Genomic DNA, 57671 nt, shown 5'->3' on the forward strand with positions numbered 1-57671 from the left:
GCGGAGCGGATCGGTCCGGTGCTGGCGCCGAAGGTGGACGCGGCCTGGCATCTGCACGAGCTGACCCGGGACCTGGACCTGTCGCTGTTCGCGGTCTTCTCCTCCATGTCCGGCCTCATCGGCAGCCCCGGCCAGGGCAACTACGCCGCCGCCAACGTCTTCCTCGACGCGCTCGCCGCCCGGCGCCGGCACGAGGGGCTGCCCGCCGTGTCGATGGCGTGGGGCCCCTGGACCCCCGAAGTCGGCCTGACCGGGGCGCTGTCGGACGCCGACATGCGCCGCCTGGAGCGCTCCGGCATGCCGCCGCTGTCCGTGGCCCAGGGCATGCGGCTGTTCGACTGCGCGGTCGCCGCCGGTCCCCCGCTGGTGGGCCTCGGCCGGGTCGACGCCGCCGTCCTGCGCGGCCGCTCCGACCTCCCCGTCATGCTGCGCGCGCTGGTCGGCGGGCGGGCACCGCGCGCCGCGGCCGGCCGGACGCCGCAGACCGAGGGCCTGGCACGCCAGTTGGCCGGGATGACCGCGCAGCAGCGCGACCAGCACCTGCTGGCGCTGGTCCGCGACCATGTCGCGGTCGTCCTCGGCCACGGCGGCGGCCAGGACGTCGATCCGGGCCAGGCCTTCCGCGAGGCGGGCTTCGACTCGCTGACCGCGGTCGAACTGCGCAACCGGCTCCAGAGCGCGACCGGCCTCACCCTGCCGGCGACCCTCGTCTTCGACTACCCCACCGCGCACCGCCTCGCCACGCACCTGGCCGAGCAGTTCGGCGACGCGGACTCCGCCTCGGCCGCGCGGCCCGGGCAGCCCGGTCCGGGGACGGTGACCGACGACCCGATCGCGGTCGTCGGCATGGCCTGCCGCTACCCCGGCGGCGTCACCGGCCCCGACGACCTGTGGCGCCTGGTCACCGCGGGCGGCGACGCCATGACCCCCTTCCCGCGGGACCGCGGCTGGGACGTCGACGGCCTCTACGACCCGACCGGCACCCGCCCGAACACCTCCGTCGCGGGCGAAGGCGGATTCCTCGCCTCCGCCGCCGAGTTCGACGCCGGCTTCTTCGGGATCTCCCCGCGCGAGGCGCTGGCGATGGACCCGCAGCAGCGCCTCCTGCTGGAGGTCGTCTGGGAGGCCCTGGAACGCGCCGGGATCGACCCGGCCGCTCTCGCCGGCACCCCCGCGGGCGTCTTCGTCGGCAGCTACCACTCCAGCTACGGCGACCTCGTCGTCCAAGCCGGCGACGCCCAGGCCCAGATGATGACGGGCGGCGCACAGAGCGTGCTGTCCGGCCGCGTCTCCTACGTCCTCGGGCTGGAGGGCCCCGCGGTCACCGTGGACACCGCCTGCTCCTCGTCGCTGGTCGCGATGCACCTGGCGAGCCAGTCGCTGCGCTCGGGCGAGAGCACGCTCGCGCTGGCCGGGGGCGTCACCGTCCTGGCCACGCCCGGCACGTTCGTGGAGTTCAGCCGGCAGGGCGGCCTCGCCGCCGACGGGCGCTGCAAGGCGTTCGCCGAGTCCGCGGACGGCACCGGGTTCGGCGAGGGCGTCGGCATCATGGTGCTGGAACGCCTCTCCGACGCCCGCCGCAACGGCCACCCGGTGCTCGCCGTCCTGCGCTCCAGCGCCGTCAACCAGGACGGCGCGTCCAACGGCCTGACCGCGCCCAACGGCCCCTCCCAGCAGCGCGTCATCCGCCAGGCGCTGGCCGCCGCCTCCCTGTCCCCGGCCGACGTGGACGCCGTCGAGGCGCACGGCACCGGCACCACCCTCGGCGACCCCATCGAGGCACAGGCCCTGCTGGCCACCTACGGGCAGGACCGCCCCGAGGACCAGCCGCTGTGGCTGGGCACGGTGAAGTCCAACATCGGCCACACCCAGGCCGCCGCCGGTGTCGCCGGGGCGATCAAGATGGTGCAGGCCCTCCGGCACGGCGTGCTGCCGCGCAGCCGCTACGCCGACGAGCCCACCTCGCACGTCGACTGGACCTCCGGCCGGGTGCGGCTGCTGGCGGAGGAGCGGCCCTGGCCGCAGACCGGGCACCCGCGGCGGGCGGGCGTGTCCTCGTTCGGCATCTCCGGGACGAACGCGCACGTGATTTTGGAGGCCGCGCCGGAGCCCGAACCGACCGCCGTGCCCGAGAACGTGCCCGAGGCCGCGCCCGTGCCCGAGCCCGAGGCCGCGCCCGCCGCCGCGGAGAACGCCGCCGAGACGGTGTGGGTGGTGTCGGGCCGCACCGAGCCGGCCCTGCGCGCCCAGGCCGCCCGGCTGCTGTCCGCCGTGGAGGAGGCCGACACCGACGAGTCGGCGGCCCCGTACGACCCCGCTGACGTCGGCGCGGCACTGCTGCGCACCCGCTCGCTGTTCGAGCACCGCGCGGTCGTCGTCGGCGCGGACCGCGGCGAACTGACCGCGGGACTGCGGGCGTTGGCCACCGGTGAACCGGCCGCCCAGGTGGTGGACGGGGTGGCCCGCACCCGCCGCGGACTCGCGGTGCTCTTCACCGGGCAGGGCGCCCAGCGGCTCGGCATGGGACGCCGGCTGCACGCGCAGTCGCCGGTCTTCGCCGCCGCCTTCGACGAGGTCGCCGACGAACTGGACCAGCACCTGGAGCGCCCGCTGCGCGACGTGCTGTGGGGCACGGACCGCGAGCTGCTGGACCGCACCGGGTGGACGCAGCCCGCGCTGTTCGCGGTGGAGGTCGCGCTGTACCGGGTGCTCACCTCGTGGGGGGTGCGGCCGGACTACCTGCTCGGCCACTCCATCGGCGAGGTGGCCGCCGCCCATGTGGCCGGGGTGTTCTCGCTGCCGGACGCCTGCCGGCTGGTCGCCGCGCGGGCCCGCCTGATGGACGCGCTGCCCGCCGGCGGCGCGATGGCGGCCCTTGCCGCGACCGAGCAGGAGGTGCGCGAGCAGCTCACCGGCGGCGTCTGCGTCGCCGCGGTCAACGCCGCCGAGTCGGTCGTCGTCGCCGGCCCCGAGGCGGACGTGAGCGCGGTACGCGAGCACTTCGCCGCCCTGGGCCGCAGGACCCGGCGGCTGCGGGTCTCGCACGCCTTTCACTCCGCCCTCATGGAGCCGATGCTCGACGCCTTCGCCGCCGAACTGGCCCAGCTGTCCTACGCCGAGCCCGCGGTGCCGGTCGTCTCCAACCTCACGGGCGCGCCCGCGGACCTCGCGAACCCGGCGTACTGGGTGGAGCAGGTCCGCGGCACCGTCCGGTTCGCCGACGGGCTGGCGTGGCTGGCCGAGCGCGGCGTGGACACCTTCGTGGAGGCCGGCCCCGACGCGGTGCTGTCCGGGCTGGTGGCCGCGAACGGCCTGACCGGGGCCGCCGCGGTGGCCCTCCAGCGCGGCGAGCGCACCGGCCGCGCGGTGCTGCTCCAGGCCCTCGCGCGGCTGTACGTCCAGGGCGCGGCCGTCGACTGGTCGCCGCTGTTCGCCGGCCGCGCCACCCGCCGGGTGGACCTGCCGACGTACGCCTTCCAGCGCCGCCGCTACTGGCCGCGGACCGTGCCGGAGCAGGCGGCGGGGCGCGACCCGGTGGACGCGGAGTTCTGGGCGTCCGTGGCGAGCGGCCCGGACGGGCTGGCCCGCTCCCTCGGCGTCGCGGACGACACGCTGTCCGACGTCGTCCCGGCCCTGCTGCGCTGGCGTGAGCGGCGGCTGCGGGACGCGGCGGCCGACGGCTGGTGCTACCGCCAGTCCTGGGTGCCGGTCGACGTGGACGGCACCGCGCCGGCCGCGCCGCCGCGCTGGCTGGCGGTCGTCCCCGAGGGCGACGACCCCTGGGCCGCCGCCGCGGTCGCGGCCCTCGGCCCGGACACCGTGGTCCTCACCGCCGGCGAGGCCGACGCGGAGCACCTGGCGCGCGTCGGCGCCGACCGTACCGGCGTGGTGGCCCTGGCCGGCGCCGGACGCGACGGGCTGACCGCGACGCTGCGCCTGGTGCAGGAGCTGCGGCGTTCGCAGGTGGCCGTCCCGCTGTGGGTGGTCACCCGGGCGGCCGTCGCGGCCGGTCCCGGCGACGTGGTCAAGGAGATGTGGCAGGGCGGCATCTGGGGTCTGGGCCGGGTCGCGGCCCTCGAACTGCCGCAGGTGTGGGGCGGGTTGGTCGACCTGCCGGACGACGCCGACCCCGCGGCCCTCGGCCGGCTGCCCGGTGTGCTGTCCGGTGGCCACGGCGAGGACCAACTCGCCCTGCGCGCCTCGGGAGTGTTCGCCCGCCGTCTGGTGCGCGCGCCGGGCCGCGGCTCGGTCGAGCCGTGGACGACCAGCGGTACGGCCCTCGTCACCGGTGGTACCGGCGGGCTGGGCGGTCATGTGGCGCGGTGGCTGGTCGAACGCGGTGCGCAGCATGTCGTGTTGGTGTCGCGGCGGGGTCCGCAGGCGCCTGGTGCGGGGGAGTTGCGGGCGGAGTTGGAGGCCGCGGGTGCGCGGGTGAGCGTGGTCGCGGGTGATGTCGCCGACCGCGCGACCATGGCCGGGGTGTTCGCCGCGGTCCCGGCGGACCTGCCGCTGCGGTCGGTGTTCCACACCGCCGGTGTGCTGCACGAACCGACGCCCGTCGAGGCGATGCCGGTGGGGACCCTGCACGACAGCCTCGGCGCGAAGGCCGAAGGGGCGCTGCTGCTGGACGAGTTGACCACCGGCATGGAGCTGGACGCGTTCGTGCTGTTCTCGTCCGGTGCCGCCTCGTGGGGCGGCGCGGGGCAGGGCGGTTACGCGGCGGGCAACGCCTGCCTGGACAGCCTCGCCGAGTACCGGCGCGCCCAGGGGCGGACCGCCACGTCGATCGCCTGGGGCACCTGGGCCGAGGCGGGCATGGCCGCGGCCAACACCGAGGAGCACGACTACCTGGTGCGGCTCGGTGTGCTGCCGATGCGGCCGGACCCGGCCATCGCCGCCATGCAGCGCGTCCTGGAGGACGACGCGACGACCGTGACCGTCTCCGACATGGACTGGTCGCGGTTCGCGCCCGCCTTCTCGCTGGCCCGGCCGAGCCGGCTGCTGGCCCTGCTCCAGGACCAGGCGGGCCCGGAGGCGGCCGAACCCGAGGCCGACGCCGCCGCGTTCACCGGCCGGCTGGCGGCGGTGCCCGCGGAGGAGCGCCGGGAGTTCCTCGTCACCCTCGTCCGCGACCACGCCGCCGCCGTGCTGGGCCACGGCAGCGGCGACGAACTCGACCCCGAAACCGCCTTCCGCGACGCCGGGTTCGACTCGCTCACCGCCGTCGAGCTACGCGACCGGCTCCAGGCGATGACCGGGCTGAGCCTGCCCGCCACGCTCGTCTTCGACTACCCCAACCCGTTCAAACTCGCCCTGCTGCTCGATGAGTTGACCGGCGGCGGCGCCGGGGGCGACGGCGACGAGGAGGAGCTGCGGCGCAAGGTGGCCGCGGTGCCGCTGGCCCGGCTGCGGGCCGCCGGACTGCTCGACGCCGTACTGGCCCTGGCCGAGCAAGCGGACCCGGACAGCCCGGACGGCCAGGACGGCCGGGGCGCCGGGGACGAAGAGCCCGACGGGCCCGACCTGTTGACCGCCGACGCCGACGACCTCGTCCGCATCGCGCTCGGAACCGCGTGAAGGAGCTGTAGGACAGACATGGACATCACCGCAGCAGTGCTCGACGAGGCCGGTGGCCCGTTCGTCCTCAAGCAGGTCGAACTGGCCGCGCCCGGCCCGGACGAGGTGCTGGTCGAGCTGCACGCCACCGGCCTGTGCCACACCGACGTGGCCGTCCAGCACGGCTTCACCCCCTTCCCGCTGCCGGGCGTGCTGGGCCACGAGGGCAGCGGTGTCGTGGCCGCCGTCGGGCCGGGCGTCGCCGGGCTGGCCGAGGGCGACCACGTGGCGCTGTCGTTCAGCAGCTGCGGCGCCTGCGACAACTGCCGCTCGGGCGTGCCCTCGTACTGCGACACGTTCGTGGCCCGCAACCTGCTGGGCGCCCGCGCCGACGGCAGCCGGCCGCTCACCCTCGACGGCAAGGGGCTCGGCTCGAACTTCTTCGGCCAGTCGAGCTTCGCCTCGCACACCGTGGCGCACGCCCGGTCGGTGGTGAAGATCCCCGAGCAGGTGCCGCTGGCGCTGGCCGCGCCGCTGGGCTGCGGTGTGCAGACCGGCGCCGGGGCGGTGCTGAAGTCGCTGCGGGCCCAGGCGGGCAGCTCGGTGCTGGTGCTCGGCGGCGGCTCGGTCGGGCTGAGCGCCGTGATGGGCGCGGTGCTCGCCGGGGCGGAGACGATCGTCGTGGTGGAGCCGGTGGAGTCGCGGCGGCTGGTCGCCAAGGACCTCGGCGCGACGCACGTGCTGGACCCGGCCGACGGGAAGCTCGCCGAGCAGATCCGCGGTGTCGTGCCGCAGGGCGTGCGGCACGCGGTGGACACCACCGCCAAGGCGGCGGTGCTCACCGAGGTGGTGCAGGCCATGGCGAAGCGGGGCAGCATCGCGCTGCTCGGCATCCCGTCCGAGCCGGCCGCGGTGTTCCCGCTGAGCCTGGGGCTGAGCCAGATCCTGGGGCTGAGCGTCGTCGGGGTCGTGGAGGGCGACAGCGACCCGCAGACGTTCGTGCCCTGGCTGCTCCAGCAGTACCTCCAGGGCCGGTTCCCGATCGACCGGCTGGTCAGCACGATGCCGTTCGCCGACATCAACGAGGCCGTCGCGGCGCAGGTGCGCGGGGACGTGATCAAGGCGGTGCTCACGCACCGGTGACCGGTCCGGCGCCCGCGCGGCGCCGCCCCGGGTACGCCCGCCGGCGCCTTCGCGACGGCGACTCCCCACGAGCACAGGCAAGGACAGGCGAGGCCGTATGCCCATCGACCACGACGACTTCTACATCGGCGGCGCCCGGGTCGCGCCCGCCACCGCGCACCGCATCGAGGTGCGGGCCGCGGGCACCGGGGAGGTGGCCGGCAGCGTGCCGGCCGCGCACCCGGCCGACGTGGACGCGGCCGTCGCCGCGGCCCGCGCCGCCTTCGACGACCCTTCCGGCTGGCGGACGTGGAGCGCGCAGGACCGCGCGCAGACGCTGGACCGCTTCGCCGCGGCCCTCACCGAGCGCGGGCCGCAGACCGCGCGCCTGGTGAGCCTCCAGAACGGCATGCCGATCAGCCTGGCGGGCGTGCTGGAGGGCGTCGGCCCGGCCGCGCTGCTGCGCTACTACGCCGCCCTGGTCGCCGCGAAGACCGCCGACGACCGCCGCCCGGGCCTGTTCGGCGGGCACGCGGTGGTGGTGCCCGAGCCGGTGGGCGTGGTCGCCGCGATCGTGCCGTGGAACGTGCCGCAGGGCATCACCTTCATGAAGGTCGCCCCGGCGCTGGCCGCCGGCTGCGCCGTGGTGCTCAAGCCCTCCCCCGAGACGGTCCTGGACACCTACCAGGTCGCCGAGGCCGCCGAGGCGGCCGGGCTGCCCGCCGGGCTGCTGAACATCGTGCCCGGCGGCGCGGACACCGGCCGCCACCTGGTCGGCCACCCCGGCGTGGACAAGGTGTCCTTCACCGGCTCCACCGCCGTCGGCCGGGGCATCGCGGAGACCTGCGGGCGGCTGCTGCGGCCGGTGTCGCTGGAGCTGGGCGGCAAGTCCGCGGCGGTCGTCCTTGACGACGCCGACCTCGGCGCGGTGATGGACCGTTTCTTCCGGGCCACGCTGCTCAACAACGGGCAGGTGTGCTGGCTGGGCACCAGGGTGCTCGCGCCCCGCTCCCGCTACGACGAGATCGTGGACGCCGTCACCGCCATGGCGCGCTCGCTGAAGGTCGGCGACCCGCTCGACCCGGCGACCCAGCTGGGCCCGCTGGTCTCCGCACGGCAGCGGGACCGGGTGGAGTCCTACATCGCCAAGGGCGTCAGCGACGGCGCCCGGCTGACCGCCGGCGGCGGCCGCCCGGCCGGCGCCGACCGCGGCTGGTACGTGGAGGCCACGGTCTTCGCCGACGTCGACAACCGGTCCGCGATCGCGCAGGAGGAGATCTTCGGGCCGGTGCTGTCGGTCATCCCCTACGCGGACGAGGAACAGGCCCTGGCGATCGCCAACGACAGCGACTACGGCCTGGGCGGCTCGGTGTGGACCACCGACCCCGACCGCGGCCTGGCCTTCGCCCGCCGGGTGCAGGCCGGCTCCGTCGGCGTCAACGGCTACGCCAACGACCCGGTCGCGCCCTTCGGCGGCCGCAAGGCCAGCGGGCTCGGCTACGAGCTGGGCCCCGAGGGACTCGCCCAGTACCAGGCCCTGAAGTCGATCTACGTCGACCAGCAGGTCTGACCGGGGCGGCGCCCGGTGCCCCCCGCCCGGCGGCGCCGGGCCGCCCCGCGCAGTGACGCACACCCAGGAAGTGACACGCAGTGAGAAACGGAGTGGACCCCACATGAGCGGACGACTCGACGGCAAGGTCGCCATGATCACCGGTGCGGCGCGCGGCCAGGGCCGCGGCCACGCCCTGCGGCTCGCCGAGGAGGGCGCCGACCTGATCCTGGTGGACATCTGCCAGAACATCGACACCCTCGCCTACGCGCTGGGCACCGAGGACGAACTCGCCGAGACCGCCGCCGAGGTGGAGAAGCTGGGCCGCCGCGTGGTGACGGCGCAGGCCGACACGCGCGACGCGCCCGCGCTGCGCGAGGCCGTCGAGCGCGGCGCCGCGCAACTGGGCCGCCTCGACATCCTCGTCGCCAACGCCGGGGTGGGCATGGCGCACCCCTCGACCAGCCAGGAGCAGGCGTTCCGCGACCAGTTGGAGATCAACACCATCGGCGCGTGGAACACCGTGCACGCCGCGGCGCCGAAGATCATCGAGGGCGGCCGGGGCGGCGCCGTCGTCGTGGTCAGCTCGGTGATGGGCCTGAGCGGCAAGATCGGCAGCCCGACCGGCGGCGCGGAGGGCTACGTCGCCGCCAAGCACGCCCTGCTGGGCCTGTCGCGGGCGTGGACGCGGTGGCTGGGCCCGCACGACATCCGGGTCAACTCCATCCACACCACCGGCGTGCGCACCCCGCTGCTCGTCAACGACGCGGTGAAGAAGGTGCACACCAAGCCCCCCACGTCCGGCGCGGAGGTGGGCCACATCCTCGACGTCACCATGCTGGACGTCAGCGACGTCACCGGCGCCGTGGCCTGGCTGGTCTCCGACGAGGCCCGGTACGTCACCGGTGTCGCGCTGCCGATCGACGCGGGCTTCACCACCCCGTAGGAACCACCCCGTAGGAACCACCCCGTAGGACCACCCGCCCCGCACGGCGGACCGCCCCCGAGCCCGGCAACAGGCTCAGGGGCGGTCCGCTTGCGGGGGACGCGCCGGAAAGGCGGGTCAGGAAGGTCGGCTCAGGAGGGCGCCGGGGCGAACTCCACCCCGTCGTCCAGCGGACCGCGCCGCAGCAGCTTCACGTCCTTGCGGTAGTCCTGCTCCACCGTCCACGGCGCGCGCGTGCCGCGCTTGGGCATGCTGTCCGCGCCGCGCCGCACATAGCCCGAGCTGAGGTCCAGGATCGGCAGCACCGGGTCCTCGGGCGGCGGCGCGAGCGGCCGGACCACCGCGTGCCCGTGCTCGGCCATGTGCGCCAGCAGCCGGGACACGTACCGCGCCACCAGGTCGGCCTTGAGCGTCCAGGAGCTGTTGGTGTAGCCCAGCGTCCAGGCGAAGTTCGGCACCCCGGCGAGCATCAGGCCCTTGTACGCGACCGTCGCGCCGGGGTCGACGGCGGTGCCGGCCACGCTCATCCGGATACCGCCCAGCGGTAGCAGGTTCAGCCCGGTCGCGGTGACCACCATGTCCGCGGCCACCTCCTCGCCGCTCTCCAGCCGCAGCCCGTCCGGCGTGAAGGACTCCACGGCGCCGGTGACCACGGACGCCTGCCCGGAGCTGATCGCCGCGAACAGGTCCCCGTCGGGCACGTAGCACACCCGCTGGTCCCACGGCTGGTAGCGGGGGGTGAAGTGCGGGTCGAGGGAGTAGCCGTCCGGGAGGTGCTTGGCGGCGCCCTTGCGGAGCATCGCCTTGACCCGCTCCGGCCTCCTGCGGCTGAGCCGGTAGAAGGCCATCGCGAGCGTCGCGTTCTTCCAGCGGATCGCGCCGAGCGCCGCCTTCTCCGGCAGCACCCGGCGCAGCAGGTCCGCCAGGCCGTCGCGGGACGGCAGCGACATGACGTACGCGGGGGAGCGCTGCACCATCGTCACGTGCGCGGCCCGCTCGGCCAGCGCGGGCACCAGGGTGACCGCGGTGGCGCCGCTGCCGATGACGGCCACCCGCTTGCCGGCCCAGTCCAGGCCGGCCGGCCAGTGCTGCGGGTGCACCACGGTGCCCGTGAAGCGGTCGGTGTCCTTGAACTGCGGCCGGTAGCCCTCGTCGTAGCGGTAGTAGCCCGTGCACAGGTACAGGAACGAGCAGGTCAGCGTGGCCGTTTCGGGGTTCTCGGGCGCCCCGCGGGACACGGTGACCCTCCAGCGGGCCGCCGCCTCGTCCCAGTCGGCGGCGGTCACGCGGTGCCGGAACCGGATCGCGTCCAGCAGGCCGTACTCCCGGGCGGAGTCCTGGATGTAGGACAGGATGCTCGCGCCGTCGGCGATGGCCTTGGGGTCCTTCCAGGGCCGCTCCCGGTAGCCGAGGGTGTGCATGTCCGAGTCGGACCGCACCCCCGGGTAGCGGAAGAGGTCCCAGGTGCCGCCGACGGCCTCCCGTGCCTCCAGGATCGCCAGGGTGCGGCCGGGGACGGCGCGGCGCAGGTGGCCGGCCGCGCCGATGCCGGCCAGCCCGGCGCCGACGACCAGGACGTCGACGTGCTCAGCCATGGCGGCGCCCCTTCCCGCGGGCGGGAGCGGCGGCCGCGGTCGTACTCGCCCGCGCCGCCGTCACGGGCGTCACCACGCGACCGGCATGGAGCGCGGACCGCGGACCATCATCTCGCTCTTCCACGCGATGTCGCCGGCCACCCGCAGGGTCGGCAGCCGCTGGAGCAGCACCCGCAGCGCCTCCTGCAACTCCAGCCGGGCCAGCGGCGCGCCCAGGCAGTGGTGGATGCCGTGGCCGAACCCGATGTGGTGGTTGGCCGGCCGGTCGAGCCTGATCTCCTCGGGGTCCTCGAAGCGCAGGCCGTCGCGGTTGGCGGCGCCCAGGGCGACCAGGACCGGTTCGCCGGCGCGCACCAGGGTGCCGCCGACCTCGATGTCCTCCCGGGCGTAGCGCGGGGCGGCCGAGCCGCTGCCCAGCGGCACGAAGCGGAACAGCTCCTCGACCGCCGAGGGGATCAGCTCCTCGTCGTGCAGCAGCCGCTGCCAGTGCTGCGGCTGGTCCAGCAGGGCGTAGACGAAGCTGGGGATCTGCGAGGCGGTGGTCTCGTGCCCGGCGATGAGCAGGCCGACGCAGTGGTCGAGCAACTCCTGCTCGGTCAGCCGGTCCTGCACGTCGCGGGCCTCGATCATGCCCGAGATGAGGTCGTCGGCCGGTTCGGCGCGGCGCGCCTCGATGATGCCGCGGATGTACTCCACCAGCTCGATCCGCTTGGCGCGGCCCTCCTCGGCGTTCAGGGAGCTGGTGGACAGGATCGCGTCGGTCCAGTTGCCGAACCGGTCCCGGTCCTCGAAGGGCACCCCGAGCAGTTCGCAGATGACGGTCGTCGGGATCGGCAGCGCGTAGTCCGCGACGAGGTCGGCGGGCGCGCCCTTGGCCTCCATCGTGTCGATCAGCCGGTGCGCCAGGTCGTGGACCTTCGGCCGCAGCTCCTCCACCCGGCGGATGGTGAATGCCTTGCTGATCAGGCGGCGCAGCCGGGTGTGGTCGGGCGCGTCCATGTTGAACATGGACTTCGGCTGGGCGTTGAACTTCCGTGCCCGCGGCGGGTCGTGCTCCTCGGCCATCGCGCGGCTGAAGCGCCCGTCGCCCAGCACCAGCCGGGCGTCGGCGTAGCGGGTGGCCAGCCAGGCCGGCTCGCCGTAGGGGAGGTTGACGCGGATCAGGCCCTCGGTGTCCCGCGCCTTGCGGTAGGCCTCGCTGAGCGCGAGGCCCTCGTCGGGGCCGAAGGGGTAGGACAGCGGCTCCGGATAGGTGGTGTTCACTGCGTGCTCCTCAGCGGGGGATGCGGGGTCACAGCCGTGCGAGGTCGACGACGGACACGAGGTTCGCGCCGTAGTTCGCCAGGTAGGCGCGGCGGCCGTCGGCGGAGACGGCGATGCCGGCGGGGGTGCGTTCGACGGGGACGGTGCGCACGACGGTCTGCGTGGCGGTGTCGATCACGGACATGGTCCGGCCGGGCGCCTTGCTGCCGCCCATGTTGACGACGTAGGCGCGCGCGCCGTCCGGGGAGAGCGCCACCCCGCCGGGCCCGTCGCCGACGGTGACGGTGGCGGCCACGGTGTGGGTGGCGGTGTCGATCACCGACACGGTGTTGCCGGGGTCGCCGAACGGGCCGTGGTCGGCGACGTAGACACGCGTGCCGTCCGGGCTGATGGCGACGGCGCCGGGGGAGCGGCCCACGGTGACGGTGGTGGCCACGGTGTTCGTGGTGAGGTCGATCACCGACACGGTGCCCTCGGTATCGGTGGGCCGGCCGTAGTTGACGACGTAGGCGTGCACGCCGTTGTCGTGGATGGCCACCGCGCCGGGTGCGGCGCCGACGTCCACGGAGCCGACGACCTGGAGGGTGGCGGTGTCGATGACCGACATGGTGCTGCCCGGGTCGGTCTCGATGCCCAGTTCGGAGATGTAGACGTACCGCCCGTCGGGGGTGGCCGCGACGCCGTCGGGGGAGTTGCCGACGCCGATCGTGGCGACCACCTCGTGGGTGGCGGTGTCGATGACGGACACGGTGCGGCCGGGCTCCTTGCCGGAGCCGTAGTTGACGACGTAGACGCGGGAGCCGTCGGGGACGACCTCCAGCGCGGTCGGGCCCACCCCGACCTTCACGGTCGCGACGACCTCGTGGGTGGCGGTGTCGATGACCGACACCGTGTCACCGGGGGAGTGGGTCGCCCACCGGCCGTAGTTCGTCACGTACGCCCGGCTGCCGTCCGGGGTGAGGGCGACGGCGGAGGGCCCCTCGCCCACCGGGATGGTGACCTCCACGTGCGGCAGGCCGATCTGTTCGGTGTCGGTCACGGATGCGCTCTCCTCACGGCGGCTGCCGGCGATCCCCGCCCCGCGCGCGGCTGCGGGGCGGGGATCGCCGGGAACGTCTCGCGGATTCGAAGGATTCGACGGGCTCGACGGGCTCGACGGGTTCAACTGATTCGACAGGTTCAACGGATTCGGCGGATTCGCTTATGCGGAAACGCCGGCGGGTAGCGTGCTGTCGCGCACTTCCCGGTCGCGGCGCCGACCGGCGGTTTTCGCGGCGTCGAATCCGGGACCGATGCTCGAAGGATCGTATCGGCGTCCCCCGGACAAAAGGCGGGTCCCCCGACATTAGGGGCCTCTTTAGGGGGCCGGCCGGCCGTTTAGGGGCCCGGACCGCACACCGCCCGTTCGCTTAGGGGATTGCTAGGGGGGTGTCCGCGCCGGGTCCTTCAGTAGGTTCGTGCCCCGAGAAGGCGTCGCATGGGATGGGGAGCAAGGTGAAGATCGCATACCTGGTCGACGGCGGGCTGAGCGATGTGGCGGGCGCCGGCACGGACCTCTACGAGCGCTACCCGCAGGTCCGTGAGATCTACGCGCAGGCCGCCGAGTGGACCGGTCTGACCGTCGACCGGATGCTGCGCTGGGAACTGGACCGCCTCGAGGAGTACCACCAGGTCGGGCTGATCCGGCAGACCTCGATCATCCTCGGCGTCGCCGACCTGCTCGCCGAGCGCGGTGTGCGCCCGGACGTCATCGCCGGCATGAGCCTGGGCTCGCTGGTCGGCGCGTGCCTGGCCGGCGCCGTGGAGCGCCGGGACCTGTTCACCTTCCTGCGCCGCAAGACCGAGGTGCCGCCGCCCACCGGGCCCGCCCAGGGCTGCGCCGGGCTGCTGGTGCCCGCGGACGCCGACGACGCGGACTACCTCGGGCAGCTCGTCGAAGGCACCTGGGTCGGCGGCGAGTTGGGCCTGCGCCGCAACAACACCGTGCGCGGCTTCATGGTCTCCGGCTACGTCCACGCGCTGCACGAGCTCATGGCGAAGCTCCCCGAGGGCGCGATGCACATGATCAAGGACATCGACGTCGCCGTGCACGTCCCGCTGTGCGCGGACCAGAACGAGTACCTCAAACCGGTCTGGGAGAAAATAAATTTCCACGACCCGAAGATTCCGCTGTGCTCCTGCAAGGAGCGCGGAATGCTCACCACGGCGGCGGACGTGCGGAAGTGGTACCTCGGCAACCAGGTCGACAAGGTAAGCCACCCGGAGATGTTCCGCAACGTCGTCGACAACGAGCCGGAGATCGCTTTCCTGCTCGGCCCGGCGAAGCTCGACATCTACCTCGACGCGCTGCCCTGCCCGGTCGTGCAGATCGAGAACGACGAACAGCTCACGGACGCCATGACCGCCCTGTACGAAATGCGGATCTGACCGCTTTCCCCCTCAGAAAGGCGCGGCAGGAATGAAGGAATCACTGGCTCTGGTCGACCGTTTCCTGCGGACGGACCTCGACGAGTGGACCCGGCAGGTGGTGCGGCGGCACTTCGACCCCGAAACCGGCAGCCCCTACTGGCTCAAGCGCGCGGCGGAGCTGGACTTCGACCCGCGCGAGATCACCCGCTACGACGAACTCGGCGCGCTCGGACCCTTCCCGCTGTCCGTGCTGCGCAAGCTCGACCCCGCCGACCTGGTACCCCAGGCCGTGCCCCGCCCCCTCGCCGGCCGCGTCTTCGACTCCGGCGGCACCACCGGCGACCCCAAGCGCATCCTCTACACCCCCGCCATGCTCGAACACCGCCAGGCATGGCGCCACTGGTCCTTCCACACCGAGGGGTTCCGCCCCGACGGCAACTGGGTGCAGGGCACCCCCACCGGCCCGCACGTCATCGGCCTGGGCGTGCAGGAACTGTCCGCCTACGGCGGCCGGATGTACATCGTGGACATCGACCCGCGCTGGGTGAAGCGGCTCATCCGGGCCGGCAAGCTCGCCGAGGCCGACGAGTACACCGACCACGTCGTCGGCCAGATCACCAACATCCTGCGCACCCAGCCGATCGACTACCTCAACACCACCTCCGCGCTGCTCAACGCCCTCATCCGGCGCGCCCCCGAACTCGCCGCGCGACTCAAGGGCGTACGCGTCAGCGGCACCCACTGCACCCCCGCGATGTACCGCGCCTTCCGGTCGGTCCTGAACGGCGGCAGCGGCGCCGTCGTCGGCCGCAGCTACGGCAACACCTTCGGCACCTCGGCCGGCATCCCCGCCTCCGACGACGGCGAGACCCTGCCCTACCTGCCGAACTACCCCCACGTCACCGCGCTCGTGGTCGACAAGGAGGACTGGACCCGCACCGTCGAGTACGGCCGGCAGGGCCAGGTCATGCTGAACGTCCTGCACCCCGACCTGCTGCTGCCGAACTTCCTGGAGCGCGACCAGGCCGTCCGGTACGACACCGGCGACGCCTACCCCTGCGACGGTGTCGCCAACGTGATGCCGCTCCAGGTCACCCGCAGCGCCCCGGAGGGCATCTACTGAGCGGCCGCGCGCCCGCGCCGCCCGCACCTCGTACCCCGCGGCCCGCGACCGGCGACGGTCCGGGCCGCACCCGCACCCGCCTCACCGACTCCGCACCCACCGACCCGCACTCACGGACTCTCGGACCCGAAGGAGGACGGGCAGCGGCCCCGCCGGGGACCCGCGCCCCACACCTATGCAAGCGATCGTGATCGAGGACATGCAGTTGGTGCTGCGCGAGGTCGAGGACCCCGAGCCGGGGCCGGGCGAGGTGGTCGTCGACGTGGCCGCGGCCGGGGTCAACCGGGCCGACGTCGGCCAGCGCAAGGGCCTGTACCCGCCGCCGCCGGGCGCCCCGCCCTACCCGGGGCTCGAAGTCTCCGGCGTGGTCAGCGCCCTGGGCATCGGGGTGAAGGGCCGTCAGGTCGGCGACGAGGTCGCCTGCCTGCTCGCCGGCGGCGGCTACGCCGAGAAGGTGGCGGTGCCCGCCGCGCACACCCTGCCGGTGCCCGCAGGGGTGTCGCTGCGGGACGCGGCGTCCCTGCCCGAAGTCGCGTGCACCGTCTGGTCGAACGTGGTCGACCGCGACGCCCTGCGCGAGGGCGAGACGCTGCTCGTGCACGGCGGCGGCAGCGGCATCGGCACCTTCGCGATCCAACTGGGCAAGGCCCTGGGCGCGTCCGTGGTGGTGACCGCCCGCCCGGCCAAGCACGACCGGCTGCGGGCCCTGGGCGCCGATCTGGTGGTCGACTACACCACCGAGGACTTCGTCCTGGCCACCAAGGAGTTCACCGCCGGCGCCGGCGTCGACGTCATCCTGGACATCGTCGGAGCCCCGTACCTGGCGGACAACATCGAGGCTCTGGCGCCGAACGGCCGGCTCACCGTCATCGGCCTCCAAGGCGGCCGCAAGGCCGAGCTCGACCTCGCGATGCTGTTCAGCCGGCGCGCCTCGGTCTCCGCCACGTCACTGCGCGCCCGACCGCGAGCGGACAAGTCGCGCATCGTCGCCGGTGTCGGGCACCAGGTGTGGCCGCTGGTCGAGGCCGGCACGGTCAAGCCCGTGGTGCACGCCGCGCTGCCGCTGGCCGAGGCCGCCGAAGCACACCGGATGATGGAGGCGAGCGACCACATCGGCAAGATCCTGCTCCTGCCGTAGCGGCACGTCCGCCGGCGGCCGGGCCGCCCGCGGCGGCCGGCGCACCGCGGGCGGCCCGGCGACGCGCGCGTGCGGCGAGCCCGCGCCGCGCCGCCTCGCCCGCTCCCTCATCCCCCCTTTCCCGCCGGCCGCACCCGGCCGGTGCTCGCTCGCACGCATCGCCGCCCCGGCGATGCCGGAACGGAGTACCCGATGCCCCTCGACCCCGCGGTCAAGGCCGTCCTCGGCATCCTTGACGCCGCCGGCGACCGGCAACTGCACGACCTGCCGATGCCCCTCGCCCGGGCCAGCTACGACCAGCTCGCCGGGCTCGGCGGCGAGCCGGCCGCGATCGCCCGCACCGAACGCACCACCGCCGACGGCATACCGGTCCGGCTGTACTGGCCCGACAGCCCCGGCCCGCACCCCGTCCTGCTCTTCTTCCACGGCGGCGGCTGGGTCCTCGGCAGCCTCGACGGCTACGACGGCGTCGCCCGCGACCTGAGCGCCCACGCCGACTGCCTGGTCGTCAGCGTCGGCTACCGCCTCGCCCCCGACCACTGCTTCCCCGCCGCCGTCCAGGACGCCCTCACCGTCGCCAAGTGGGCCCTGCGCACCGGCGACTCCTACGGCGGCGACACCCAGCGCCTCGCCGTCGCCGGCGACTCCGCGGGCGGCAACCTCGGCGCCGTCCTCAGCAACGAACTGCCCGGCCTCTTCCGCGCCCAGGCCCTGCTCTACCCGGTCACCGACCAGACCAGGAACCACCCCTCGGTCCGCGAGAACGGCCAGGGCTACCTGCTGACCGAGGACACCCTGCGCTGGTTCAGCGAGAACTACCTCGGCGACCAGGACCCGCGCCACCCCTGGGCGTCACCGCTGTTCGCCGCCGACGAGGTCCTCGCCGCCGCACCCCCCACCCTCATCCTCACCGGCGAGTACGACCCGCTGCGCGACGAGGGAGAGGCGTACGCCGACAAGCTGCGCGCGCTGGGCGTTCCGGTCGAACAGCGCCGCTACGACGGCATGATCCACGGATTCTTCGCCATGCGCGGAATGGTGCCCGCCGCCGCCGAAGCACTCGCCCAGACCGCCGACTTCCTGCGCGCCGCCTGGCGGTAACCACGCAGCGGAAACCACTCACCCAAAACAACACCCCTCCCACTCCGGGACGTCCGTCACCCCCGCGGGCGTCCCGGTTGCCATTTCCGTTCCCGTCACGACAACTCGCCGCGGGCAACGCCGAATTGCACGGCGGATTACCGGCCCACCCCGCACCACCCCGACCCCCGACGCGCCGCCACCACACCGCCGTTGACCAGCCACGACAGCCGCCGCGGCAGCGCCGAACCCCCACACCCGCGCACCGCGACGACCACCGACCGCACCATGTCACCGGCGGTCACCCCTACCTGTGTTAGGGGTCGAAACGAAGATCTCCAGGGGCCGTTAGGGGGACGCCGCTCCCGACCGCCGCCATAGCGTTCCGGCGGAGCACCAGAAGCCGGGCACAGCGCCGGAACCGGAATCAGGTACGACCGAGGGGCGAGAAGTGACAGCCGAAGGCCACGCCGTATCGATGGACCACGAATTCCCCGGCTGCTCCGCAGCGGACGTCGCCGTCGTCGGAATGTCCTGCCGCCTTCCGCAGGCCCCCGACCCCGCCGGCTTCTGGCGGCTGCTGCGCACCGGCACCAACGCCGTCGCCGACGTCCCCGCCGGCCGCTGGCCCGACCAGGACGGCAACGACGGCCACGACCCGGCCCTGCGCGCCCTGGTCCGCCGCGGCGCCTTCATCGACGCCCCCGACGCCTTCGACGCCGCCTTCTTCGGCGTCTCCCCCCGCGAGAGCGCCGAGATGGACCCCCAGCAGCGCCTCGCCCTCGAACTCGGCTGGGAGGCACTGGAGGACGCCGGACTCGTCCCGGAGACCCTGCGCGGCCTGCCCGTCGGCGTCTACGTCGGCGCCATGGCCAGCGACCACGCCCACCTGACCGCTCTGCGCAGCCCCGGCGCCCTCAGCCACCACACCATGGCGGGCACCCACCGCGCCGTCATCGCCAACCGGCTGTCCTACTTCGCCGGACTGCGCGGGCCGAGCCTCACGGTGGACACCGGCCAGTCCTCCTCGCTCGTCGCCGTCCACATGGCCTGCGAGAGCCTGCGCACCGGCGAGGCCCGGCTCGCCCTGGCCGGCGGCGTCAACCTCAACCTCACCGAGCAGTCCGCCCTGCTGGAGGCCCGGCTCGGCGCGCTGTCCCCCGACGGGCAGTGCTTCACCTTCGACGAACGCGCCAACGGCTACGTCCGCGGCGAAGGCGGCGGCTTCGTCGTCCTCAAACTCCTTGCCGACGCCCTCGCCGACGGCGACGACGTCCACTGCGTCATCCGCGGCAGCGCCGTCAACAACGACGGCGCCGGCGACAGCCTCCTGGTGCCCACCGTCACCGGCCAGCGCGACGTCCTCACCCGCGCCTACGAACGCGCCGGCGTCGCCCCCGGCACCGTCCAGTACGTCGAACTGCACGGCACCGGCACCAAGGTCGGCGACCCCGTCGAGGCCGAAGCCCTCGGCCACTGCCTCGGCACCAGCCCCGACCGCCGGCACCCCCTGCTCGTCGGCTCCGCGAAGACCAACGTCGGCCACCTCGAAGGCGCCGCGGGCATCACCGGCCTGCTCAAGGTCGCCCTCATGCTCAAGCACCGCGAGATCCCGGCGAGCCTGAACTTCCAGCGCCTCAACCCCGCCATCCGCGCCGATGAGTGGAACCTGCGGGTCGCCGCCGCACCCGGACCCTGGCCCGAGCCGGCCGGCCCGCTGCACGCCGGGGTCTCCTCCTTCGGCATGGGCGGCACCAACTGCCACGTGGTGCTCAGCTCCCCGCTACGGGCACCCGAGCCCGCCCCCGACCCCGCGCCGCAGCCCGCACCCGGCGAACTGGCCCTCGTGCTCTCCGCCAAGTCCGCCGCCGCACTGCGCGCCCAGGCCGAACGCCTCCGGCACCGGATGGCAGCCGACCCCGCGCCCCGCCCCGCGGACATCGCCTGGTCCCTGCTCACCGCCCGCTCCACCTTCGACCACCGCGCCGCCGTCGTCGGCGCCGACCCGGACCGACTGGCCGCCGCACTCGCCGCACTGGCCGCAGGAGAGCCCGCCGCCGGCCTCGTCCAGGGCCACGCGGCCCGCCCCGACCACCGGGTGGCGTTCGTCTTCCCCGGCCAGGGCGCCCAGTGGACCGGCATGGCCACCGCACTGACAGCCGCCTCCCCGGTCTTCCGCGCCGCCCTCGAGGAATGCGCACAGGCCCTGCGCCCGTTCGTCGACTGGTCGCTGACCGACGCCCTGGACGACGAGGCCCTGCTCGCCCGCGTCGACGTCGTCCAGCCGGCCCTGTGGGCCGTCATGGTCTCCCTCGCCCGCCTGTGGCGCTGGATGGGCGTGGAGCCGGCCGCCGTCGTCGGGCACTCCCAGGGCGAGATCGCCGCCGCCGTCGTCGCCGGCGGCCTGTCACTGACCGACGGCGCCCGCGTCGTGGCCCTGCGCAGCCGGGCCATCGCCGAGACCCTCACCGGCCGCGGCGGCATGGCCGTCGTCTCCCTGCCCGCCCCCGACGCCGCCGCACTGATCGCCCCCTGGGACGGCCGCCTGTCCGTCGCCACCGTCAACGGCCCCGGCTCGGTGGTGGTCTCCGGCGAGTCCGCCGCCATCGACGAACTCGCCGCCCGCTGCGCCGACACCGGCATCCGCTTCCGCCCCGTCTCCGTCGACTACGCCTCGCACTCCGCGGCCGTCGAGGAGATCGAGAGCCGCCTGCTCGCCGACCTCGCGCCCCTGCGCCCCCGGACCGGCACCGTGCCGATGTACTCCTCCGTGACCGGCGCCCCCCTCGACACCGCGGAACTCGACGCGCACTACTGGTACCGCAACCTGCGCCAGACCGTGCAGTTCGAGACCGCGACCCGCGCACTGGCCGCCGACGGGACCACGGTGCTGGTGGAGGTGAGCCCGCACCCGGTGCTCACCGTGCCCGTCCAGGACACGCTGGACTCCCTCGGCGACACGGCCGGCCCCGCGCTCGTCACCGGCAGCCTGCGCCGCGACCAGGGCGGCCTGGACCGCTTCCTGACCTCGGTCGCGCAGGTCCACGTGCACGGCGTGCCCGTCACCTGGACCGCCCTGCTCGAAGGACTGCGGCCGCGGCGCGTCAAGCTGCCCACCTACGCCTTCCAGCGCGAACGGCACACCGTCGCCGGCCTCGGCGAGGCCCCCGCCCGGCAGCTCACCGCCGCACCGGCCGGTACTCCCGCGCCCGCCGCGGTCGCCGAGCAGGACGACGCGCTGCTGCGCGCTCTCGCCCCGCTGTCCGCCAAGGAACGCGACACCTATCTGCTCGGCCTCGTCCGCGACCACGCCGCCGCCCTGCTCGGCCACCGCGGCGGCACGGACGTCGACCCCGCCGTGCCCTTCCGCTCCGCCGGCTTCGACTCGATGACCGCCGTCGACCTGCGCAACCGGCTCCAGGCCGCCACCGGCCTGCCCATCCCGACCAGCATGGTCTTCGACTACCCCACACCCGCCCGCCTCGCGGCCTTCCTCGCCGACCGGCTCGGCGGCACCCGCGCCGCCGACGACACCGCCGCCCCGCTGCCCGCCCCCGCCCCGGCCACCGGCGACGACCCCCTGGTCATCGTCGGCATGTCCTGCCGCTTCCCGGGCGGCATCACCGGCCCGGACCGGATGTGGGACCTCGTCATCGGCGAGCGCGATGCCATCACCGGCTTCCCGACGGACCGCGACTGGGACCTGGAACACCTCTACGGCCCCGACACCGCGGGCCGCCTCGCCGGCGGCTTCGTCGAGGGCGCGTTGGACTTCGACGCCGGTTTCTTCGCGATGTCGCCGCGGGAGGCGCTGGCCACGGACCCGCAGCAGCGGTTGCTGCTGGAGGGGGCGTGGGAGGCGCTGGAGCACGCGGGTATCGACCCGCTCGCGCTGGCGGGTTCCCCGACGGGTGTGTTCGTCGGCAGCTACGAGTCCGGGTACGCGGAGGTGGTCTCCGCCGCGCTGCCGGACACGGACGCGGAGGCGCAGCTCCTCACGGGTGGTGCGCAGAGCGTCCTGTCCGGGCGGGTGGCGTATGCGCTGGGGTTGGTGGGTCCGGCGGTGACGGTGGATACGGCGTGCTCGTCGTCGCTGGTGGCGCTGCACCTTGCGGGTCAGGCGTTGCGGGGTGGGGAGTGCTCGCTGGCGTTGGTGGCGGGGGTGACGGTGAACGCGCTGCCGCACACGTTTGTGGGGTTTGCGCAGCAGGGTGGGTTGTCTGCTGATGGTCGGTGCAAGGCGTTTGCTGAGGCGGCGGATGGGACGGGCTTCAGCGAGGGCATGGGTGTGCTGGTGGTGGAGCGGCTCTCGGACGCCGAGCGGAATGGTCATCGCGTGCTGGCGGTGGTGCGGTCCAGTGCGGTGAACCAGGATGGTGCGTCGAATGGTCTGACCGCGCCGAACGGTCCGTCGCAGCAGCGGGTGATCCGGCAGGCGCTGGCCGCGGCCTCGCTGTCGCCGTCCGACGTGGACATGGTGGAGGCCCACGGCACCGGGACGACGCTGGGCGACCCGATCGAGGCCCAGGCGGTACTGGCGACCTACGGGCAGGGGCGGCCGGCGGAACGGCCGCTGTGGCTCGGCTCGTTGAAGTCGAACATCGGGCACACCCAGGCCGCGGCCGGGGTCGCCGGCGTGATCAAGACGGTGCTGGCGCTGCGGCACGGGGTGCTTCCGCGGACGTTGCACGTGGACGAGCCGAGTTCGCATGTGGACTGGGCTGCTGGTGAGGTGCGGTTGTTGACGGAGTCGGTGGCGTGGCCGGAGACGGGGAGGGTTCGGCGGGCGGGGGTGTCGTCGTTCGGTATTTCCGGGACGAACGCGCACGTGATCCTGGAGGCGGCGCCTGAGGTCGGTGCGGGGCCCGAGGCGGAGGGTGAAGCGGCACCGGCGGACGGTGCCGGGACGGTGTGGGTGGTGTCGGGTCGTACGGGGGAGGCGTTGCGGGCGCAGGCGGGGCGGTTGGTGTCGGCGGTGGAGGGCCGGGACCCGGTGGCGGTGGGTGTGGCGTTGTTGTCGCGGTCGGTGTTCGAGCATCGGGCGGTGGTGGTGGGTGCTGATGCGGGTGAGCTGACGGATGGGTTGCGGGCGTTGGCGGCGGGTGAGTCGGTGGCGAACGTGGCGCAGGGTGTGGGGCGGAACGGGCGCCGGGTGGCGGTGCTGTTCGCGGGCCAGGGTGCGCAACGGCTGGGGATGGGGCGGGTGTTGTACGGGGAGTCGGCGGTGTTCGCTGCGGCCTTCGACGAGGTGGTGGCGGAGTTGGACCGGCACCTCGATGTCCCGCTGCGGGAGGTGGTGTGGGGCGAGGACGCTGATGGGCTGAACTCCACGGGGTGGGCGCAGCCGGCGTTGTTCGCCGTCGAGGTGGCGTTGTTCCGGTTGCTGGAGTCGTTCGGGGTGGAGCCGGATTATCTGCTGGGGCACTCGATCGGTGAGGTGGCGGCGGCTTATGTGGCGGGGGTCTTCGACCTGCGGGATGCGTGCCGTTTGGTGGCTGCCCGCGCCCGTTTGATGCAGGCACTTCCGGCGGGTGGGGCGATGGTCGCTATCGCCGCCCCGGAGGCTGAGGTGCTGCCCCAGCTGCCCGAGGGCGTCTCGGTGGCGGCGGTCAACGCGCCTGGCTCGGTAGTGGTGTCGGGCGAGGAGGCCGCTGTCCTCGCGGTGGGTGAGCACTTCAAGGCGCAGGGCGTGAAGACGACGCGGCTGCGGGTGTCGCACGCGTTCCACTCGGCCCTGATGGACCCGATGCTGGCGGACTTCACCGCGGCGATCGCCGACGTGACGTTCGCCGAGCCGCGCATCCCCGTGGTGTCGAACCTGACGGGTGAGCCCGCGGACATGACGTCCCCCACGTACTGGGCGCAGCAGGTCCGTTCGGCGGTCCGCTTCGCGGACGGGTTGGCGTGGCTGGCGGCGCAGGGCGTGGACACGTTCGTGGACGCGGGTCCTGACGGCGTCGTGGCGGGGCTGGCGCAGGCCAACGCCGAAGACGCGGTCGCGGTGGCCCTGATGCGCAAGGACCATGACGACGAGCGCACCGTGCTCCGGGCGCTGGGCCAACTCTTCGCGCACGGCGTGCCGGTGAGGTGGGACGGCCTGTTCGGCGACCGCAAGCCCACCTGGGTGGACCTGCCGACGTACGCCTTCCAGCGCCGCCGTTACTGGCCGCAGGCGTCCCTGGTCGGGGGCGACGTGACGGCGGCCGGGCTGGCATCCGCCGAACACCCGCTGCTCGGTGCGGTGGTGTCCGTGCCCACCTCGGACACGGTGGTCCTGACCTCGCGGCTGTCGCTCCGTACGCAGCCGTGGCTGGCCGACCACGCGGTGCACGGCACGGTGGTGTTCCCGGCAACGGGCCTGGTGGAGCTGGCGGTTCGGGGCGCGGACGCCGTGGGTGCGGGCGGGCTGCGGGAGTTGGCGGTGGAGGCGCCGCTCGTCGTCCCCGAGGCCGGAAGCGTCCAGCTCCAGGTCGTGGTGGCGGACTCCCGGGCGGAGATCTACTCGCGCCGCTCCGACGACGACGCGTGGCTCCGGCACGCGACCGCCGCACTCGGTGACGCCGTCGCCTCGGGTGAGGGCGGGTGGCCGTGGCCGCCGGAGAGCGGTGCGCGGGTGGACCTCGCGGGCTGCTACGAACTGGCCGCGGACGAGGGCCTGGTGTACGGCCCGGCGTTCCAGGGTCTGCGGCAGGTGTGGCGGGCCGACGGCGCGGTGCTGGCCGAGGTCGAGGTGCCCGAGGGCGAGGCCGACCGGGCCCGCAGGTTCGGGGTACACCCGGCGCTGCTGGACGCCGCGCTCCAGGCCGTCGCCTACGCGGGGTGGGACCCGGCGCTCCCCGGCCGGGTGCCGGTGGGCTTTGCCGACGCGACCCTGCACGCCGCGGGCGCGACCGCGGCCCGGGCCCGGGTGGTCCGCACCGGCCCCGACCGCGTGAGCGTCGAACTCGCCGACGCCAACGGCGCGTTGGTGCTGTCCATCGGCACTGTGACCCTGGGTGCGCCGCCCGCGTCCGGCCTGGCGGCCGGCGCCCGCAGCGGCACCGAGCTGGCCCTCGACTGGCCCGCGCTGCCCGTCCCCGACGACGGCGTGGACGACGTACACTTCGCCTTCGTCCAGGCACCCGGCGCCGACACCGCGTGGCTGCCGGAGGCCGCCTACCCGAGTCTCGACGACGTCCTCGCTGACGAACACCCGCCCCCGTACATCGTGGTGGCCGTGTCGGGGCAGTCCGCGGAGGACGCCGAGAACGCCGAGAACGCCGAGGACGCGCCGGACGCCATGGTGCGGTCGGTCCACGCCACCACCCGCCGGGCCCTCGAACAGCTCCAGTCCTGGCTGGCCGAGGAGCGCTTCGCCGACACGACGCTCGTCGCCCTCACCCGCGGCGCCGTCGCCACCCACCCCGACGAGCCGGTGCCGGACCTCGGCGCGGCCGCCGTATGGGGCCTGCTGCGTACCGCACAGCGCGAGCACCCGGGCCGCGTCCTGCTCGTGGACGCCGAACCCGGCAAGGCCCTCGACGTACGCCGGCTGGCCCGGGCCGTACGCACCGCCGAACCCCAACTCGCCCTGCGCGGCGAGGAGATCAGAGCGGCACGGCTGATCCGCGTCGCCCCGCGGGACGAGTCGCCGTACGCCGCCCCCGAGGGCACGGTGCTGGTCACCGGCGGTACGGGCGGGCTCGGCCGGGAGGTGGCCCGGCACCTGGTGCGTACGCATGGTGTGCGGAGCCTGCTGCTGGTGAGCCGGCGCGGTCTTGCGGCTGAGGGCGCACCGGAGTTGGCCGAGGAGTTGGGCGCGGAAGGCGCCGAGGTGACCGTTGCGGCGTGTGACGTGAGCGACCGTGATGCGCTGGCGGAGTTGCTGGCGGACGTGCCGTTGACCGGTGTCGTGCACACGGCGGGGGTGGTGGACGACGGGCTGGTCTCGTCGCTGACCGCGGACCGGCTGGCCCGGGTGCTGGCGCCGAAGGCGGACGCGGCCTGGCACCTGCACGAGCTGACCCGGGACCGCGACCTCACCCTCTTCGCGGTGTTCTCCTCGCTGTCCGGCATCCTCGGCAACCCCGGCCAGGCCAACTACGCCGCGGCCAACGTCTTCCTCGACGCGCTCATGCACGCCCGGCGCCACGCCGGCCTGCCCGGCGTCTCCATGGCCTGGGGCGCCTGGACCCAGGACGTCGGCCTCACCGCGGTGCTGACCGACGCCGACATGCGGCGGCTGGCCCGCTCGGGCCTGCGCCCGCTGTCGGTGCCCCAGGGCCTGGCCCTCTTCGACCGCGCCCTGACCTCCGGCCGGGCCCTGCTCGGCCTCGCCGACCTGGACCTCGCAGCCCTCCGCGCCCGCGACGACCTGCCCGTCTTCCGCGCACTGGCCGGCGGCCCGGCCCGGCGCCGGGCCGGCGACGCGCGGCGACTCGCCGGCGGCCTCGCCGAACAGCTCGCCGGGCTGACCGGGCCCGAGCGCGAGGACCACCTCCTCACCCTCGTCCGCGACCACGCGGCAGCCGTCCTCGGCCACGCCTCGGGCCGGCACCTCAGCGCCACCACCGCCTTCCGCGAGATGGGCTTCGACTCGCTGATGGGCGTCGAGCTGCGCAACCGCGTCAAGCGCGGCACCGGCCTGCCCGTCGCGGACTCGATGGTCTTCGACTACCCGACGCCGCTGCGCCTCGCCCAGTACCTGGCGGGCCTGCTCGACGGCGTCACCCCGAACGCGGGCGGCGCCGCGCCGGCCCGGGCGCTCGCCGACGACGACCGGCTGGCCATCGTCGGCATGGCCTGCCGCTTCCCCGGCGGCGTCACCAGCCCCGACGAGCTGTGGCAGCTCGTCGCCTCGGGCACCGACGCCATCGCGGGCTTCCCCGAGGACCGCGACTGGGACATCGAGCAGCTCCACGACGCCGAGGGCACCCGCAGCGGCACCTCCGTCACCCGCAGCGGCGGCTTCGTCGCGGCCGACGGCTTCGACGCCGCCTTCTTCGGCATCTCGCCCCGCGAGGCGCTGGCGATGGACCCCCAGCAGCGGCTGCTGCTGGAGACGTCCTGGGCCGCGCTCGAGGACGCCGGGATCGACCCCCAGTCCCTCGCCGGCAGCCCCACCGGCGTCGTCTTCGGCATCAGCCAGTCCGGCTACGGCGAGCTGGTCGGTTCGCTGGAGGAGACCCAGGGCCACCTCCTGACCGGCGGCGCCTTCAGCGTCGCCTCCGGCCGGGTCGCCTACACCCTCGGCCTCGAGGGTCCCGCGGTCACTGTGGACACGGCCTGCTCGTCGTCGCTGGTGGCGCTCCACCTCGCCGGCCAGGCGCTGCGGGCGGGGGAGTGCTCGCTCGCGCTGGCCGGCGGTGTCACGGTGATGGCCACGCCGAACACGTTCGTGGAGTTCAGCCGGCAGGGCGGTTTGTCGTCGGACGGGCGGTGCCGGGCGTTCGCGGACGCGGCGGACGGGACGGGCTGGTCCGAGGGTGTGGGTGTGCTGGTGGTGGAGCGGTTGTCGGATGCGGAGCGGAATGGTCACGAGGTACTGGCGGTCGTACGGTCCAGCGCGGTGAACCAGGACGGTGCGTCGAACGGTCTGACGGCGCCGAACGGTCCGTCGCAGCAGCGGGTGATCCGGCAGGCGCTGGCGGCGGCTTCGCTCACGCCGGCCGATGTGGACGCGGTGGAGGCGCACGGTACGGGGACGACGTTGGGTGACCCGATCGAGGCGCAGGCGTTGCTGGCGACGTACGGGCAGGGGCGGTCAGCGGAACGGCCGTTGTGGCTCGGGTCGTTGAAGTCGAACATCGGTCATACGCAGGCGGCTGCGGGTGTGGCGGGTGTGATCAAGATGGTGCTCGCGATGCGGCACGGGGTGCTGCCCCGCACCCTGCACGTGGACGAGCCGAGCACCCGGGTGGACTGGACGGCGGGGCAGGTACGGCTGCTCACCGAGCAGCAGCCGTGGCCGGAGACGGGTCGGGTGCGGCGGGCGGGTGTGTCGTCGTTCGGGATGTCCGGGACGAACGTGCACGTGATCCTGGAGGGCCCGGCGGCTCCGGCGGAGGTCGCGGACGCGGAAGAGGGCGAGCCCGACGACGCAGCCGTGGCGTGGGTGCTCTCCGCCCGGGCCGAGGACGGGGTGCGGGGTCAGGCGGAGCGTCTGCTGTCGGCGGTGGAGTCTGCGGAGTGGGAGCCGGTGGGTGTGGGTGCGGCGCTGCTGTCGCGGTCGTTGTTCGATCACCGTGCGGTGGTGGTGGGGGCGGACCGGGCCGAACTGGCGGCTGGGTTGCGGGCGTTGGCGGCCGGTGAGCCGGTGGGCCATGTGGTGAGTGGGGCCGCGCCTGCTGGTCGGGGTCGGCAAGTGGTGTTCGTGTTCCCGGGTCAGGGTGCTCAGTGGGTGGGGATGGCGGCGGGGTTGATGGGTGCCTCGGAGGTGTTCCGGGGGTCGATGGTGGCGTGTGGGGAGGCGTTGCGGCCGTTCGTGGAGTGGGAGTTGCTGGAAGTCCTGGATGACGAGGCTGCGTTGGCGCGGGTGGATGTGGTGCAGCCGGTGTTGTGGGCGGTGATGGTGTCGTTGGCGGCGGTGTGGCGTTCGTGGGGTGTGGAGCCGGCGGCGGTGGTGGGGCATTCGCAGGGTGAGATCGCGGCAGCCGTTGTCGCGGGTGGGCTGTCACTGGATGACGGTGCGCGGGTGGTGGCGTTGCGGAGCCGCGCTATCGCGGGCGAGTTGGCGGGTAAGGGCGGCATGGTCGCGGTCTCACTGCCAGTCGATGAGGTGCGCGAACTGCTGCCGGAGAACGTGTCCGTGGCGGTCGTGAACGGTCCGGGGGCGGTGGTGGCAGCGGGTCCGGTGGAGGAGCTGGAGGCGCTGATCGCCCGGTGCGAGGAGCGGGAAGTGCGGGCCCGCAAGGTCCCCGTGGACTACGCCTCCCACTCGGCGTACGTGGAGCTGATCGAGACCCAGGTCCTCGCCGATCTGGCCGAGGTGAGCCCGGTCACGTCCCCCGTGCCCATGTACTCCTCCGTGTCGGGCGAGCGCATCGACACCTCCACCCTGGATGCCGGTTACTGGTATCGCAATCTGCGGCAGACCGTGGAGTTCGAGCAGGCGACGCGGGCTCTGGCGGCCGATGGTTTCACCGCGTTCGTCGAGGTCAGCCCGCACCCGGTGTTGACGATGGCCGTGCAGGACACCTTGGGTGAGGACACCGTGGCGACGGGCACCCTGCGCCGTAACGAGGGCGGCTTGGACCGGTTCCTGCTGTCGGCCGCGGAGTTGTTCGTGCACGGCGTCTCCGTGACGTGGGACGGGCTGTTCGCGGGGCGGGTGTCGGGGCGGGTGAGTTTGCCGACGTATGCGTTCCAGCGGCGTCGGTACTGGCCGGAGCCGTCGTTGGTGGCGGGGGATGTGGCGGCGGCGGGGCTGGTGTCGGCGGAACATCCGCTCCTGGGTGCGGTGGTGTCGGTGCCGGGTTCGGGCACGGTCGTCCTGACGTCGCGGTTGTCGTTGCGGGCGCAGCCGTGGTTGCGGGATCACGCGGTGCACGGCACGGTGCTCTTTCCCGGAACGGGCTTTGTGGAGTTGGCGGTTCGGGGTGCGGACGCGGTGGGGGCGGGTGGTCTGCGGGAGTTGGTCGTGGAGGCGCCGTTGGTCGTTCCCGAGACCGGGAGCGTCCAGGTGCAGGTCGTCGTGGACGGGGCGGATCGTACGGTGGCGGTGTACGCCCGTACCGGCGAGGAAGAGCCCTGGACCCGCCACGCCACCGGGGCAACCGCCGTAGACGGCGCATCCGTTGACACCGCCGAGCTGGCGGGCGCGTGGCCGCCGCCGGGCAGCACACCGGTGGACCTCGCGGACTTCTACGAGCGCAGCGCCGACGACGGGTTCGGGTACGGCCCGGTCTTCCAGGGGCTGACCCGGGCGTGGCGGCAGGACGGCCGGATCTACGCCGAGGCGGCCCTGCCCGACGACCAGGGCACCGCCGCCACGGCGTTCGGCATTCACCCGGCGCTGCTCGACGCGGCCCTGCACCCGAACACCTTCGCCGGCCTGGACCCCGCCGAACTCGGCCGACTGCCCTTCGCGTTCAACGACGTCACCCTGCACGCCGCCGGCGCGAAGGCCGTACGGGTGCGGATGGCGCGCACCGGACCGGACGCCGTCACGGCGGTCCTGGCCGACGAGACCGGCGCACCCGTGCTGTCGATCGGCTCGCTGGTCATGCGCCCGGTCCAGGAGCGGGCGCTCGGCGCGGGCCACACGGCGGAGACGGTGCTCGACCTCGTGTGGAACGAGGTGCCCGAGCCGGTCGGCGCCGCCGCGTCCGACGGCCACGTGCTGCTCGACGTGCCCGCCGCGGCGGACACCTCACCGGAGGCGGTCCACGCGGCCGTGGAATGGGCCCTGACCCAGGTGCGGGACTTCACCGGCGAACGGCTGGTCGTCCGCACCCGCGGCGCGGTCGCCGCCCACCCGGGCGAGACCGTCACCGATCTGGCCGCGGCCGCCGTGTGGGGGCTGGTCCGGTCGGCGCAGAGCGAGGACCCGGGCAGGTTCGTCCTGCTCGACACCGATGCCGACACCGATGCTGTCATCTCCTCCGACGTGCCGGCCCGCGCGCTCGGCACCGGCGAGCCCCAACTCGCAGTGCGCGGCGGTACGTTGCTCGCCCCGCAGCTGGTGCGCGCGGACGTGACGGGCGGCGCGGACACCGCACCCGTCACGCTCGACGGCACCGTCCTGATCACCGGCGGCACCGGCGGCCTCGGCAGCGCGGTCGCCCGGCACCTCGTGGCCGCGCACGGCGTACGCAGCCTGCTGCTGCTCAGCCGCCGGGGCGGCGCCGCGCCCGGCGCGGACGCGCTGGTCGAGGAGCTGACGGCCCAGGGCGCCGAGGTCACCGTGGCGGCATGCGACGCCGCCGACCGCGACGCGCTGGCGGCCGCCCTGGACGGCGTGCGCCTCGCGGGGGTGGTGCACACCGCGGGCGTCCTGGACGACGGCGTGATCTCCACGCTGACCCCCGGCCAACTCCACCGCGTCCTCACCCCCAAGGTGGACGCGGCCTGGCACCTGCACGAGCTGACCCGCGACCAGGACCTCGCGATGTTCGTGGTCTTCTCCTCGCTCGCCGGGCTCATCGGCAGCCCCGGCCAGGGCAACTACGCCGCGGGCAACGTCTACCTCGACGCCCTGGTACGGCACCGCCGGGCGGCCGGGCTCGCCGGTGTCTCCATGGCCTGGGGGCCCTGGGACCAGAGCCTCGGCCTGACCGGCGCGCTCTCCGGCACCGACATGCACCGGCTCGGCCGGCTGGGCATGCGCCCGATCTCGGAGCAGCAGGGCATGGCCCTCTTCGACCGGGCGCTGGCCGCCGACCGGCCGCTGCTCGGCCTGACCGAGCTGAAGGCCGCCGCCCTGCGGGCCACCGCCGACGTCCCCGCCCTCTTCCGCTCCCTCGCCGGCGGCCCGGCCCGGCGCACCCGGGCCCGCGCGGGCACCGCCGACCACACCGGCGGCGGCCTCGCCGCCCGACTGGCCGGGCTCAGCGCCGACCAGCGGCGGAGCCATCTGCTCGACCTCGTCCGCGACCACGCCGCCGTGGTGCTCGGCCACAGCTCGGCGAGCCAGGTCGCCCCCGAACAGCCCTTCCGCGACGTCGGGTTCGACTCGCTGACCGCGGTCGAACTGCGCAACCGGCTCCAGACCGTGACCGAAATCGCCCTGCCCTCGACCCTCGTCTTCGACTACCCCAACGCCGTCCGCCTCGCCGACTTCCTGGACGAGCGCCTCGGCGGCGTCGCGGCCACCCCGACCGAGGCGCTGCCCGCGCTGCGCTCGGTGGACGACGACCCCCTGGTCATTGTCGGCATGGCCTGCCGCTTCCCCGGCGGCGCCTCGGACCCGGACCGGCTGTGGGACCTGCTCGCCCAAGGCCGCGACGGCATGGGCGAGTTCCCCGGCGACCGCGGTTGGGACACCGGCCTGCTGACCGAACTCGCCCACGCCGGCGGCTTCGTGGTGGGCGCGTTGGACTTCGACGCCGGGTTCTTCGCGATGTCGCCGCGGGAGGCGCTGGCCACGGACCCGCAGCAGCGGTTGCTGCTGGAGGGGGCGTGGGAGGCGCTGGAGCACGCGGGTATCGACCCGCTCGCGCTGGCGGGTTCATCAACAGGTGTGTTCGTCGGCAGCTACCAGTCGGGTTATTCGGAGGTCGTCTCGGCGGCGTTGGTGGATGCCGACGCGGATGCGCAGTTGCTGACGGGTGGTGCGCAGAGTGTGTTGTCGGGGCGGGTGGCGTATGCGTTGGGGTTGGTGGGTCCGGCGGTGACGGTGGATACGGCGTGTTCGTCGTCGCTGGTGGCGCTGCACCTTGCGGGTCAGGCGTTGCGGGGTGGGGAGTGTGCGTTGGCGTTGGTGGCGGGGGTGACGGTGAACGCGTTGCCGCACACGTTTGTGGGGTTTGCGCAGCAGGGTGGGTTGTCTGCTGATGGTCGGTGCAAGGCGTTTGCTGAGGCGGCGGATGGGACGGGCTTCAGTGAGGGCATGGGTGTGTTGGTGGTGGAGCGGCTCTCGGATGCGGAGCGGAATGGTCATCGGGTGTTGGCGGTGGTGCGGTCCAGTGCGGTGAACCAGGATGGTGCGTCGAATGGTTTGACGGCGCCGAACGGTCCGTCGCAGCAGCGGGTGATCCGGCAGGCGTTGGCGGCTGCGGGGTTGGGTGCGGCGGATGTGGACGCGGTGGAGGCGCACGGTACGGGGACGACGCTGGGTGACCCGATCGAGGCCCAGGCGGTGCTGGCGACCTACGGTCAAGGGCGTTCGGAGGAGCGGCCGTTGTGGTTGGGTGCGGTGAAGTCGAACATCGGTCATACGCAGGCGGCTGCGGGTGTGGCGGGTGTGATCAAGATGGTGTTGGCGATGCGGCACGGGGTGTTGCCGCGGACGTTGCATGTGGATGAGCCGAGCTCGCACGTGGACTGGGAGCAGGGGCATGTGCGGTTGGTGACGGAGTCGGTGGCGTGGCCGGAGACGGGGAGGGTTCGGCGGGCGGGGGTGTCGTCGTTCGGTATCTCGGGGACGAACGCGCACGTAATCCTGGAGGCCGCGCCTGAGGTGGACGTGGAGCCGGAGTCCGTGGTGGGGGACGGCGCGGAGACGGTGTGGGTGGTGTCGGGTCGTACGGGGGAGGCGTTGCGGGCGCAGGCGGGGCGGTTGGTGTCGGTGGTGGAGGGTCGGGACCCGGTGGCGGTGGGTGCGGCGTTGTTGTCGCGGTCGTTGTTCGAGCATCGGGCCGTGGTGGTGGGTGCTGATGCGGGTGAGCTGATGGCGGGGTTGCGGGCGTTGGCGGCGGGGGAGTCGGTGGCGAACGTGGTGGACGGTGTGGCGGCCGGTGGCCGTCGGGTGGCGGTGTTGTTCGCGGGTCAGGGTGCGCAACGGCTGGGGATGGGGCGGGTGTTGTACGGGGAGTCCGAGGTGTTCGCTGCGGCTTTCGATGAGGTGGTGGCTGAACTGGACCAGCACCTCGAGGTCCCGTTGCGGGATGTGGTGTGGGGTGAGGACGCTGATGGGCTGAACTCCACGGGGTGGGCGCAGCCGGCGCTGTTCGCGGTCGAGGTGGCGTTGTTCCGGTTGCTGGAGTCGTTCGGGGTGGAGCCGGATTATCTGCTGGGGCACTCCATTGGTGAGGTGGCGGCGGCTCATGTGGCGGGGGTGTTCTCGCTGTCGGATGCGTGCCGTTTGGTGGCGGCGCGGGCGCGTTTGATGCAGGGGCTTCCGGCGGGTGGGGCGATGGTGGCGATTGCCGCGCCGGAGGAGGACGTACGGCCGCACCTGTCCGACGAGGTGTCGCTCGCGGCGGTCAACGCGCCCGGCTCCGTGGTCATTTCGGGCGATGAAGCCGCTGTTCTCGCGGTGGGTGAGCGGTTCAAGGCGCTGGGTGTGAAGACGACGCGGCTGCGGGTGTCTCATGCGTTCCATTCGGCGTTGATGGACCCGATGGTGGAGGACTTCATGGCGGCGATCGCCGACGTGGAGTTTTCGGAGCCGCGCATCCCTGTGGTGTCGAATTTGACGGGTGAGCCTGCGGACATGACGTCGTCGAAGTATTGGGCGCAGCAGGTGCGTTCGGCGGTGCGGTTCGCGGATGGTTTGGCGTGGTTGAGGGCGCAGGGTGTGGACACGTTCGTGGATGCGGGTCCTGACGGTGTCGTGGCGGGGTTGGCGCAGGCGAACGCCGAAGACGCGGTCGCGGTGGCCCTGATGCGCAAGGACCGTGACGACGCGGGCACCGTGCTTCAGGCGCTCGGCCAGTTGTTCGTGCAGGGCGTTCCGGTGGCGTGGGACGCGCTGTTCGGCTCGCGCAGGCCCACCGCCTGGGTGGATCTGCCGACGTACGCCTTCCAGCGGCGCCGTTACTGGCCGCAGGCGTCTCTGGTCGGGGGCGACGTGACGGCGGCCGGGCTGGTGTCGGCGGAGCATCCGTTGCTGGGTGCGGTGGTGTCGGTGCCGGATTCGGGTGCGGTGGTGCTGACGTCGCGGTTGTCGCTCCGTACGCAGCCGTGGTTGCGGGATCACGCGGTGCACGGGGTGGTGCTGTTCCCCGGAACGGGCTTTGTGGAGCTGGCGGTTCGGGGTGCGGATGCCGTGGGGGCCGGTGGTCTGCGGGAGTTGGTCGTGGAGGCGCCGTTGGTCGTTCCCGAGACCGGGAGCGTGCAGGTGCAGGTGGTGGTCAATGACGACAGTGGGCTCGCGGTGTACGCCCGTACCGGCGAGGACGAGCCCTGGACCCGCCACGCGACCGCCGTGCTCGGCGAGGTAGCCGCCCCCGAGCCGGCCGGGTGGCAGTGGCCGCCGGTGGACATCGCGCAGGCCGACATCGGCGACTTCTACCCGGCGCTCGCAGCCGACGGTTTCGTGTACGGCCCCGCGTTCCAGGGCCTGCGGCACGTGTGGGTTGGCGCCGAGGAGGTCTACGCCGAGGTCGCCGTGGCGGACGAGGACGCCGACCGGGCCCGCAGGTTCGGGGTGCACCCGGCGCTGCTGGACGCCGCGCTCCAGGCGAGCACCTTCGCCGGGCTCGACCCGGCGCCTGCCGGTCGTATGCCGTTCAGCTTCACCGACGTGGCCCTGCACGCGGGCGGCGCGACGGCGACCCGGGTGCACATGGTCCGTACGGGCCCCGACAGTGTCCGCGTCGAACTGGTCGACGCCGACGGCCGGTTGGTGCTGACGATCGGCACCCTGGTGCTCCAGCCGGTCACATCCACCGGCCCCGCCGGTGACGCCCAGGCGGGCGCGATGCTGGCGGTCGACTGGTCGTCGGTGGTGGCGGTGCCGGAGGAGGTGCCGGGTGCGGGTGCGGGTGTGGCGGTGTTCGGTGTGTCGGAGGACGTCGAACCGGGTGCGGATGTGCTGGTGTTGGCGGCCTACGGTGCCGCGGGCGATGTGGTGGGGTCGGCGCATGGGCTGACGGCGTGGGTGTTGGCTCAGGTGCAGCGGTGGGTGGGGGATGAGCGGTTCGGCGGGAGCCGGTTGGTGGTGGCGACGCGGGGTGCGGTCGAGGCGGAGCCGGGGGAGGCGGTCGCTGATCTGGCGGGTTCGGCGGTGTGGGGTCTGGTGCGGTCGGCGCAGGCGGAACACCCCGGGCGGATCGCCCTGGTGGACGTCGAAGCGTCGGCCACCTCTCTGGACACCGATCTCATCGCCAAGCTCGCGGCTGGTGGGGAGCCGCAGGTGGTCGTCCGGGAGGGTGTCGTCCGTGCGGCGCGCCTGGTGCGCGTGACGGCCACCCCGGACGCTCCGGATGCGGAGTCTGCGGGCTTTGGCGACGGTACGGTGCTGGTCACCGGTGGTACGGGCGGGCTCGGGCGGGAGGTGGCCCGGCACCTGGTGCGTACGCACGGTGTGCGGGACCTGCTGCTGGTCAGCCGTCGTGGTGGCGGCGCCGAACTCATCGCGGAACTGACCGAGTTGGGTGCCCGGGCCCGGGTTGCGGCCTGTGATGTCAGTGACCGTGGAGCGTTGGCGGAGTTGCTGGCGGACGTGCCGTTGAGCGGTGTGGTCCACACGGCGGGGGTGGTGGACGACGGGCTGGTCTCGTCGCTGACCGCGGAGCGGTTGGCCCGGGTGCTGGCGCCGAAGGTGGATGCGGCCTGGAATCTGCACGAGCTGACCCGGGACCGTGACCTCACGCACTTCGTGGTGTTCTCCTCGCTCGCGGGTGTGCTGGGCAGCCCGGGGCAGGGCAACTACGCGGCGGCCAACGTCTTCCTGGACACGCTCATGCAGCACCGCCGCCACGCCGGTCTTCCCGCGGTGTCGATGGCGTGGGGCCCGTGGTCTCAAGGTGCGGGTCTGACGGGTGAGTTGTCGGAGGCGGACATGCGCCGTATCACCGCCTCCGGGACCCCGCCCTTCACCGTGGACCAGGGCCTGGCGATGTTCGACGCCGCCCTCTCCGGTCCGCAAGCAGCCATCGCGCTGACCCGGCTGGACCTCGGCGCCCTCCGCACCCGCAGCGACCTCCCCCCGCTGTGGCGCACCCTCGCCGGCAAGCGCGGGCGGCCGTCCGCTGCCGACCGCCGACAGGAGGCCGGCACCCTGGCGGACCGCCTTTCGGCGCTGGCCCTTCCCGACCGTACGGAGCAACTCCTCGCGCTGGTACGCGACCACGTGGCCGCGGTGCTCGGCTATGCCTCGCGCGAGCAGATCGACACCACCCAGGCTTTCCGGGAACTCGGATTCGATTCCCTCAGCGCTCTGGAACTGCGCAACCGTCTCCAGACGGCGACCGGCCTCGCCATTCCGTCGACCCTGGTGTTCGACTATCCGAATCCGCAGCGCCTCGCCGGCCACCTCGCCGAGCAGTTCGGCGCGACGCCGGGCGCCGATAACGGCACCACCGCGGCATCCCTGCTCGCCCAACTCGACCTGATCGGTGGCTCATTGGCCGCAGCTGAGGTCGCGGCCGAGGAACGCGAGGCCATCGCGCACCGGCTGCGCTCGATCCTCGACTCCTGGCGCGGCGCCGAGGCGGAGGACACGGGCGAGGACGAGGACTGGGAGACCCCCGACGAGGTCTTCCGCTTCATCGACGACGAACTCGGTATTTCCGAAAGCGAAGTATGAGCGTGACCGGCGTCCACGATCGCCTTTGTAGCGCTTCATTCGACACGATCACGGATTCAGAGACAGCGGAGCCCAAATGACTCAGTCCTCGGATAAGATCGTTGAGGCGCTGCGCGCGTCGCTTCTGGAGAACCAGCGACTCCGCAAGGAGCATCAGGACCTGGTCGACGCGGTCGGCGAGCCGCTGGCGATCGTGGGCATGGCCTGCCGTTTCCCCGGCGGCGTCGAGGACCCCGACGGCCTCTGGCGGCTGGTGGCCGACGGCGGCGACGCGGTCGGCGGCTTCCCGACCGACCGCGGCTGGGACACCGAGCTGCTGCACGACATCCCCAACGGCGGCGGCTTCCTGGACGACGCCAGCGGCTTCGACGCCGAGTTCTTCGGCATCTCGCCCCGCGAGGCGCTGGCCACCGACCCCCAGCAGCGGCTGCTGCTCGAAGCGTCCTGGGCCGCCTTGGAGAACGCCGGCCTGGACCCCCGCAAGACCGCGGGCACCCCGACCGGCGTCTTCATCGGCGCCGCGCCCTACGGCTACAGCGACGTCATGAGCGGGTCGTCCGACGACCTCCAGGGCCACATGCTGACGGGCAACGCCCCCGCCGTCGTCTCCGGGCGGGTCGCCTACACCCTCGGCCTCGAAGGTCCCGCGGTGACCGTGGACACAGCGTGCTCGTCGTCGCTGGTGGCGCTCCACCTCGCCGGTCACGCGCTGCGCGCGGGCGAGTGCTCCATGGCGCTCGTCGGCGGTGTCACGGTCATGGCGACCCCGGCCACGTTCGTGGAGTTCAGCCGGCAGGGCGGTTTGTCGTCGGACGGGCGGTGCCGGGCGTTCGCGGACGCGGCGGACGGGACGGGCTGGTCCGAGGGTGTCGGTGTGGTCGTGGTGGAGCGGTTGTCGGATGCGGAGCGGAATGGTCACGAGGTGCTGGCCGTGGTGCGGGCCAGTGCGGTGAACCAGGACGGTGCGTCGAACGGGTTGACGGCGCCGAACGGTCCCTCGCAGCAGCGGGTGATCCGGCAGGCGCTGGCGGCCGCGGAGTTGTCGTCCTCCGATGTGGACGTGGTGGAGGCGCACGGTACGGGGACGACGTTGGGTGACCCGATCGAGGCGCAGGCGTTGCTGGCGACGTACGGGCAGGGGCGGTCGGCGGAACGGCCGTTGTGGTTGGGGTCGTTGAAGTCGAACATCGGTCATACGCAGGCGGCTGCGGGTGTGGCGGGTGTGATCAAGATGGTGCTGGCGATGCGGCACGGGGTGCTGCCCCGTACCCTGCATGTGGACGAGCCGAGCACCCGGGTGGACTGGAGCACGGGTGAAGTGCGCCTGCTCAAGGAGGCGTTGGCCTGGCCGGAGACCGGGCGGCCCCGGCGTGCCGGTGTGTCCGCGTTCGGGATGTCCGGGACGAACGTGCACGTGATCCTGGAGTCTCCGGCGGCTCCCGTCGAGGTGGCGGTCGAGGCGGAGGTGGTGGAGCCGGAGACGGGTGTGGTCTCTCCGGTGGCGTGGGTGGTGTCGGGTCGTTCGGCGGGTGCGGTGCGGGGTCAGGCGGAGCGTCTGCTGTCGGCGGTGGAGTCGGCGGAGTGGGAGCCGGTGGGTGTGGGTGCGGCGCTGCTGTCGCGGTCGCTGTTCGATCACCGCGCGGTGGTGGTGGGGGCGGACCGGGCCGAACTGACGGCTGGGTTGCGGGCGTTGGCGGCGGGTGAGCCGGTGGGGAACGTCGTGCACGGCGTCTCGCGGGGTGCTCAGGTCCGCCGGGTGGTTTTCGTGTTCCCGGGGCAGGGTGCTCAGTGGGTGGGGATGGCTAATGGGTTGATGGGTGCCTCGGAGGTGTTCCGGGGGTCGATGGTGGCGTGTGGGGAGGCGTTGCGGCCGTTCGTGGAGTGGGAGTTGCTGGAAGTCCTCGATGACGAGGCTGCGTTGGCGCGGGTGGATGTGGTGCAGCCGGTGTTGTGGGCGGTGATGGTGTCGTTGGCGGCGGTGTGGCGTTCGTGGGGTGTGGAGCCGGCGGCGGTGGTCGGCCACTCGCAGGGCGAGATCGCGGCAGCGTGTGTGGCCGGTGGGCTGAGCTTGGCTGACGGTGCGCGGGTGGTGGCGTTGCGGAGCCGCGCTATCGCGGGCGAGTTGGCGGGTAAGGGTGGCATGGTCGCGGTCTCACTGCCAGTCGATGAGGTGCGCGAACTGCTGCCGGAGAACGTGTCCGTGGCGGTCGTGAACGGTCCGGGGGCGGTGGTGGTGGCGGGTCCGGTGGAGGAGCTGGAGGCGCTGATCGCCCGGTGCGAGGAGCGGGAGGTACGCGCCCGCAAGGTGCCCGTGGACTACGCGTCCCACTCGGCGTACGTGGAGCTGATCGAGGCCCAGGTCCTCGCCGACCTGGCCGAGGTGAACCCGGTCACGTCCACCGTCCCGATGTATTCGTCGGTGTCGGGGGAGCGGATCGACACGGCGACTGTGGATGCCGGTTACTGGTATCGCAATCTGCGGCAGACCGTGGAGTTCGAGCAGGCGACGCGGGCGCTGGCGGCCGATGGTTTCACCGCGTTCGTCGAGGTCAGCCCGCACCCCGTCCTCACCATGGCCGTGCAGGACACCCTGGGTGAGGACACCGTGGCGACGGGCACCCTGCGCCGTAACGAAGGGGGCATGGACCGGTTCCTGCTGTCCGCGGCCGAACTGTTCGTCCGTGAGGTGCCGGTCCGGTGGGACGGGCTCTTCGCAGGCCGGGTGTCGGGGCGGGTGAGTTTGCCGACGTATGCGTTCCAGCGGCGTCGGTACTGGCCGGAGCCGTCGTTGGTGGCGGGGGATGTGGCGGCGGCGGGTTTGGTGTCGGCGGAGCATCCGTTGCTGGGTGCGGTTGTGGCGGTGCCGGGTTCGGGCACGGTCGTCCTGACGTCGCGGTTGTCGTTGCGGGCCCAGCCGTGGTTGCGGGATCACGCGGTGCACGGCACGGTGCTCTTTCCCGGAACGGGCTTTGTGGAGCTGGCGGTTCGGGGCGCGGACGCGGTGGGTGCGGGCGGTCTGCGGGAGTTGGTCGTGGAGGCGCCGTTGGTCGTTCCCGAGACCGGGAGCGTCCAGGTGCAGGTCGTCGTGGACGGGTCGGATCGTACGGTGGCGGTGTACGCCCGTACCGGCGAGGAAGAGCCCTGGACCCGCCACGCCACCGGGGCAACCGCCGTAGACGGCGCATCCGTTGACACCGCCGAGCTGGCGGGCGCGTGGCCGCCGCCCCGCAGCACACCCATCGACCTCGCGGACTTCTACGACCGCAGCGCCGACAGCGGGTTCGGGTACGGCCCGGTCTTCCAGGGCCTGACCCGGGCGTGGCAGCACAACGGCCACGTCCTGGCCGACATCGCGCTCCCGGCGGACGTCCGGGGCGGGGCGGGGGCCTTCGGCATCCACCCCGCGCTGCTCGACGCGGCCCTGCACCCCTCCACCTTCGCCGACCTCGCGCCGACCGAACTGGGCCGGCTGCCCTTCGCGTTCAACGACGTCACCCTGTACGCCACCGGCGCCACCCGCGTACGGGCCCGGATCACCCCCGCCGGGACCGACGCGATCTCGCTGCTGCTCGCCGACGAGACCGGCGCTCCCGTCCTGTCGATCGGCTCGCTCGTGCTCCGCCCGCTCACCGCGCAGACTCTGGCGGCCGAGGCCCGGCCCGGTGCGATGCTGGCCCTCGAGTGGTCGGACGCGGCGGCACCGGAAAGCGGCCTCCAGGACGTCGAGTTCAGCACTGTACGTGGCCCGGCCGCGGCCACGGCCGCGCACACGGAGACCGACGCCGACGCCGACGCCGCGCCGTCCGACGTGGTCGTACTGGACGTCACCCCGGCGGGCGAGCAGGTCGTGGAGTCCGTCCACGCGACGGCGAACTGGGTGCTCGAACGGTTGCAGCGCTTCTCCGGCACCCGGATGGCCGTGGTGACCCGCGGCGCGGTCGCCACCGGTCCGGGCGAGACCGTCACCGACCTGGCCGCCGCCTCGGTGTGGGGCCTGGTACGGACCGCGCAGACCGAGGACCCGGGCCGCTTCCTGCTGCTGGACGTCGAGCCGGGCACCGCCGTGGACGGGGCGCTCCTGGCCCGCGCGTTCGCGGTGGACGAGCCGCAACTCGCCCTGCGGGGTGCCGTGTTCCAGGCCCCTCGCTTCACCCGGGTCCCCGCCGGCCCGGACAGCGGCCCGGACCCCGACACGGACAGCGGCCCGGACGCCGGCACCGACGCGGCGCCCGCCCCCCTGTTCCCCGCCGACGGCACCGTCCTGATCACCGGCGGCACCGGCGGCCTGGGCCGCGAGGTCGCCCGCCACCTGGTGACGGTCCACGGCGTACGCGACCTCCTGCTGCTCAGCCGCCGCGGCGCCGACGCCGACGGCACCGCCGAACTCGTCGCCGAACTCGCCGGCCACGGCGCCCAGGTCACCGTGACCGCGTGCGACGCCGCCGACCGCGACGCGCTGGCCGCCGCCCTGGACGGCGTACGGCTCACAGGCGTGGTGCACACCGCGGGCCTCCTGGACGACGGCACCGTGGCCTCGCTGAGCCCTGCCCAGATGGACCGGGTCATGCGCCCGAAGGTGGACGCCGCCTGGCACCTCCACGAGCTGACCCGGGACGCCGACCTGCGGGTTTTCGCCGTGTTCTCGTCGTTCTCCGGGCTCATCGGCAGCCCCGGGCAGGCCAACTACGCCGCCTCGAACATGTTCCTCGACGCGCTCATGGAGCAGCGCCGCCACGACGGCCTGCCCGGCGTCTCGATGGCGTGGGCCGCCTGGACCCAGGACGTGGGCCTGACCGGCACCCTCTCCGAGGTCGACATGCGCCGCATCGCGCGCTCGGGCGTGCCGCCGCTGACGGTCGCGCAGGGCCTGGCCCTCTTCGACCAGGCGCTGGCCGCCGACCGTCCCGTGCTCGCCCTGGCCCGCCTCGACCTGGCGCGCCTGCGCGCGCAGGGCGAACTCCCGGCGGTGCTGCGCGGTTTGGTGCCCGCCGCCCCGCGCCGTGCGGCCGCCGCCCAGGACGCGGGCGGCGACGGCCTCGCGGCGCGCATGGCCGCGCTCCCGGCGCAGGAGCGTGCCGCACACCTGCTCACCCTCGTCCGCGACCACGTCGCCTCCGTCCTCGGCTACCCGTCGGGCAACGACATCGACGGGACCAAGCCCTTCCGCGAGATCGGGTTCGACTCGCTGACCGCGGTCGAGCTGCGCAACCGGCTCCAGGCCGTGACCGGCTTCGCCCTGCCCTCGACCCTCGTCTTCGACTACCCGAGCGCCGAACGCCTCGCCGGCCACCTGGCCGAGCGCCTCGGCGGCGTCACCGCGGTCCCCGTCGACGCACTGCCTGTCCTCCGGTCGGTGGACGACGACCCGCTCGTCATCGTCGGCATGGCCTGCCGCTTCCCCGGCGGCGTCTGGGACCCGGACGGCATGTGGGACCTGCTGGCGCACGGTCGCGACGCCATGACCCGCTTCCCCGGCGACCGCGGCTGGGACACCGGCCTGCTGACCGAACTCGCCCACGCCGGCGGCTTCGTCGACGGCGCCATGGACTTCGACGCCGGCTTCTTCGCGATGTCCCCGCGTGAGGCGCTGGCCACGGACCCGCAGCACCGCCTGCTGCTGGAGGGCTCCTGGGAGGCACTTGAGCACGCGGGTATCGACCCGCTCACGCTGGCCGGCTCGTCGACCGGCGTCTTCGTCGGCAGCTACCAGTCCGGCTACTCCGAGGTCGCCGGCGAGGCCATGACGGACGCCGACGCGAACGCCCAACTCCTCACCGGCGGCGCGCAGAGCGTCCTGTCGGGCCGAGTCGCCTACGCGCTGGGCCTGGTCGGTCCCGCGCTCACAGTGGATACGGCGTGCTCGTCGTCGCTGGTGGCGCTGCACCTTGCCGGTCAGGCGTTGCGGGGTGGGGAGTGCTCGCTGGCGTTGGTGGCGGGGGTGACGGTGAATGCGTTGCCGCACACGTTTGTGGGGTTCTCTCAGCAGGGTGGGTTGTCTGCTGATGGTCGGTGCAAGGCGTTTGCTGAGGCGGCGGATGGGACGGGCTTCAGCGAGGGCATGGGTGTGCTGGTGGTGGAGCGGCTCTCGGACGCTGAGCGGAATGGTCATCGCGTGCTGGCGGTGGTGCGGTCCAGTGCGGTGAACCAGGACGGTGCGTCGAATGGTCTGACCGCCCCGAACGGTCCGTCGCAGCAGCGGGTGATCCGGCAGGCGTTGGCGGCTGCGGGGTTGGGTGCGGCGGATGTGGACGCGGTGGAGGCGCACGGTACGGGGACGACGCTGGGTGACCCGATCGAGGCGCAGGCGGTGTTGGCGACGTACGGGCAGGGGCGTTCGGAGGAGCGGCCGTTGTGGTTGGGTGCGGTGAAGTCGAACATCGGTCATACGCAGGCGGCTGCGGGTGTGGCGGGTGTGATCAAGATGGTGTTGGCGATGCGGCATGGGGTGTTGCCGCGGACGTTGCATGTGGATGAGCCGAGTTCGCATGTGGACTGGGAGCAGGGCCATGTGCGGTTGGTGACGGAGTCGGTGGCGTGGCCGGAGACGGGGCGCGCCCGGCGGGCGGGGGTGTCGTCGTTCGGTATCTCGGGGACGAACGCGCACGTGATCCTGGAGGCGGCGCCCGAAGTTGACGTGGAGCCCGAGGCGGAGGGTGAAGCCGCACCGGCGGACGGCGTCGGGACGGTGTGGGTGGTGTCGGGCCGTACGGAGCAGGCGCTGCGCGGCCAGGCCGAGCGGCTGGTGTCCGCGGTGGAGGGCCAGAACCCCGCAGCGGTGGGTGCGGCCTTGCTCTCCCGGTCGCTCTTCGACCACCGCGCGGTGGTGGTGGGCGCTGATGCGGCCGAACTGACGGCCGGACTAAGGGCGTTGGCGGCGGGCGAGCCCAGTGCGGGCGTGGCGCAGGGCGAGGCAAGGAACGGGCGCCGGATCGCGGTGCTGTTCACCGGCCAGGGTGCGCAACGGCTCGGCATGGGGCGCGTGTTGTACGGGGAGTGCGAGGTGTTCGCTGCGGCCTTCGACGAGGTGGTGGCGGAGTTGGACCAGCACCTCGATGTCCCGCTGCGGGAGGTGGTGTGGGGCGAGGACGCGGAGGAGCTGAACTCCACGGGGTGGGCGCAGCCCGCGCTGTTCGCGGTCGAGGTGGCGTTGTTCCGGTTGCTGGAGTCCTTCGGGGTGCGAGCGGACTATCTGCTGGGGCACTCCATTGGTGAGGTGGCGGCGGCTCATGTGGCGGGGGTCTTTGACCTGCGGGACGCCTGCCGGCTCGTGGCGGCGCGGGCGCGTTTGATGCAGGCGCTTCCGGTCGGTGGGGCGATGGTGGCCATTGCGGCGCCGGAGGAGGACGTACGCCCGCACCTGTCCGACGAGGTGTCGCTCGCGGCGGTCAACGCGCCTGGCTCCGTGGTCGTTTCGGGCGAGGAGACCGCCGTTCTCGCGGTGGGCGAGCACTTCAAGGCGCAGGGTGTGAAGACGACGCGGCTGCGGGTGTCTCATGCGTTCCACTCGGCGCTCGTGGACCCGATGCTGGCAGACTTCACCGCGGCCATCGCCGACGTGACGTTCGCCGAGCCGCGCATCCCCGTGGTGTCGAACCTGACGGGTGAGCCGGCGGACATGACGTCCCCCACGTACTGGGCCCAGCAGGTCCGTTCGGCGGTGCGGTTCGCCGACGGGCTGGCGTGGCTGGCCGGGGAGGGCGTGGACACCTTCGTCGAGGCGGGGCCGGACGCGGTGCTGGCCGGACTGGTCGGCCTCAACGGGATCGCGGACGCCGCCGCCGTGGCCCTGCAACGTGGTGACCGTACGGGGGTCCAGGTCGCACACCACGCACTGGGCCAGCTCTTCGTGCACGGCGTGCCGGTGAGGTGGGACGGCCTGTTCGGCGAGCGCACGCCCGGCTGGGTGGACCTGCCGACGTACGCCTTCCAGCGGCGCCGTTACTGGCCGCAGGCGTCCCTCGCCGGGGGCGACGTGACCGCGGCCGGGCTGGCGTCCGCCGAACACCCGCTGCTCGGCGCGGTGGTGTCGCTGCCGGAGACCGGCACGGTGGTGCTGACGTCGCTGCTGTCGCTCCGTACGCAGCCGTGGCTGGCCGACCACGCCGTCCAGGGCACGGTGCTGTTCCCCGGCACCGGCTTCGTGGAGTTGGCAATCCGCGGCGCTGACGCCGTGGGGGCGGGCGGGCTGCGCGAGCTGATCGTGGAGGCGCCGCTCGTCGTCCCCGGGACGGGGAGCATCCAGGTGCAGGTCGTCGTGGACGACGGCACCGCGGTCGTCTACGCCCGGCCCACCGGCGACGACCCCTGGACCCGGCACGCGAGCGCCGTACTGGGCGACGCCTCCGCCGCCGGGTCGGCCGGGTGGCAGTGGCCCCCGTCTGAGGGCGCGCCTGTCGACGTCACCGACTTCTACGCACGGATGGCCGAGGGCGGCTTCGCGTACGGTCCCGCGTTCCAGGGCCTGCGGCAGGTGTGGCAGGCCGACGGCACGGTCTTCGCGGAGGTGTCCGTCGGCGCGGACGAGGCCGACCGGGCCCGTAGGTTCGGGGTGCACCCGGCGCTGCTGGATGCCGCGCTCCAGGCGAGCACGTTCGCGGGGCTGGAGCCCGCCCCCGCCGGCCGCATGCCGTTCAGCTTCTCGGACGTGACCTTGCACGCGGGCGGCGCGACGGTGACCCGGGTCCGGGTCACCCGCAAGGGACCGGACAGCGTGGGCGTCGAACTGGCCGACAGCAACGGTCAGTTGGTGCTGAGCATCGGTTCGCTGGTGATGCGGCCGGTGGCGGCCGGCGGTGTGTCCGGTGGTGTGCGGTCCGGGCTGGTGCTGGGGTTGGACTGGTCGTCGGTGCTGGCGGTGCCGGAGGAGGTGCCGGGTGCGGGTGTGGCGGTGTTCGGTGTGTCGGAGGAGCTTGAACCGGGCGCGGATGTGCTGGTGTTGGCGGCGTTCGGTGCCGGGGGCGATGTGGTGGCGTCGGCGCATGGGCTGACCGGTTGGGTGTTGGGTCAGGTGCAGCGGTGGTTGGGGGATGAGCGGTTCGGCGGGAGCCGGTTGGTGGTGGCGACGCGGGGTGCGGTCGAGGCCGGACCCGGGGAGACGGTCACCGATCTGGCGGCCGCCGCAGTGTGGGGTCTGGTGCGGTCGGCGCAGGCCGAGCACCCCGGCCGGATCACCCTGGTGGACGTCGAAGCGTCGGCTACCTCCCTGGACACCGATCTCATCGCCAAGCTCGCGGCCGGTGCGGAGCCGCAGGTGGTCGTCCGGGAGGGTGTCGTCCGTGCGGCGCGCCTGGTGCGGGTGACGGCCGCCCCGGACGCTCCAGACACGGCCCCGGCCGGCTTCGGCGACGGTACGGTGCTGGTCACCGGTGGTACGGGCGGGCTCGGGCGGGAGGTGGCCCGGCACCTGGTCCGTACGCATGGCGTGCGGAGCCTGCTGCTGGTCAGCCGGCGCGGTCTCGCGGCTGAGGGCGCACCGGAGTTGGCCGAGGAGCTGGGCGCGGAAGGCGCCGAGGTGACCGTTGCGGCGTGTGACGTGAGCGACCGTGCAGCGTTGGCGGAGCTGCTGGCCGAGGTGCCGTTGGCCGGTGTGGTCCACACGGCGGGGGTGGTGGACGACGGGCTGGTCTCGTCGCTGACCGCGGAGCGGTTGGCCCGGGTGCTGGCGCCGAAGGTGGATGCGGCGTGGCATCTGCACGAGCTGACCCGGGACCGTGACCTCACGCACTTCGTGGTGTTTTCCTCGCTCGCGGGTGTGCTGGGTAGCCCGGGGCAGGGCAACTACGCGGCGGCCAACGTCTTCCTGGACACGCTCATGCAGCACCGCCGCCACGCCGGTCTTCCCGCAGTGTCGATGGCGTGGGGCCCGTGGTCTCAAGGTGCGGGTCTGACGGGTGAGTTGTCGGAGGCGGACATGCGCCGTATCACCGCCTCCGGGACCCCGCCCTTCACCGTGGACCAGGGCCTGGCGATGTTCGACGCGGCCCTGGCAGGTCCGCAAGCAGCCGTCGCGCTGACCCGGCTGGACCTCGGCGCCCTCCGCACCCGCAGCGACCTCCCCCCGCTGTGGCGCACCCTCGCCGGGCAGCCCGCCCGCCGCGCCGCCGGCGACCACCACGCCGAACCCGCCGACCTGGCGCACCGCTTGGCGCACCGCACCCGCGCCGACCGCGAGGAGGAGTTGCTGACGCTGGTCGCCGACCACGTGGCCGCGGTGCTCGGATATGCCTCGCGCGAGCAGATCGACACCACGCAGGCGTTCCGGGACCTCGGCTTCGACTCGCTCAGCGCGATCGAGCTGCGCAACCGGCTCCAGGCGGCGACGGGCCTCGCCGTCCCGGCCACCCTCGTCTTCGACTACCCGAACGCGCGGCGGCTGGCCGGGCACCTCGCCGAGCAGTTCGGCGACGCCCCGCGCGGCACGGCGGACACGCTGCCGCCGCTCGCCTCCGTCGCCGACGACGCGCTCGTCATCGTCGGCATGGCCTGCCGTTTCCCGGGCGGTGTGCGGGACCTCGACGGCTACTGGCGGCTGATCGCCAACGGCGAGGACGGCATGTCCCCCTTCCCCGCCGACCGCGGCTGGGACCTGGAGGCCCTGTACGACCCGGCGGGCCCCGGCGCCTCGGCCACCCGCGAGGGCGGTTTCCTCGACGGGGCACTCGACTTCGACGCGGGCTTCTTCGGCATCTCCCCGCGCGAGGCCCTGGTCACCGACCCGCAGCAGCGGCTGCTGCTGGAGACGTCCTGGGAGGCGCTGGAGCACGCCGGCATCGCCCCGGACCGGCTGTCCGGCAGCCGTACCGGCGTCTTCGTCGGCAGCTACCAGTCCGGGTACAGCGAGGTCATCGCCGACGCCCTCGACGAGGCCGAGCCGCAGGCGCTCACCGGCAACGCGCAGAGCGTGCTGTCCGGCCGGGTCGCGTACACCCTCGGCCTCGAAGGCCCGGCGGTCACGGTGGACACCGCCTGCTCGTCGTCGCTGGTCGCCCTGCACTGGGCCGGTCAGGCGCTGCGCGCGGGGGAGTGCTCGCTCGCGCTGGTCGGCGGCGTCACCATGATGGCCACCCCGAGCACCTTCGTCGGCTTCACCCAGCAGGGCGGCGTCGCGTCGGACGGCCGCTGCAAGGCGTTCGCGGACGCCGCCGACGGCACCGGCTGGTCGGAGGGCGTGGGCGTGCTGGTCGTGGAGCGCCGGTCGGACGCGGAGCGCAACGGCCACCGCGTGCTGGCGGTCGTACGGTCCAGCGCGGTCAACCAGGACGGCGCGTCCAACGGTCTGACCGCTCCGAACGGCCCCTCCCAGCAGCGGGTGATCCGGCAGGCGCTGGCCGCGGGCGGCCTGTCGCCGGCCGACGTGGACGCCGTCGAGGCGCACGGCACCGGTACGTCCCTGGGCGACCCGATCGAGGCGCAGGCGGTGCTCGCCACCTATGGCCAGGACCGGCCGGCGGAACGGCCGCTCTGGCTCGGCGCGGTGAAGTCGAACATCGGGCACACCCAGGCCGCGGCCGGTGTGGCGGGTGTGATCAAGATGGTGCTGGCGATGCGGCACGGCATGCTGCCCCGCACCCTGCACGTGGACGAGCCGAGCACGCACGTCGACTGGACGGCCGGGCAGGTGCGGCTTCTCACCGAGGCCGTGCCGTGGCCGGAGACCGGGCGGCCCCGGCGTGCCGGTGTGTCGTCGTTCGGCATCTCCGGGACGAACGCGCACGTGATCCTGGAGTTTCCGGCGGCTCCTGTCGAGGTGGCGGTCGAGGCGGAGGTGGAGCCGGAGCCGGGTGTGGTGTCTCCGGTGGTGTGGGTGGTGTCGGGTCGTACGGCGGGTGCGGTGCGGGGTCAGGCGGAGCGTCTGCTCTCGGCGGTGGAGTCGGCGGAGTGGGAGCCGGCGGGTGTGGGTGCGGCGCTGCTGTCGCGGTCGCTGTTCGATCACCGTGCGGTGGTGGTGGGGGCGGACCGGGCCGAACTGGCCGCTGGGTTGCGGGCGTTGGCGGCGGGTGAGCCGGTGGGGAACGTCGTGCGCGGCGTCTCTCGGGGTGCTCAGGTCCGCCGGGTGGTTTTCGTGTTCCCGGGGCAGGGTGCTCAGTGGGTGGGGATGGCTGCGGGGTTGATGGGTGCCTCGGAGGTGTTCCGGGGGTCGATGGTGGCGTGTGGGGAGGCGTTGCGGCCGTTCGTGGACTGGGAGTTGCTGGAAGTCCTCGATGACGAGGCGATGTTGGCGCGGGTGGATGTGGTGCAGCCGGTGTTGTGGGCGGTGATGGTGTCGTTGGCGGCGGTGTGGCGTTCGTGGGGTGTGGAGCCGGCGGCGGTGGTGGGGCATTCGCAGGGTGAGATCGCGGCAGCGTGTGTGGCCGGTGGGCTGAGCTTGGCTGATGGTGCGCGGGTGGTGGCGTTGCGGAGCCGCGCTATCGCGGGCGAGTTGGCGGGCAAGGGTGGCATGGTCGCGGTGTCGCTGCCGGTGGACGCCGTAAGGGAGTTGCTGCCGGGGAACGTGTCCGTGGCCGTCGTGAACGGTCCGGGTGCGGTCGTGGTGGCGGGTCCGGTGGAGGAACTGGACGCGCTGATCGCCCGATGCGAGGAGCAGGAAGTGCGGGCCCGCAAGGTCCCCGTGGACTACGCCTCCCACTCCGCCTACGTGGAGCTGATCGAGGCCCAGGTCCTCGCCGATCTGGCCGAGGTGGACCCGGTCGCGTCGCCCGTGCCGATGTACTCCTCCGTCTCGGGCGAGCGCATCGACACCTCCACCCTGGACGCCGGTTACTGGTACCGCAATCTGCGCCAGACCGTGGAGTTCGAGCAGGCGACACGGGCTCTGGCGGCCGACGGCTTCACCGCGTTCGTGGAGGTCAGCCCGCACCCCGTCCTCACCATGGCCGTGCAGGACACGCTCGGTGAGGACACCGTGGCAACGGGCACCCTGCGCCGTAACGAGGGCGGCCTGGACCGTTTCCTGCTGTCCGCGGCCGAACTCTTCGCCCACGGCGTCCCCGTCGCGCTGGACCGGCTGTTCACCGGTCGCGGCGCGGAGTGGGTGGACCTGCCGACGTACGCCTTCCAGCACCGCCGGTATTGGCCGCAGGCGGCCGTGGCGGCCCACGACCCCGCGCTGCGCGACCCGGTGGACGCCGAGTTCTGGGCGTCGATGGAGAGCCGCGACGTCGCCGGGCTCGCCCGCTCGCTGGGCGTCGACAGCGCCGCGCTGACGGACGTGGTGCCCGCCATGCTGCGCTGGCGCGACCAGCGGCAGTCCGCGACCGCCGCGGACGGCTGGCGCTATCGGGAGACGTGGGCGCCGGTGTCGGCGACGGGCCGGCTCGCCGGCGCGCCCGCCGCACGCTGGGCGGTGGTCGTGCCCGCCGGGTACGCCGCCGACCCGTGGACGGTGGCGGTGGCCGAGGCCGTGGGCGGCGAGCTGATCGAGGACGACGGCACGGCACTGGAGGTGAGCCCGGCCTGCCCGGGCGTGGTGTCGCTGCTGGCGGTACGGGACGACGTCGAAGGGCTGCTGTCCACTGTCCGGCTGGTGCAGCAGGTGCGGGTGCCGGTGTGGGCGGTGACGCGCGGCGCGGTCGCCGTCCACGGCGAGGAGCGGATCGGCGGCGTCTGGCCGGGGGCGACCTGGGGCCTCGGCCGGGTGGCCGCCCTCGAAGTGCCCGAGCGGTGGGCCGGTCTGCTGGACCTGCCCGAGGTCATCGACGACGCGGTCCGGCAGCGGCTGGGCGCGGTCGTCGCGGGCGGGCACGGCGAGGACCAGCTCGCCGTCCGCTCGTCCGGGCTGTACGCCCGGCGCCTGGTGCACGCCCCGGCGGCCGGACTGCCCGCGGCCTGGCGGACCAGCGGCACCGCGATCGTGACCGGCGGCACCGGCGGGGTCGGCGCCCATGTGGCGCGCTGGCTGGTCGGGGCGGGCGCCGAGCACGTCGTCCTGGTTAGCCGCCGCGGCCCGGCCGCGGACGGCGTCCCGGAGCTGACCGCCGAACTCCAAGCCGCGGGCGCCCGGGTGAGCGTGGCCGCCGGGGACATCGGCGACCGGGAGACCGTCGCGGCGCTGATTGCCGCGGTCCCGGCCGACCTGCCGCTGCGCACCGTCATGCACGCGGCGGGCGTGGTCGACGAGGGCGGCGCCGTCGCCGACCTCACCGAGGAGGCACTGCGCGCGCAGCTGCGGGTCAAGGTCACCGGCGGGCTGCTGCTCGACGAACTCACCCGCGACCTGGAGCTGGACGCGTTCGTGCTGTTCTCCTCCGGCGCCGCGGCCTGGGGCAGCGCCGGCCAGGGCGGCTACGCCGCCGCGAACGCCTGCCTCGACGCCCTCGCCGGGCACCGCCGGGCCCGCGGCCTGCCCGCCCTGTCCGTGGCCTGGGGCGCCTGGGACGCGCCGGGCATGATGGCCGCCGACGCCGACTACGCCCAGTACCTCACGCGGCTCGGAGTGCACCCCATGCGGCCCGAACTGGCGGTCGCCGCCCTGCACCAGGCGCTGAGCGACGGCGACACCAATGTCGCGGTCACCCACATGGACTGGTCGCGCTTCGTACCGACCTTCGGCATGGCCCGGCCGACCCGCCTGTTCTCGCTGCTGCCGGAGGCGGCCGCGGCCGAACCGGAGGAGACGCCGGAAGGCGGCGGTCACCTGCGCGCCATGAGCCCGCAGGAGCGCTACGACCACCTGCTCGCCGCGGCCCGTGACCACGCCGCCGCGGTCCTCGGCCACGACTCGGGCGAACAGGTCGACGCGACCCAGGCGTTCAAGGAACTCGGCTTTGACTCGGTGACCGCGGTGGAGTTCCGCAACCGGCTCCAGACCGTCACCGGCCTGAGCCTGCCGACCACCCTCGTCTTCGACTACCCCAACGCCGCCCGCATCGCCGGTTACCTGGCCGAGCGCTTCGGCGACACCTCGGCGCAGACCGCGGACGCCCAGCCGGCCCTGCCGGTCCCCACGGCCGACGGCGCCGACGACCCGATGGTCATCGTGGGCATGGCCTGCCGCTTCCCCGGCGGTGTGGACAACCCCGCCGACCTGTGGCGCGTCGTCACCGACGGCGTCGACGTGATGTCGGGCTTCCCCGACGACCGCGGCTGGGACCTCGAGGCGCTCTACGACCCGAACGGCGAGCGCGCCGGCTCCTCGGTCACCCGCGAGGGCGGCTTCCTGGACGACGCGGGCGGTTTCGACGCCGCCTTCTTCGGCATCTCCCCGCGCGAGGCCATGGCCACCGACCCGCAGCAGCGGCTGGTGCTGGAAGCCTCCTGGGAGGCCCTGGAACACGCGGGCATCGACCCGGCCGCCCTGGCCGGGACCTCCACCGGCGTCTTCGTCGGCGCCGCCCCGTCCGGCTACAGCGAGGTCGCCGGCGCCACCCCCGAAGCCCAGGGGCACCTGCTCACCGGCGGCCTGCTCAGCGTGCTGTCCGGCCGGGTCGCCTACACCCTCGGCCTCCAGGGCCCGGCGGTCAGCGTGGACACCGCCTGCTCGTCGTCGCTGGTCGCCCTGCACTGGGCCGGTCAGGCGCTGCGCGCGGGGGAGTGCTCGCTCGCGCTCGTCGGCGGCGTGGCCGTCATGGCCACCCCGGGCGGCTTCGTCGAGTTCAGCCGCCAGGGCGGGCTGGCCGCCAACGGCCGGGTCAAGGCCTTCGCCGAAGCGGCCGACGGCACCGCTTGGTCCGAGGGCGTGGGCGTGCTGGTCGTGGAGCGCCGGTCGGACGCGGAGCGCAACGGCCACCGCGTGCTGGCGGTCGTACGGTCCAGCGCGGTCAACCAGGACGGCGCGTCCAACGGTCTGACGGCGCCGAACGGTCCCTCGCAGCAGCGGGTGATCCGGCAGGCGCTGGCCGCGGCCTCGCTGTCGCCGTCCGACGTGGACGTGGTGGAGGCGCACGGCACCGGTACGACGCTCGGCGACCCGATCGAGGCCCAGGCGCTGCTCGCGACCTACGGTCAGGGCCGCCCCGCCGAACGGCCGCTGCTGCTGGGGTCCTTGAAGTCCAACATCGGGCACACGCAGGCGGCCGCGGGCGTGGCGGGCGTGATCAAGATGGTGCTCGCCCTCCAGAACGGGGTGGTGCCCCGCACCCTGCACGTGGACGCGCCGTCCTCCCAGGTCGACTGGTCCGCGGGCGGCGTCGAACTGGTCACCGCGCCGGTGGCCTGGCCGTCGGCGGACCCGGACCGGCCGCGCCGCGCGGGCGTGTCGTCCTTCGGCGTCTCGGGGACAAACGCGCACGTCATTTTGGAGGCCGCGCCCGAGGCGGAGCCGGAGTCCGTGGTGGAGGACGGCGGTGCCGGGACGGTGTGGGTGGTGTCGGGTCGTTCGGAGGAGGCGCTGCGGGCGCAGGCCGGGCGGTTGGTGTCGGCGGTGGACGGGGCGAACCCGGTGGCAGTGGGTGCGGCGTTGTTGTCGCGGTCGGTGTTCGAGCACCGGGCCGTGGTGGTGGGTGCTGATGCGGGTGAGCTGACGGATGGGTTGCGGGCGTTGGCGGCTGGGGAGTCGGTGGCGAACGTGGCGCAGGGTGTGGGGCGGAACGGGCGCCGGGTGGCGGTGCTGTTCGCGGGTCAGGGTGCGCAACGGCTGGGGATGGGGCGCGCGTTGTACGGGGAGTCGGCGGTGTTCGCTGCGGCCTTCGACGAGGTGGTGGGGGAGTTGGACCGGCATCTGGAGGTGCCGTTGCGGGATGTGGTGTGGGGTGAGGATGCGGAGGTGCTGAACGCGACGGGGTGGGCACAGCCCGCGCTGTTTGCCGTCGAGGTGGCGTTGTTCCGGTTGCTGGAGTCCTTCGGGGTGCGCGCGGACTATCTGCTGGGGCACTCCATTGGTGAGGTGGCGGCGGCTCATGTGGCGGGGGTTTTTGACCTGCGGGACGCCTGCCGGCTCGTGGCGGCACGGGCGCGTTTGATGCAGGCGCTTCCGGAGGGTGGGGCGATGGTCGCGATTGCCGCGCCGGAGGCTGAGGTGCTGCCCCAGTTGCCCGAGGGCGTCTCGGTGGCGGCGGTCAACGCGCCCGGCTCCGTGGTCGTTTCGGGCGGGGAGGCCGCTGTCCTCGCGGTGGGTCAGCAGTTCAAGGCGCTGGGTGTGAAGACGACGCGGCTGCGGGTGTCGCACGCGTTCCATTCGGCGTTGATGGACCCGATGGTGGAGGACTTCATGGCGGCGATCGCCGACGTGGAGTTCTCGGAGCCGCGCATCCCCGTGGTGTCGAACCTGACGGGTGAGCCGGCGGACATGACGTCGCCGAAGTATTGGGCGCAGCAGGTGCGTTCGACGGTCCGGTTCGCGGATGGTCTGGCGTGGTTGGCCGGGCAAGGCGTGGACACGTTCCTGGACGCGGGTCCGGACGGCGTCGTGGCGGGGTTGGCGCAGGCCAACGCCGAGGACGCTGTTGCGGTGGCCCTGATGCGCAAGGACCGGGAGGGCCAGCGGACCGCGCTGCTGGCGGCCGGGGAACTCTTCGTCCAGGGCGTGCCGGTCGGCTGGCAGACCCTGGCGGGCGGCCGGAAACCGGGCCGGGTGGATCTGCCGACGTACGCCTTCCAGCGGCGCCGCTACTGGGCCCAGCCGAAGCCGGCCGGCGACGTGACGGCAGCCGGGCTGGCGTCCGCCGAACACCCGCTGCTGGGTGCGGTGGTGTCGGTGCCGGACTCGGGTGCCGTGGTGCTGACGTCGCGGTTGTCGCTCCGTACGCAGCCGTGGTTGCGGGATCACGCGGTGCACGGGGTGGTGCTGTTCCCGGGAACGGGCTTTGTGGAGCTGGCGGTTCGGGGTGCCGATGCCGTGGGGGCCGGTGGACTGCGGGAGTTGGTCGTGGAGGCGCCGTTGGTCGTTCCCGAGGCGGGGAGCGTGCAGGTGCAGGTGGTGGTCAACGACGACAGTGGGCTCGCGGTGTACGCCCGGACGACGGATGACGAGCCCTGGACCCGGCACGCGAGCGCCGTACTGGGCGACGCCTCCGCCGCCGGGGCGGCCGGGTGGCAGTGGCCGCCGGAGAGCGGTGGGCGGGTCGACGTCTCGGACTTCTACCGGCTGACCGCCGACCACGGCTTCGCGTACGGCCCGGCGTTCCAGGGGCTGCGCGAGGTCTGGGCCGGACCCGAGGAGGTCTACGCCGAGGTGGCGGTCCCGGACGACGAGGCCGACCGGGCCCGAAGGTTCGGGGTGCACCCGGCGCTGCTGGATGCCGCGCTCCAAGCGAGTGCCTTCGTGGGGCTGGAGCCCGCGCCGGCCGGGCGGTTGCCGTTCAGCTTCTCGGACGTGACCCTGCATGCCGGTGGCGCGACCGCCTCCCGGGTACACCTGGTGCGGACGGGCGCGGACAGCATGCGGGTCGAACTGGCCGACAGCGACGGCCGGTTGGTGGTGAGCATCGGTTCGTTGGTGATGCGGCCAGTGGCGGCCGGCGGTGTGTCCGGTGGTGTGCGGTCCGGGCTGGTGCTGGGGTTGGACTGGTCGTCGGTGGTGGCGGTGCCGGAGGAGGGGGTGCCGGGTGCGGGTGTGGCGGTGTTCGGTGTGTCGGAGGACGTCGAACCGGGTGCGGATGTGCTGGTGTTGGCGGCCTACGGTGCCGCGGGCGATGTGGTGGGCTCGGCGCATGAGGTGACCGGTTGGGTGTTGGCTCAGGTGCAGCGGTGGCTGGGGGATGAGCGGTTCGGCGGGAGCCGGTTGGTGGTGGCGACGCGGGGTGCGGTCGAGGCGGAGCCGGGGGAGGCGGTCGCTGATCTGGCGGGTTCGGCGGTGTGGGGTCTGGTGCGGTCGGCGCAGGCGGAACATCCGGGCCGGATCGCCCTGGTGGACGTCGAAGCGTCGGCTACCTCTCTGGACACCGATCTCATCGCCAAGCTCGCGGTCGGCGGGGAGCCGCAGGTTGTTGTCCGGGAGGGTGTCGTCCGTGCGGCGCGTCTGGTGCGGGTGACGGCCACTCCGGACGCCTCGGATACGGAGTCGGCGGGCTTCGATGACGGTACGGTGCTGGTCACCGGTGGTACGGGCGGGCTCGGGCGGGAGGTGGCCCGGCACCTGGTGCGTACGCATGGCGTGCGGGACTTGCTGCTGGTAAGCCGTCGTGGTGGCGGTGCCGAACTGGTCGCCGAACTGGCCGAGTTGGGTGCCCGGGCCCGTGTGGCGGCCTGTGATGTCAGTGACCGTGGAGCGTTGGCGGAGTTGCTGGCGGACGTGCCGTTGAGCGGTGTGGTCCACACGGCGGGGGTGGTGGACGACGGGCTGGTCTCGTCGCTGACCGCGGAGCGGTTGGCCCGGGTGCTGGCGCCGAAGGTGGATGCGGCGTGGCATCTGCACGAGCTGACCCGGGAGCGTGACCTCACGCACTTCGTGGTGTTCTCCTCGCTCGCGGGGGTGCTGGGTAGCCCGGGTCAGGGCAACTACGCGGCGGCCAACGTCTTCCTGGACACGCTCATGCAGCACCGCCGCCACGCCGGTCTTCCCGCAGTGTCGATGGCGTGGGGCCCCTGGTCCCAAGGTGCGGGCCTGACGGGCGAGTTGTCGGAGGCGGACATGCGCCGTATCACCGCCTCCGGCACCCCGCCCTTCACCGTCGACCAGGGCCTGGCGATGTTCGACGCCGCCCTCGCCGGCCCCCAACCCGCGATCGCCCTGACCCGGCTGGACCTCAGCGCCCTCCGCACCCGCAGCGACCTCCCCCCGCTGTGGCGCACCCTCGCCGGGCAGCCCGCCCGCCGCGCCGCCGGGAGCCACCACGCCGAACCCGCCGACCTGGCCCGCCGGTTGGCCGAGCTGCCCGATGCGGCGGCGCGGGACGCGTACCTGCTGCGGCTCGTCGCCGACCACGTGGCCCTCGTCCTGGGCCATGCGCCGGGCGACGGGCTGGACGTGACGAAGGAGTTCCGCGAGTTGGGCTTCGACTCGCTGACCTCCGTCGACCTGCGCAACCGCCTCCAGGCGGCCACCGGTCTGCCGCTGCCCGCCACGCTCGTCTTCGACCACCCGGACGCCGCCACTCTGGCCGGTTTCCTGGGGACGAAGTTCGGCGGCATCGGCGGCGGCCCCTCCGCCGCGGCGGTGGCCGAGACACCCGCGCCGAGGGACCCGATGCAGGACCTCTACCTCGGGGCGCTGGAGAGCGGCCGGGCCGACCTCGGCGACGCGTTCGCGCTCACCGCGGCGCGGCTGCGCCCCCGTTACGGCGATGCCGAGCGGGAGGCGCGGCGGCCGGTGCCGGTGCGGCTGTCGGCGGGGGAGAGCGGCCCGCACCTGGTCTGCGTCTGCCCGCCGCTGGCGCTGAACGGGCCGCAGACGTACAACCGGTTCGCGGCCGAACTGGCCGCCGACTGGAAGGTGTCGGCGCTGGTGGCGCCCGGGTTCGCGGCGGACACCCCGCTGCCAGAGAGCGGTGAGGTGCTCATCGCGACGCTGGCCGACGCGGTGCAGGAGTACGTCGGGGACGGCCCGTTCGCGCTGGCCGGGCTCTCCTCCGGCGGTGTGCTCGCCCACGAGATCGCCCGGGAGTTGCAGCGGCGGGGCCGCGACCCGCTGGCCGTGGTGCTGCTCGACTCGTACCCGATGAACAGCCCGGTGCTGAAGCGCTGGAAGAACGAGATGGCCCGGGTCGGGCTGGAGCGGGCCCGTGCGCTGGACCGGCGTCAGGCCGACGAGGGGTTCCGGCTGGAGGAGATCACCGCCTCGGCCTGGATCTGCGGCGAGTTGCTGCTCGACTGGGAGGCGCGGGGGCTGACGGTGCCGTCGTGCCTGGTCCGCGCCAGCGAGCCGGTGGTGGCCGAGGACGGCGACGGCGCCGGCTGGCAGACCCCG

12 protein-coding genes and 1 pseudogene (1 of these 13 running past the window's edge) are annotated in these 57671 nt (G+C 73.6%); 10 read left to right on the forward strand and 3 right to left on the reverse strand.

Features of this window, described 5'->3' with window-relative positions; all coding sequences use genetic code 11:
* Window positions 1-30 precede the first annotated feature (30 nt).
* From AC3EVP_RS17720 to AC3EVP_RS17735, 4 genes and pseudogenes are all read left to right on the forward strand, one after another.
* Window positions 31-5577, forward strand: a pseudogene (locus AC3EVP_RS17720) (type I polyketide synthase); the annotation flags it as partial.
* 18 nt (window positions 5578-5595) lie between these two features.
* Window positions 5596-6699 (forward strand): NAD(P)-dependent alcohol dehydrogenase, encoded by a 1104-nt coding sequence (locus AC3EVP_RS17725; RefSeq protein ID WP_435130967.1) that lies wholly within the window; start codon window positions 5596-5598, stop codon window positions 6697-6699.
* A gap of 97 nt (window positions 6700-6796) precedes the next feature.
* A complete protein-coding gene (locus tag AC3EVP_RS17730) occupies window positions 6797-8248 on the forward strand; it encodes an aldehyde dehydrogenase (RefSeq protein ID WP_335984221.1) in 1452 nt (483 codons plus the stop codon).
* Window positions 8249-8351: 103 nt separating this feature from the next.
* Window positions 8352-9173 carry a mycofactocin-coupled SDR family oxidoreductase gene (locus tag AC3EVP_RS17735; protein ID WP_335984220.1) on the forward strand — a complete coding sequence of 274 codons (822 nt, stop codon included), beginning with the start codon at window positions 8352-8354 and terminating at the stop codon, window positions 9171-9173.
* A 131-nt stretch (window positions 9174-9304) separates the two neighbouring features.
* Here AC3EVP_RS17735 and AC3EVP_RS17740 read toward each other — a convergent pair whose 3' ends face one another.
* The 3 genes from AC3EVP_RS17740 to AC3EVP_RS17750 form a co-directional block, all read right to left on the reverse strand.
* A complete protein-coding gene (locus tag AC3EVP_RS17740) occupies window positions 9305-10768 on the reverse strand; it encodes a flavin-containing monooxygenase (protein ID WP_435130969.1) in 1464 nt (487 codons plus the stop codon).
* A gap of 69 nt (window positions 10769-10837) precedes the next feature.
* Window positions 10838-12031 carry a cytochrome P450 gene (locus AC3EVP_RS17745; RefSeq protein WP_335984218.1) on the reverse strand — a complete coding sequence of 398 codons (1194 nt, stop codon included), beginning with the start codon at window positions 12029-12031 and terminating at the stop codon, window positions 10838-10840.
* Window positions 12032-12059: 28 nt separating this feature from the next.
* Window positions 12060-13070, reverse strand: coding sequence for a choice-of-anchor I domain-containing protein (locus AC3EVP_RS17750; RefSeq protein ID WP_435130972.1), 1011 nt, complete (start codon window positions 13068-13070; stop codon window positions 12060-12062).
* A 455-nt stretch (window positions 13071-13525) separates the two neighbouring features.
* On the opposite strand from AC3EVP_RS17750, the gene AC3EVP_RS17755 reads away from it, so the two are divergent.
* The 6 genes from AC3EVP_RS17755 to AC3EVP_RS17780 form a co-directional block, all read left to right on the forward strand.
* The gene (locus AC3EVP_RS17755; protein ID WP_435130974.1) at window positions 13526-14458 is read left to right on the forward strand and encodes a hypothetical protein; all 933 of its coding nucleotides are present in this window, start codon (window positions 13526-13528) and stop codon (window positions 14456-14458) included.
* 31 nt (window positions 14459-14489) lie between these two features.
* Window positions 14490-15563 (forward strand): arylcarboxylate reductase, encoded by a 1074-nt coding sequence (locus AC3EVP_RS17760; protein WP_335984215.1) that lies wholly within the window; start codon window positions 14490-14492, stop codon window positions 15561-15563.
* 175 nt (window positions 15564-15738) lie between these two features.
* Entirely contained in the window at window positions 15739-16701 is a 963-nt protein-coding gene (locus tag AC3EVP_RS17765) for an NAD(P)H-quinone oxidoreductase (RefSeq protein WP_435130976.1), read from the forward strand.
* A 192-nt stretch (window positions 16702-16893) separates the two neighbouring features.
* Window positions 16894-17802, forward strand: a complete 909-nt coding sequence (locus AC3EVP_RS17770) for an alpha/beta hydrolase (RefSeq protein WP_335984213.1) — start codon at window positions 16894-16896, stop codon at window positions 17800-17802.
* Window positions 17803-18259: 457 nt separating this feature from the next.
* Window positions 18260-36892: an SDR family NAD(P)-dependent oxidoreductase gene (locus AC3EVP_RS17775; RefSeq protein ID WP_435130980.1), complete on the forward strand. Its 18633-nt coding sequence runs from the start codon at window positions 18260-18262 to the stop codon at window positions 36890-36892.
* A 76-nt stretch (window positions 36893-36968) separates the two neighbouring features.
* Window positions 36969-57671 carry the 5' portion of a type I polyketide synthase gene (locus AC3EVP_RS17780; protein WP_435130982.1) on the forward strand. 216 nt of this gene lie beyond the right edge of the window, so 20703 of the gene's 20919 nt are visible here — the first part of the coding sequence; it begins with the start codon at window positions 36969-36971; its stop codon lies off the right edge, out of view.

The organism is Actinacidiphila sp. bgisy144, from assembly GCF_057708105.1.

Excerpts from the sequence above, each read along its gene's own strand:
- AC3EVP_RS17725 (WP_435130967.1), top strand. The coding sequence starts at position 5,596 with ATGGACATCACCGCAGCAGTGCTCGACGAGGCCGGTGGCCCGTTCGTC.
- AC3EVP_RS17730 (WP_335984221.1), top strand. The coding sequence starts at position 6,797 with ATGCCCATCGACCACGACGACTTCTACATCGGCGGCGCCCGGGTCGCG.
- AC3EVP_RS17735 (WP_335984220.1), top strand. The coding sequence starts at position 8,352 with ATGAGCGGACGACTCGACGGCAAGGTCGCCATGATCACCGGTGCGGCG.
- AC3EVP_RS17740 (WP_435130969.1), bottom strand. The coding sequence starts at position 10,768 with ATGGCTGAGCACGTCGACGTCCTGGTCGTCGGCGCCGGGCTGGCCGGC.
- AC3EVP_RS17760 (WP_335984215.1), top strand. The coding sequence starts at position 14,490 with ATGAAGGAATCACTGGCTCTGGTCGACCGTTTCCTGCGGACGGACCTC.
- AC3EVP_RS17765 (WP_435130976.1), top strand. The coding sequence starts at position 15,739 with ATGCAAGCGATCGTGATCGAGGACATGCAGTTGGTGCTGCGCGAGGTC.
- AC3EVP_RS17770 (WP_335984213.1), top strand. The coding sequence starts at position 16,894 with ATGCCCCTCGACCCCGCGGTCAAGGCCGTCCTCGGCATCCTTGACGCC.
- AC3EVP_RS17775 (WP_435130980.1), top strand. The coding sequence starts at position 18,260 with ATGGACCACGAATTCCCCGGCTGCTCCGCAGCGGACGTCGCCGTCGTC.